General features: G+C 60.2%; 55 protein-coding genes and 1 tRNA gene (1 of these 56 running past the window's edge). 30 read left to right on the plus strand and 26 right to left on the minus strand.

Going from position 1 to position 57,671, the window contains the following annotated elements; translation table 11 throughout:
* Positions 1-381: 381 nt before the first annotated feature.
* The gene (lysM, locus tag LC334_RS16320) at positions 382-798 is read right to left on the minus strand and encodes a peptidoglycan-binding protein LysM (RefSeq protein WP_085799801.1); all 417 of its coding nucleotides are present in this window, start codon (positions 796-798) and stop codon (positions 382-384) included.
* A 100-nt stretch (positions 799-898) separates the two neighbouring features.
* Positions 899-1,327 carry an Lrp/AsnC family transcriptional regulator gene (locus LC334_RS16325; RefSeq protein WP_085799673.1) on the minus strand — a complete coding sequence of 143 codons (429 nt, stop codon included), beginning with the start codon at positions 1,325-1,327 and terminating at the stop codon, positions 899-901.
* A gap of 116 nt (positions 1,328-1,443) precedes the next feature.
* Between LC334_RS16325 and rocF the strand changes: the two genes are divergently transcribed.
* From rocF to nhaC, 4 genes are all read left to right on the plus strand, one after another.
* Positions 1,444-2,373: an arginase gene (rocF, locus tag LC334_RS16330; protein ID WP_085799674.1), complete on the plus strand. Its 930-nt coding sequence runs from the start codon at positions 1,444-1,446 to the stop codon at positions 2,371-2,373.
* Positions 2,370-3,302 carry a citrulline utilization hydrolase CtlX gene (ctlX, locus tag LC334_RS16335; RefSeq protein ID WP_085799675.1) on the plus strand — a complete coding sequence of 311 codons (933 nt, stop codon included), beginning with the start codon at positions 2,370-2,372 and terminating at the stop codon, positions 3,300-3,302. Before rocF ends, ctlX begins: the two co-directional genes overlap by 4 nt.
* 1 nt (position 3,303) lies before the next feature.
* A complete protein-coding gene (locus LC334_RS16340) occupies positions 3,304-4,356 on the plus strand; it encodes an ornithine cyclodeaminase (protein WP_085799676.1) in 1,053 nt (350 codons plus the stop codon).
* A 129-nt stretch (positions 4,357-4,485) separates the two neighbouring features.
* Entirely contained in the window at positions 4,486-5,925 is a 1,440-nt protein-coding gene (gene nhaC, locus LC334_RS16345; RefSeq protein ID WP_085799677.1) for a Na+/H+ antiporter NhaC, read from the plus strand.
* 268 nt (positions 5,926-6,193) lie between these two features.
* Here nhaC and LC334_RS16350 read toward each other — a convergent pair whose 3' ends face one another.
* Positions 6,194-6,448 (minus strand): EF-hand domain-containing protein, encoded by a 255-nt coding sequence (locus LC334_RS16350; protein WP_085799678.1) that lies wholly within the window; start codon positions 6,446-6,448, stop codon positions 6,194-6,196.
* A gap of 264 nt (positions 6,449-6,712) precedes the next feature.
* On the opposite strand from LC334_RS16350, the gene LC334_RS16355 reads away from it, so the two are divergent.
* The 3 genes from LC334_RS16355 (at position 6,713) to LC334_RS16365 (ending at position 8,484) form a co-directional block, all read left to right on the plus strand.
* On the plus strand, positions 6,713-7,216 hold the full coding sequence (locus LC334_RS16355; RefSeq protein ID WP_085799679.1) for an RNA polymerase sigma factor: 504 nt from the start codon (positions 6,713-6,715) through the stop codon (positions 7,214-7,216).
* A 63-nt stretch (positions 7,217-7,279) separates the two neighbouring features.
* The gene (locus LC334_RS16360; RefSeq protein ID WP_085799680.1) at positions 7,280-7,915 is read left to right on the plus strand and encodes an FkbM family methyltransferase; all 636 of its coding nucleotides are present in this window, start codon (positions 7,280-7,282) and stop codon (positions 7,913-7,915) included.
* Positions 7,916-8,082: 167 nt separating this feature from the next.
* Positions 8,083-8,484 (plus strand): ACT domain-containing protein, encoded by a 402-nt coding sequence (locus LC334_RS16365; protein ID WP_085799681.1) that lies wholly within the window; start codon positions 8,083-8,085, stop codon positions 8,482-8,484.
* 12 nt (positions 8,485-8,496) lie between these two features.
* Here the strand turns inward: LC334_RS16365 and LC334_RS16370 are convergent, their stop codons facing one another.
* The 6 genes from LC334_RS16370 to pdxH form a co-directional block, all read right to left on the minus strand.
* Positions 8,497-9,249, minus strand: a complete 753-nt coding sequence (locus LC334_RS16370; RefSeq protein ID WP_085799682.1) for a glycosyltransferase family 2 protein — start codon at positions 9,247-9,249, stop codon at positions 8,497-8,499.
* A gap of 252 nt (positions 9,250-9,501) precedes the next feature.
* The gene (locus tag LC334_RS16375) at positions 9,502-13,182 is read right to left on the minus strand and encodes a vitamin B12-dependent ribonucleotide reductase (protein ID WP_085799683.1); all 3,681 of its coding nucleotides are present in this window, start codon (positions 13,180-13,182) and stop codon (positions 9,502-9,504) included.
* Between the two features lie 598 nt (positions 13,183-13,780).
* Positions 13,781-13,857, minus strand: a tRNA-Pro gene (locus LC334_RS16380).
* 72 nt (positions 13,858-13,929) lie between these two features.
* Entirely contained in the window at positions 13,930-14,415 is a 486-nt protein-coding gene (locus LC334_RS16385) for a DUF192 domain-containing protein (protein WP_085799684.1), read from the minus strand.
* Positions 14,391-14,918 (minus strand): cold-shock protein, encoded by a 528-nt coding sequence (locus LC334_RS16390; RefSeq protein WP_085799685.1) that lies wholly within the window; start codon positions 14,916-14,918, stop codon positions 14,391-14,393. The genes LC334_RS16385 and LC334_RS16390 overlap by 25 nt, the downstream gene beginning before the upstream one ends.
* A gap of 123 nt (positions 14,919-15,041) precedes the next feature.
* Entirely contained in the window at positions 15,042-15,647 is a 606-nt protein-coding gene (pdxH, locus tag LC334_RS16395) for a pyridoxamine 5'-phosphate oxidase (RefSeq protein WP_085799686.1), read from the minus strand.
* A gap of 184 nt (positions 15,648-15,831) precedes the next feature.
* Here pdxH and fabI point away from each other — a divergent pair, with 184 nt between their 5' ends.
* Genes fabI through LC334_RS16430 form a run of 7 tightly spaced genes read left to right on the plus strand, consistent with a single transcriptional unit; the run spans position 15,832 to position 23,032 of the window.
* The gene (fabI, locus tag LC334_RS16400; protein WP_085799687.1) at positions 15,832-16,638 is read left to right on the plus strand and encodes an enoyl-ACP reductase FabI; all 807 of its coding nucleotides are present in this window, start codon (positions 15,832-15,834) and stop codon (positions 16,636-16,638) included.
* A gap of 6 nt (positions 16,639-16,644) precedes the next feature.
* Entirely contained in the window at positions 16,645-17,253 is a 609-nt protein-coding gene (locus LC334_RS16405) for a LysE family translocator (RefSeq protein WP_085799688.1), read from the plus strand.
* Between the two features lie 23 nt (positions 17,254-17,276).
* Positions 17,277-17,795 (plus strand): xanthine phosphoribosyltransferase, encoded by a 519-nt coding sequence (gene gpt / locus LC334_RS16410; RefSeq protein WP_085799689.1) that lies wholly within the window; start codon positions 17,277-17,279, stop codon positions 17,793-17,795.
* A 53-nt stretch (positions 17,796-17,848) separates the two neighbouring features.
* Positions 17,849-19,051 carry an aminotransferase gene (locus LC334_RS16415; RefSeq protein WP_085799690.1) on the plus strand — a complete coding sequence of 401 codons (1,203 nt, stop codon included), beginning with the start codon at positions 17,849-17,851 and terminating at the stop codon, positions 19,049-19,051.
* Between the two features lie 44 nt (positions 19,052-19,095).
* Positions 19,096-20,937: a peptidylprolyl isomerase gene (locus LC334_RS16420; protein ID WP_085799691.1), complete on the plus strand. Its 1,842-nt coding sequence runs from the start codon at positions 19,096-19,098 to the stop codon at positions 20,935-20,937.
* Positions 20,938-20,949: 12 nt separating this feature from the next.
* The gene (gene trpE, locus LC334_RS16425; protein ID WP_085799692.1) at positions 20,950-22,461 is read left to right on the plus strand and encodes an anthranilate synthase component I; all 1,512 of its coding nucleotides are present in this window, start codon (positions 20,950-20,952) and stop codon (positions 22,459-22,461) included.
* Positions 22,462-22,468: 7 nt separating this feature from the next.
* Complete coding sequence (locus LC334_RS16430) at positions 22,469-23,032, plus strand: pseudouridine synthase (RefSeq protein ID WP_139836334.1); 564 nt, start codon at positions 22,469-22,471, stop codon at positions 23,030-23,032.
* A gap of 63 nt (positions 23,033-23,095) precedes the next feature.
* Here LC334_RS16430 and LC334_RS16435 read toward each other — a convergent pair whose 3' ends face one another.
* Both LC334_RS16435 and LC334_RS16440 read right to left on the minus strand, forming a co-directional pair.
* On the minus strand, positions 23,096-23,890 hold the full coding sequence (locus tag LC334_RS16435; RefSeq protein ID WP_085799694.1) for an alpha/beta fold hydrolase: 795 nt from the start codon (positions 23,888-23,890) through the stop codon (positions 23,096-23,098).
* A gap of 52 nt (positions 23,891-23,942) precedes the next feature.
* The gene (locus tag LC334_RS16440) at positions 23,943-25,439 is read right to left on the minus strand and encodes a divergent polysaccharide deacetylase family protein (RefSeq protein WP_223413036.1); all 1,497 of its coding nucleotides are present in this window, start codon (positions 25,437-25,439) and stop codon (positions 23,943-23,945) included.
* Positions 25,440-25,566: 127 nt separating this feature from the next.
* Between LC334_RS16440 and LC334_RS16445 the strand changes: the two genes are divergently transcribed.
* The 7 genes from LC334_RS16445 (at position 25,567) to lexA (ending at position 31,879) form a co-directional block, all read left to right on the plus strand.
* Entirely contained in the window at positions 25,567-26,160 is a 594-nt protein-coding gene (locus LC334_RS16445) for an anthranilate synthase component II (protein ID WP_085799696.1), read from the plus strand.
* A complete protein-coding gene (trpD, locus tag LC334_RS16450; RefSeq protein WP_085799697.1) occupies positions 26,157-27,179 on the plus strand; it encodes an anthranilate phosphoribosyltransferase in 1,023 nt (340 codons plus the stop codon). Before LC334_RS16445 ends, trpD begins: the two co-directional genes overlap by 4 nt.
* Entirely contained in the window at positions 27,176-27,991 is an 816-nt protein-coding gene (gene trpC / locus LC334_RS16455) for an indole-3-glycerol phosphate synthase TrpC (protein ID WP_085799698.1), read from the plus strand. The genes trpD and trpC overlap by 4 nt, the downstream gene beginning before the upstream one ends.
* Positions 27,992-28,468 carry a cyclic pyranopterin monophosphate synthase MoaC gene (moaC, locus tag LC334_RS16460; protein ID WP_085799699.1) on the plus strand — a complete coding sequence of 159 codons (477 nt, stop codon included), beginning with the start codon at positions 27,992-27,994 and terminating at the stop codon, positions 28,466-28,468.
* Positions 28,465-29,637: a molybdopterin molybdotransferase MoeA gene (locus LC334_RS16465; RefSeq protein ID WP_085799700.1), complete on the plus strand. Its 1,173-nt coding sequence runs from the start codon at positions 28,465-28,467 to the stop codon at positions 29,635-29,637. The genes moaC and LC334_RS16465 overlap by 4 nt, the downstream gene beginning before the upstream one ends.
* A 164-nt stretch (positions 29,638-29,801) precedes the next feature.
* Positions 29,802-30,911, plus strand: a complete 1,110-nt coding sequence (locus LC334_RS16470) for a hypothetical protein (RefSeq protein ID WP_176237650.1) — start codon at positions 29,802-29,804, stop codon at positions 30,909-30,911.
* Positions 30,912-31,177: 266 nt separating this feature from the next.
* Positions 31,178-31,879, plus strand: coding sequence for a transcriptional repressor LexA (lexA, locus tag LC334_RS16475; RefSeq protein ID WP_085799701.1), 702 nt, complete (start codon positions 31,178-31,180; stop codon positions 31,877-31,879).
* Here lexA and LC334_RS16480 read toward each other — a convergent pair.
* Positions 31,873-33,879 (minus strand): ComEC/Rec2 family competence protein, encoded by a 2,007-nt coding sequence (locus tag LC334_RS16480; RefSeq protein WP_223413037.1) that lies wholly within the window; start codon positions 33,877-33,879, stop codon positions 31,873-31,875. The genes lexA and LC334_RS16480 overlap by 7 nt on opposite strands.
* 80 nt (positions 33,880-33,959) lie before the next feature.
* On the opposite strand from LC334_RS16480, the gene gltX reads away from it, so the two are divergent.
* Both gltX and gltA read left to right on the plus strand, forming a co-directional pair.
* Positions 33,960-35,369 carry a glutamate--tRNA ligase gene (gene gltX, locus LC334_RS16485; RefSeq protein WP_085799702.1) on the plus strand — a complete coding sequence of 470 codons (1,410 nt, stop codon included), beginning with the start codon at positions 33,960-33,962 and terminating at the stop codon, positions 35,367-35,369.
* 74 nt (positions 35,370-35,443) lie between these two features.
* Positions 35,444-36,739 carry a citrate synthase gene (gene gltA / locus LC334_RS16490; RefSeq protein WP_085799703.1) on the plus strand — a complete coding sequence of 432 codons (1,296 nt, stop codon included), beginning with the start codon at positions 35,444-35,446 and terminating at the stop codon, positions 36,737-36,739.
* Between the two features lie 45 nt (positions 36,740-36,784).
* Here gltA and LC334_RS16495 read toward each other — a convergent pair whose 3' ends face one another.
* The 10 genes from LC334_RS16495 to LC334_RS16540 all read right to left on the minus strand — a co-directional run bounded on the left by LC334_RS16495 (position 36,785) and on the right by LC334_RS16540 (position 48,004).
* Positions 36,785-37,492, minus strand: coding sequence for a DUF2161 domain-containing phosphodiesterase (locus LC334_RS16495; protein WP_223413038.1), 708 nt, complete (start codon positions 37,490-37,492; stop codon positions 36,785-36,787).
* Positions 37,493-38,272: an enoyl-CoA hydratase-related protein gene (locus LC334_RS16500; protein WP_085799704.1), complete on the minus strand. Its 780-nt coding sequence runs from the start codon at positions 38,270-38,272 to the stop codon at positions 37,493-37,495.
* 74 nt (positions 38,273-38,346) lie between these two features.
* Positions 38,347-38,799 (minus strand): cytochrome c-type biogenesis protein, encoded by a 453-nt coding sequence (locus LC334_RS16505; protein ID WP_085799705.1) that lies wholly within the window; start codon positions 38,797-38,799, stop codon positions 38,347-38,349.
* A complete protein-coding gene (locus tag LC334_RS16510; RefSeq protein WP_085799706.1) occupies positions 38,796-40,763 on the minus strand; it encodes a heme lyase CcmF/NrfE family subunit in 1,968 nt (655 codons plus the stop codon). The genes LC334_RS16505 and LC334_RS16510 overlap by 4 nt, the downstream gene beginning before the upstream one ends.
* A gap of 81 nt (positions 40,764-40,844) precedes the next feature.
* Positions 40,845-41,420: a holin family protein gene (locus LC334_RS16515; protein WP_085799707.1), complete on the minus strand. Its 576-nt coding sequence runs from the start codon at positions 41,418-41,420 to the stop codon at positions 40,845-40,847.
* Positions 41,411-42,022 (minus strand): holin-associated N-acetylmuramidase, encoded by a 612-nt coding sequence (locus LC334_RS16520; protein WP_085799708.1) that lies wholly within the window; start codon positions 42,020-42,022, stop codon positions 41,411-41,413. The genes LC334_RS16515 and LC334_RS16520 overlap by 10 nt, the downstream gene beginning before the upstream one ends.
* Before the next feature lie 65 nt (positions 42,023-42,087).
* Positions 42,088-42,534, minus strand: coding sequence for a cytochrome c maturation protein CcmE (gene ccmE / locus LC334_RS16525; RefSeq protein WP_085799709.1), 447 nt, complete (start codon positions 42,532-42,534; stop codon positions 42,088-42,090).
* A 12-nt stretch (positions 42,535-42,546) separates the two neighbouring features.
* On the minus strand, positions 42,547-43,575 hold the full coding sequence (gene argC, locus LC334_RS16530; protein ID WP_085799710.1) for an N-acetyl-gamma-glutamyl-phosphate reductase: 1,029 nt from the start codon (positions 43,573-43,575) through the stop codon (positions 42,547-42,549).
* Positions 43,576-43,635: 60 nt separating this feature from the next.
* Positions 43,636-44,448: a glutamate racemase gene (locus LC334_RS16535; RefSeq protein WP_085799711.1), complete on the minus strand. Its 813-nt coding sequence runs from the start codon at positions 44,446-44,448 to the stop codon at positions 43,636-43,638.
* Between the two features lie 136 nt (positions 44,449-44,584).
* Positions 44,585-48,004, minus strand: a complete 3,420-nt coding sequence (locus tag LC334_RS16540) for an indolepyruvate ferredoxin oxidoreductase family protein (RefSeq protein WP_085799712.1) — start codon at positions 48,002-48,004, stop codon at positions 44,585-44,587.
* Positions 48,005-48,161: 157 nt separating this feature from the next.
* Here LC334_RS16540 and LC334_RS16545 point away from each other — a divergent pair, with 157 nt between their 5' ends.
* Complete coding sequence (locus LC334_RS16545; protein ID WP_085799713.1) at positions 48,162-49,067, plus strand: LysR family transcriptional regulator; 906 nt, start codon at positions 48,162-48,164, stop codon at positions 49,065-49,067.
* Positions 49,068-49,296: 229 nt separating this feature from the next.
* Here the strand turns inward: LC334_RS16545 and LC334_RS16550 are convergent, their stop codons facing one another.
* Together LC334_RS16550 and LC334_RS16555 are read right to left on the minus strand one after the other, a co-directional pair.
* Entirely contained in the window at positions 49,297-50,433 is a 1,137-nt protein-coding gene (locus LC334_RS16550; protein WP_085799714.1) for a M24 family metallopeptidase, read from the minus strand.
* A gap of 1 nt (position 50,434) precedes the next feature.
* Positions 50,435-51,460 carry a pyridoxal-phosphate dependent enzyme gene (locus tag LC334_RS16555; RefSeq protein ID WP_085799715.1) on the minus strand — a complete coding sequence of 342 codons (1,026 nt, stop codon included), beginning with the start codon at positions 51,458-51,460 and terminating at the stop codon, positions 50,435-50,437.
* Positions 51,461-51,594: 134 nt separating this feature from the next.
* Here LC334_RS16555 and purL point away from each other — a divergent pair, with 134 nt between their 5' ends.
* The 5 genes from purL (at position 51,595) to grxD (ending at position 55,304) form a co-directional block, all read left to right on the plus strand.
* Positions 51,595-53,760, plus strand: a complete 2,166-nt coding sequence (purL, locus tag LC334_RS16560; RefSeq protein WP_085799716.1) for a phosphoribosylformylglycinamidine synthase subunit PurL — start codon at positions 51,595-51,597, stop codon at positions 53,758-53,760.
* Between the two features lie 81 nt (positions 53,761-53,841).
* Entirely contained in the window at positions 53,842-54,393 is a 552-nt protein-coding gene (locus LC334_RS16565) for a type III secretion system chaperone (protein WP_085799717.1), read from the plus strand.
* A 79-nt stretch (positions 54,394-54,472) separates the two neighbouring features.
* On the plus strand, positions 54,473-54,709 hold the full coding sequence (locus LC334_RS16570; RefSeq protein WP_085799718.1) for a BolA/IbaG family iron-sulfur metabolism protein: 237 nt from the start codon (positions 54,473-54,475) through the stop codon (positions 54,707-54,709).
* On the plus strand, positions 54,709-54,945 hold the full coding sequence (locus LC334_RS16575; RefSeq protein WP_085799719.1) for a hypothetical protein: 237 nt from the start codon (positions 54,709-54,711) through the stop codon (positions 54,943-54,945). Before LC334_RS16570 ends, LC334_RS16575 begins: the two co-directional genes overlap by 1 nt.
* Positions 54,942-55,304: a Grx4 family monothiol glutaredoxin gene (grxD, locus tag LC334_RS16580; protein ID WP_085799720.1), complete on the plus strand. Its 363-nt coding sequence runs from the start codon at positions 54,942-54,944 to the stop codon at positions 55,302-55,304. Before LC334_RS16575 ends, grxD begins: the two co-directional genes overlap by 4 nt.
* A gap of 131 nt (positions 55,305-55,435) precedes the next feature.
* On the opposite strand, the gene LC334_RS16585 is transcribed toward grxD, so the two are convergent.
* Entirely contained in the window at positions 55,436-56,464 is a 1,029-nt protein-coding gene (locus LC334_RS16585; RefSeq protein ID WP_223413039.1) for a permease, read from the minus strand.
* Between the two features lie 96 nt (positions 56,465-56,560).
* Between LC334_RS16585 and LC334_RS16590 the strand changes: the two genes are divergently transcribed.
* A complete protein-coding gene (locus tag LC334_RS16590; RefSeq protein ID WP_085799722.1) occupies positions 56,561-57,430 on the plus strand; it encodes a LysR family transcriptional regulator in 870 nt (289 codons plus the stop codon).
* A gap of 17 nt (positions 57,431-57,447) precedes the next feature.
* Here the strand turns inward: LC334_RS16590 and LC334_RS16595 are convergent, their stop codons facing one another.
* Positions 57,448-57,671, minus strand: partial view of a cell division protein ZapA gene (locus LC334_RS16595; RefSeq protein ID WP_085799723.1) — the 3' portion only. The gene runs 172 nt beyond the window's last position; only the last 224 of its 396 coding nucleotides appear in the window; its start codon lies beyond the right edge, outside the window; its stop codon occupies positions 57,448-57,450.

The following is a 57,671-nucleotide window of genomic DNA, read 5'->3' on the forward strand; positions in this document are numbered from 1 at the left end:
GAAGGCGGCGGCGAAGGCGGCGGCGAAGGCGGCGGCGAAGGCGGCGGCGAAGGCGGCGGCGAAGGCGGCGGCGAAGGCGGCGGCGAAGGTTCCGGTAGAGAGCGTTAAGACATTCGCTTAGCTACTCAGCACTTTCGGCCTAAACCAAACCCTCCCTGATCTGGGAAAGAACCCTAACTGGGTTCGAAAGCGTCAGCGGGTCTTAGGGTCCGCAGATAATTATGTATCAAACATTGAGAGGGCCGCGGACTATCTCCGCGGCCCTTTCTGTTTTACACCCGCCATTCTGCAATCAGGCATTCGGTCGTGCGGGCTTTTGCGAAATCGGCCACATTTTTGTAGCCTCGCTGACCTTGCTTCCAGCGCAGTTCAGACCGCACTCTATTGCGGGATGCGTAACACCTGACCGGGGTAAATCTTGTCGGGATGAGACAGCATCGGGCGATTGGCCTCGAAAATCTCGTGATAGCGGTTTGCGCTGCCAAGCGTTTCCTTGGCAATCGCGGACAGGGTGTCGCCACGTTCGACCGTCACAAAAACCGTGCCCTCGCCGTCGCCATCATCTTCAACTGCGGCAACACCGGCCACATTACCCACCGCAAGCATGACCTTTTCGCGGATTTCCTTGCTGACACCCATGCCAGCGACCTTAACCTTGTCTCCCTCGACCGAGATATCCAGCCCATCGATGTTGAGACCCAGGTCGGTAACCTCCTGCTCCAGCGCCTCAACGGTCGGTTCTTCATTTCCGCCAAAGAGTTTCTTGCCAGAATCCTTCATAAAATTCCACAAACCCATCATCGTATCCTTTCGTGTATCGGTACGTTGATCGTGCGGAGATTTGTGCAGCGCGGCTAGTGGGAAATTTGCGGAGGACGGCTCAATTCTGCGAACAAGTTCAGACCGAGGCCTTGCGGGTATTGAGCAACAGGTTGGTCTCGGAGTGGGCGATCCCCTCCAACCGCCTTATATGGGCAAGCTGCTTGTCCAGGTCTTCCAGTGTATCGGTACCGATCTCGACGATCACGTCCCAGCGGCCATTGGTGGTATGAATGGCACGCACCGTACTCATCCCCGACAATTGTCGCAGGATACGCTCGGTACCCCGCCCTTCGATGCCCAGCATCATCAACCCGCGCACCGGATCGCGTGCGACATCGCCCCTGAGCACCACGGTAAAGCCCACGATCTCGCCCGCCCGGCGCAGCCGTTCGATCCGCCCGCGCACCGTGGTGCGGGACACCCCCAACAACAAAGCCAGATCGGAAAGTGAGGCTCGCGCATCGTGGCGCAAGGCAGATATCAGGCGGCGATCAACATCGTCCATTTCGAAACCTTTTGCATCCGAATTGATAATTCATCGCTCAATTAGTGCAAAATAACCAGTTCAATTCAACCCATTTCGGCACAATCATATAAGAAATCCAGATATGCGAGGCCACGATGACCCAAAAAACCTGTATCCTGATTGGTGCCCCCGTCGATAGCGGCAAGAAACGCCAGGGCTGCGTAATGGGCCCGGATGCGTACCGCGTGGCCGGTATTGCCGAAGCACTGGCCGATCTGGGCCATTCGGTTGTCGACATGGGCAACCTGAGCCCCACCGAAGTCGAGCCCCCTAAAGGCGCGCCAAGCCACCTGATCAAACCCGCTGAAACCATCGGCTGGACCATGACGTTGTGCGACGCGGCGCAGGACGCGATGAAAAATGGCCTACCAATTTTCCTCGGTGGCGATCACAGCCTGTCATTGGGGTCAGTTACCGGCGTCGCCAACCACGCCGCCAAGGTCGGGCGCCCGCAATTCGTGCTGTGGTTGGACGCGCATAGCGACTATCACACCCCCTATTCGACCGCCTCGGGCAACCTGCATGGCACGCCGGTGGGTTACCTTGCCGGACTCGACGGGTTCGACGGCTTCCCGAAGGTGAAAAACCCGGTGCCGCAGGATCAGATCTGCCTGCTCGGCCTGCGCTCGGTCGACGGGCCGGAACGTGAAAAGCTGCAAGCCACCAACATTCATTGCCATGACATGCGCGCGATCGACGAAACCGGCATTGCCCGGCCTCTTTCGGGCTTCCTTGATCTCGTGGCGAAGGCGGGTGGCGATCTGCATGTGTCACTGGATGTGGACTTCCTCGATCCCAGCTTTGCGCCCGCCGTCGGCACCACCGTGCCCGGCGGAGCTACCATGCGCGAGGCCCATCTTGCGATGGAGATCATCTGCGACAGCGGCTTGATGACCTCGCTTGACCTTGTGGAACTGAACCCGTTCCTGGATGAGCGCGGGCGCACCGCACAGGTCATGGTCGATCTGGCCGCCTCGGCGCTTGGCCGCCGTGTCTTTGATCGCCCGACACGCGCCTTCTCATGAGCGTTCAGGCCCCTTCCAGCGTGGTGATGATCCGGCCCAACCGGTTCCACCCCAACCCCGAGACGGCAGAGGACAACGTCTTCCAGTCGATCCCCGATCTGACGGTGGACGAGGTTGCCACGCGGGCACGGGCCGAGTTTGACGGCGCTGTCGCGCGGCTGCGCGACGCGGGCGTCAAGGTGCATGTGTTTCAGGACGAGCGCGACGACACGCCGGATTCGATCTTTCCGAACAACTGGTTTTCCACCCATTCCGGCGGTCACGTTGCGCTTTATCCTATGTATGCGGAAAGCCGGCGCCGCGAGCGGCGGTGGGACGTGATCGAGATGCTGAAGGCCGAGTACCGTGTTGCCGAGGTGACAGATTATTCCGGGTTGGAGCCTGATGGCCTGTCTCTGGAAGGCACCGGCGCGATGGTACTGGATCATATCGGGCGGCTAGCCTTCGTGGCGCGCTCGCACCGGGCCGATCCGATCCTGCTGGAGCGATTCTGTACGCGCTTCGGCTATGAGCCGATCGTCTTCGACGCGGTCGATGAAAGCGGCACGCCGGTCTATCACACCAATGTTGTGATGGCGATTGGCACCCAGGTGGCGCTGGTCGGCCTCGACATGGTGTCAAATGACGAACGCCGCGCCACCATCCGCGAGAGGCTGGAAGAAACCCGGCGCGAGGTGATCGCGCTGAGCCATCACCAGATTGCCGAATTCGCCGGCAATGCGATTGAACTGGAAACACCAGATGGCCTGATCCTGGCCCTGTCGGCGCGCGCGTTGGCAGCACTGGACGCGGATCAGATCGCCCTTCTGGAAAGATCCGTCCGGCTGGACCCGCTTGACCTGCCCACCATTGAAAGCGCCGGCGGCTCTGCCCGCTGCATGATCGCGGGTCTGCATCTGGCCCGCCGCCCCCAATCAAGGAGTAACTGACATGACCAATCTTGCCCCTTCCGACAAGGCGCTGGTGCCCTTCGTTTCCGTCGACAACATGATGAAGCTGGTGCATCACGTCGGGGTCGAACCGATGCTGAAAGGTCTGGCTGACTATATTGAGGCCGATTTTAAACGCTGGGAACTGTTCGACAAGACCCCGCGCGTGGCCTCGCATTCCGACGAAGGCGTGATCGAACTGATGCCAACCTCTGACGGTGAGGTCTATGGCTTCAAATACGTGAACGGCCACCCAAAGAACATGAAAGAAGGCCTGCAAACCGTTACCGCCTTTGGGCTTTTGGCCAACGTGGGTAATGGCTACCCGGTTCTGTTGAGCGAAATGACCGTGCTGACCGCCCTGCGCACCGCGGCGACCTCGGCAATGGTGGCGAAACATCTGGCCCCCAAGGGCGCCACTACCATGGCGATGATCGGCAACGGCGCGCAGTCGGAATTCCAGTCGCTGGCGATGAAAGCAATCTGCGGGGTGGATACGGTTCGCCTCTATGACATCGACCCGGCCGCCACGGAAAAAGCCGCGCGTAACCTGGAAGGCTGGGGCATGAACGTGGTTGCCTGCAAGACCGCTGAAGAGAGCATGGAAGGCGCGCAGATCATCACCACCTGCACGGCGGACAAGCAATATGCCACCATCCTGACCGACAACATGATCGGCGCGGGCGTACATATCAACGCTATCGGCGGTGACTGCCCCGGCAAAACCGAACTGCACAAGGATATCCTGTCCCGCTCGGACGTGTTCGTGGAATACCCGCCGCAAACCCGGATCGAGGGCGAGATTCAGCAGATGGCCGATGACTTCCCAGTCACCGAGATGTGGGAAGTAATCAACGGCACCGCCAAGGGGCGTACCAGCGACCGCCAGATCACGCTATTCGACTCGGTCGGCTTTGCGATCGAGGATTTCAGCGCCCTGCGGTTCGTGCGTGACCGGATCAAGGGCACGGATTACTTCATGGATCTCGATCTGCTGGCCGACCCCGACGATCCGCGCGATCTGTTTGGCATGCTGCAGCGCGCCGCGTCGTGATTTCAAAAAACTAACAGGCCGGGACAAACCCGGCTACTCTACCTGAACGCGAACGCAGTGTTCGGGGCCTGTACCTTTGTGCCCAGCGCTTTTCCGGCATTTTCGCCAACAATAATAAAGGAGAGGACAATGAAGACTGATATTCCCACCGGTGCCCGCGCGCCAACAATGATCGAGGCCCTGATCTCGCTTTTCTCGCTTGTTGCGGGCATCAGCGTATCAATCGTGGTCTACGGGCTTGATCCGCATATCCCGATGCTTCTGGGCGTGGTCGTGGCCAGCCTTGTGGCGCTGCGCTGCGGGTTCAGCTGGCAAAACGTTCAGAACGGAATGGTGCGCGGTATCAACAACGCCCTGCCCGCGATGATCATCCTGATCATCGTAGGCGTGCTGATCGGCGTATGGATTCTGGCCGGCGTGGTCCCGACGCTGATCTATTACGGGCTGCAACTGCTGTCGCCGTCGATCTTTCTGCCCGCAGCGGTGGTAATTTGCGCGATCACATCGCTCGCCACCGGCACAAGCTGGGGCACGACGGGCACGATCGGCGTGGCGCTGATGGGTATCGGCGGCGGCCTTGGCATTCCCCTGCCGCTGGTCGCTGGCGCGGTGCTGTCGGGTGCTTACTTTGGCGACAAGATGTCACCCCTGTCGGACACAACCAACATGGCCCCGGCCATGGCAGGCACGGATTTGTTCACGCATATCAAACACATGTCCTATACCACGGGCGTCAGCATCACCCTGACCCTGATCATCGAGATCGTGATCAGCATGTCCTATGGCGGTGGTGAAGGTGAGGTTGAGCGGGTGCAAGCCATGCTCAATACGCTCAACGAGAATTTCACCATCAACCCGGTGCTTCTGTTGCCGCCAGTGCTGGTTCTGGTCGTCAGTTTCAAGAAAATGCCGGCCATTCCCGGCATCACCCTTGGCGTGCTAGCCGGGGCGCTCTGCGCGGTTGGCCTGCAAGGCGCTAATTACGAAACCCTGCTGGATGTCGCGTTCAATGGCTTTACCTCGGAAACCGGCATTGAGGACGTGGACAGCCTGCTTAGCCGCGGCGGCATGAATTCGATGCTGTATACGATCAGCCTCGTCATCGTGGCGATGATGTTTGGCGGCGTGATGGAGCGGACCAACCAGCTTAAGGCAATCGCCGACCGCATCCTGGCGGCTGCGAAATCGCAAGGCTCTCTGATCGTGTCGACCGTGTTGACGTCGATCGGGGCTAACCTGATCTTATGCGATCAGTATATGGCTATCGTGATGGGCGCGCGAACCTATGCGCAGGCGTATCGCGACCGTGGACTGGCCCCCGAAAACCTGAGCCGCGCGGTCGAAGATTCGGCCACAGTGACGGCGAACCTGGTGCCGTGGAACTCGGGCGGGGCGTATCAGGCGGCAACGCTGGGTGTGGCGACACTGGCCTATCTGCCCTTCGCCTTCTTCTGCTGGCTGTCGCCGATTGTGACCATCATCTTCGGCATAACCGGCTGGACGATCTATCCGCTTGCTAAAGAGGATGCGGATGACGCACCAGAAGACAACAAGGAACAGGCTGTCTGAGCCAAAAAAAACGCCGCCCCCGGATTAGCATTCGGGGGCGGCGCATCTTGCAGCGGCACCTCAACCGCATCGGACAAAGGCGATGCAAGGAAGGCTTGTTCCCCCAGGGTCCGCAATCTGGGGAACGGTGGACCCCGGGGGAGGTGACAGCTGGGCTTAAGCGGAATTCGTTAGACCTGAACCAAGGGTCACTGTCGCTCAATCAGCAGCATACTGATTTCAAACGCAGATTTTGATTCTGATCATTGCAGGTTAAAACGACCTCGCTTTAGCTGTCACTCAGTGCCGGGATCAGGCCTTTCTCCTGTCCCGCCACCATTTCGGCATCGTCGAGAACACCATCATTATTGGCATCGATCTCGGCAAAGACCTCGGCGGTGATATCCGGATAGACGGTCTGAACCTCATCGACGGTAATCAGCCCATCGCCATTGGCATCGACCTCAATCGCGTTTTCGCCCATCGCGATGGCGGAATTTGCAAGCGCGCCAAGCCCGAGCAGAATGATAATGAATTTGGTCATCTGGTATCTCCTTGAAGATTTTTCCACGGTCGGGCGCGCCGTTTGCGTCCCTCATGGAAGAAGACGGGAAATAGCCGCTTTGCGTCCGCGCGAAACGCTTGAAAAGCGCCGCCGCGCGGGGCGCCGCCTATGGGTGGTCTGGCGTTTGGCAGAAGCCTGCCCAAAAAGGCCCGCAAGACCGGATAGGCGGAATCTCACCATTTGAAATCAGTTACTTGGACGCTCAGGTTGCTCAGTAACCTGTTTCGGAAAAATGAGGCTGACATGCCAGACAAGACCGATCTACCTGAGGCTTTGGCAGCGTTGATGCCGCAACTGGCCGGTGTCGCGTTCAGCTTGACCGGTAACCGCGATCAGGCACAGGATCTCTGCCAGGACGTGCTGCTGAAACTCTGGGCACGTCGGCAACAGGGGCACCAGATCGACAATCTGCGCGCCTATGCGATGGCAGCGCTGCGCAACCAGTACCGACAATGGCTGCGTGATCAGACGCACGAAACCGAACTGAACGAAGCTGATGAACCCACCACGCCAGATGTCTTCGGCGCGATGCTGGTCCAGGACCTGCAGGCGGCCATCGCCGCCCTGCCCGACACGCAGGCCCGGCTGATGCGGTTGGTTGCGTCCGGCGAAACCAGCCCGCGGGCACTGGCCAGGATCACCGGCTGGCCGCTTGGCACAGTGATGTCGCGGCTGGCGCGGGCCAGAGTCAGATTGCGGGTCAAGATAGGCATAGGAGCAAAGGCGCCGATGGCAGAGCTGCTGTGACCAAAGCTTGCGCGACAACGCGGCTCTGCTTAGAATTGTTCCCAATAAATTAAGGACCGCGCGTTGGACGTTTTGAAGAATTGGCGGGATCGCCGCGAACACCCTTGGAAAGACGCCTATTATGACGCATTGCGTCTGTGGCGTGGCGAGCGTGGGCACACACTGCTCTATGACTACATGGATGTGCCCGAGGGTGGCACAGTATTCGATTTCGGCGGCGGCAAAGGCGAATGGGCCGATATCGTTCTGGACCAGCAACCCGATTGCACCATTCACCTGTTTGAGCCGCACCCGAGGAAAGCCGCCGATCTGCGCGACAAATATCGCGCGGATGACCGGGTGAAGGTCTATGATTACACGCTCGGATCGGCCGAGGGCAAACTGCCCCTGCCCGAAGCCTCGGTCAGCGGGGTCGAGGCAACGGTGGATGTAGTCGCGGTGAAACGTTATTTCGATACATTCGACATTCCGCAGATCGATCTGGTCAAATTCGATATCGGCGGGGCCGAATATGATCTTCTGCCCGCCCTGATGCGCGCCCGGATCATGCCGCGTATCCGGCGCATGCAGATCAAGTTCCACCTGAAAGGCGAAAGCCAGATCGGCGACCGTGAAGATATCCGCGCGACCCTGCAGCACAGCCATCACTGCGCCTGGTGCTATCCTTTCATCTGGGAGGAATGGCGGCTTCGCGATTGAGGCAGAGGGATGACGACTTACTCGCGGGCGGGCAACGCCCTATCCGGTGCTATCGTCGAATTGGACATTCAACCGCAAAATGCCTTTCACTTCCAATCGCTTTCAACAACAGAATGCGATAAGCATGCCTCCAAACCTCAACTGTTAAAAGCTGTATTGGAGCAAATGTGAGCGGCGAGACAAATTTGAATAAGCTCATAGGATCGCTTTCGGCAGTTCTGGTCGACGGTCTTTATGTGTTTGCAACCGTTCGACGCGATCAGTTACCATCAGACCTGATCCCTCGCATGAGCTTTGAAGAAGCCGAGGGCACAACCCTTATCATATTGAAATCCGAAGCAGAAAAGCACGCCTTACCATACGAATTCCCTTGCCGGATGATCACGCTGAACATTCATTCATCGCTGGAAGCGGTGGGATTCATGGCAACGATCGCTTCGGAGCTTGCCAAGTACGAAATGGGCGTAAATCCGGTTTCAGGGTTTTTCCACGATCATATCTTTGTACCTGATGGTCGTGAGGGTGATGCGATGAAAGCCTTGCAGCAATTGGCTATGGTGAACAATTAAGCCAGATGGCGGCTAAAGCGCCTTGAGAAACTGATAGCTGAAGGCACGGAAATCACGCCAGCCTGCCCTGTCGCTGGTCTTGCGCCAGACATGGCGCAGCTCGGCCCGGCGAAGTGATTTGGTGACGACCGCGCTAACCTGCCCCTCGTGCAGGCGATTGGCCACAAGGGTTTCCGGCAGAATCACCGGCGCACCCAATTGTTGCGCGCAGCGGTCATAGAATTCCACATCCATCAGCCAGATCAGGCTTTCATCGAAATGCAAGCCGACCTCCGCCCGGAGCGCCAGAACCGACGGGCTGGAAACGGTGTTGCGGCCGAACCGCAGGCGCGGATTAAGTTGCGGCACCATCGGCTTCTCCACGGTCTTGCCATCGCGGCAGACACCTGATCCGCAAAGCAGCCACTTTTGCGCCGGATCAGCGAACCCGGCCGCGATCTGCTCCAGCGCCGTGTCGCGGCACAGGAAATCATCCTGAAACAGGATTTTCAATATCCGCCCCGAGGCGTGGCGCATGGCGTTATTGGCATTGGCCGACGACTGGCGCGGCCCGTCGCGGAAATCGACCCGGCGGATGGTGAGGCCCTCGCCATACCGCGCACAGACCTGAGCAACCCCATCGCTGTCGGATTGGTCCGAAACGACCACCTCGAAATCCGCAAAGCTTTGATTTTTCAAATGATCGAACGACTCCGCAAGGTATTCTGCGCCCTTACCGCCCATATCATAGGCGGGAATACAGATACTGAGACGTGGCCGTGACATGAGTTGGTTCTCTACCACTCTAACGTGCGCTGCAACAGAAAAACGGGGGGCCGAAGCCCCCCGGTAGTTTCGCCACTCAAGCTCACTATTTATACCGCCCGGTTTCTGCCTGCGGCCTGAGTGTCGTCGGAGCGAGCGCACCCGCTCCGGGTAAGGTGGGTCGGGGCCTGTAAACCCTTCCACCCTGTTCGTCGGGGTGCGGCCCTGGGAGGAACCGCGACCCCTACGCGCCCCGTGAGGGACACGAGTCTCTTAGCTACACCCGCTGGTCGCACCGCAGGTGTTGCATTTCATGCAGGTGCCGTTGCGCACCAGCGTGTAGTTGCCGCAATCGCCGCAGGGGTCGCCCTCGTAGCCTTGCATCTTAGCCTTGGTGCGGGCGTCCATCGTGGTGGCACCGGCCGCCACGGCGGTGGTCGAGGTTGTTGTCTTGACTGCCATCGCCGCGGTTTCGGGGATGAGCGTTTCCAGCGCGGCCATCGCATCCACCGTGCCGCTCAACGCCGTGGCGCCAACGGTCTGACCGCCCTGCAGCACCACCAGTTCCTGTGGCAGACGTTTGCGTAGATAGCCGGTGGAGCTGATCTGTTTCAGCACCTCAAGCGACTTGTTCGCGCCCGCCTCGGACATCTCGGTGATGTTCGAAACACCTTCTTCTTCACCCCGGCCCAGACTGTCAAAGCTGGCCCCTTCGGGTTTCACATGCGCAAGATCTGTGCGGTCCAGATAGGAAACCGCCAGTTCACGGAAGATATAGTCGAGGATCGAGGTCGCGTTCTTGATGCTGTCATTGCCCTGCACCATGCCCGCCGGTTCGAACTTGGTGAAGGTAAAGGCATCCACGAACTCTTCCAGCGGCACACCGTATTGCAGGCCCACCGACACAGCGATGGCAAAGTTGTTCATCATCGCCCGAAAACCGGCGCCTTCCTTGTGCATGTCGATGAAGATCTCGCCCAGGGCACCATCTTCGTACTCGCCTGTGCGCAAATAAACCTTGTGGCCACCGACAACTGCCTTCTGGGTATAGCCTTTGCGGCGTTCCGGCATCTTCTCGCGGTGCGATTTGACGATTTCCTTGACGATCACCTTTTCGATGATCTTTTCGGCCAGCACAGCGGCCTTTTCCTGCGGATTGCCGCTTTCAAGGATTTCAGCCGCGTCATCGTCATCCTCAACCAGAGCCGCCGCCAACGGCTGGCTGAGTTTCGAGCCATCACGGTAGATCGCGTTGGCCTTGACCCCCAGCGACCAGCTGAGCTCATACGCCTTCTGACAATCCTCGATCGTGGCATCGTTGGGCATGTTGATCGTTTTCGAGATCGCACCCGAGATGAAGCTTTGCGCCGCCGCCATCATGGTGATGTGGCTGTTCACATCGAGATAGCGCTTGCCCTTCTTGCCGCAGGGGTTGGCGCAATCGAAGATGCTGTAATGCTCTTCTTTCAGATGCGGCGCACCTTCCAGCGTCATCGTCCCGCAAACATGGTCATTCGCGGCGTCGATATCGGCCTTGGAATATCCGAAGCTCGCCAGCAGATCGAAGGTCGGGTCGTTCAGCTTTGCCGCCGGGATGCCCAGTACGTTGGTGCAGAATTCTTCGCCCAGCGTCCACTGGTTGAAGACAAAGCGGATATCGAAGGCCGATCCAAGTGCCGCATCAACCTTGGCCAGTTCATTCGAGCCAAAGCCGTGCCCAATGAGCGAGGTGTGGTTGACCCCCGGCGCGTTGCCGATGGTGCCGTGACCAACCGCGTAGCTGACGATCTCTTCGATCTGTGCGGGGCCGTAACCCAGTTTTTCAAGGGCGGCGGGCACCGATTGGTTGATGATCTTGAAGTATCCGCCCCCGGCAAGCTTCTTGAATTTGACCAACGCAAAGTCAGGCTCGATCCCGGTGGTGTCGCAATCCATCACCAGACCGATCGTGCCGGTAGGCGCGATCACCGTGGCCTGTGCGTTGCGGTAGCCGTGTTTTTCGCCCAGCTTCAACGCCTCGTCCCAGCTTGCCATCGCCAGTTCGGCCAGACGACCATCCGGGCAGTTTGCCAGATCCAGCGGGACAGGCCTGACCGCAAGGTTATCATACCCCTCGGTCGCGCCATAGGCGGCATTGCGGTGGTTGCGGATCACCCGCAGCATGTGATCGGCGTTGCGCTTGTAGCCTGCGAACGGCCCCAACTCTCCGGCCATCTCGGCGGAGGTGGCGTAGGACACACCAGTCATCACAGCGGTCAGGGCACCGCAAAGTGCGCGGCCCTCATCGCTGTCATAGCCAAGGCCCATATTCATCAGGAGGCCACCGATATTGGCATAGCCCAGACCTAATGTACGGAACTCATAGCTAAGCTGCGCGATTTCCTGAGATGGGAACTGCGCCATCATCACGCTGATTTCCAGCGTCACGGTCCAGAGGCGCGTGGCATGGACATAGCTTTCCGCGTCGAACTCGCCATCCTTGTAGAAGGTCAGCAGGTTCATCGAGGCCAGGTTACAAGCCGTATCATCGAGGAACATGTATTCGGAACAAGGGTTTGAGCCGCGAATCTCACCGTCTTCCGGGCAGGTGTGCCAGGCATTCACGGTGTCATGGTACTGGATGCCCGGATCGGCGCAGGCCCAAGCGGCGTGGCCCACATCTTCCCACAGATCGCGCGCCTTGATGGTCTTGGCAACGCTGCCATCGGTGCGGTTCAGAAGCGCCCAGTCGGCATCGTCTTCGACCGCTTTCAGAAAGGCATCGGTGACGCGGATCGAGTTGTTGGAGTTTTGCCCCGAGACCGATGCATAGGCTTCACTGTCCCAGTCGGTGTCATAGGTCGGAAACTCGATGCTGTCATAGCCCTGCTTGGCATAGTCCAGCACGCGTTTTACATAGGTCTCGGGGATCGCTGATTTCTTCGCCCCGCGAATGGCGTCCTTCAGCTGCTCGTTTTTCTTCGGGTCAACCGCATCCTCGCTGCTGCCATCCCAGGCGCGAATGGCACCGAAGATGTCATTCAGCTTGGCTTCGTGCATCTTGGATCCGGCAACGATGCTGGCAACCTTCTGCTCTTCGCGGACTTTCCAGTTGATGAATTCCTGGATGTCCGGGTGATCGGCATCGCAGATCACCATCTTGGCGGCGCGGCGCGTGGTGCCGCCCGACTTGATTGCGCCCGCCGCACGGTCACCGATCTTGAGGAAGCCCATCAGGCCGGAGGACTTGCCTCCGCCTGACAGCGGCTCGTTCGCGGCACGCAGGGAGGAAAAATTCGTGCCTGTGCCCGAACCGTACTTGAATAGACGTGCTTCGCGCACCCACAGATCCATGATGCCGCCGTCACCCACCAGATCGTCGGCGACCGACTGGATGAAACAGGCATGGGGCTGCGGGTGCTCGTAAGCACTGCTCGACTTGGTCAGTTTCTTGGTCTTGTGGTCGACATAATAGTGACCCTGGCTGGGGCCATCTATGCCATAGGCCCAATGCAGGCCGGTGTTGAACCATTGCGGGCTGTTGGGCGCCGCCATCTGCTTGGCCAGCATCACACGCATTTCGTCAAAATAGGCGCTGGCATCCTCTTCGGTGCTGAAATAGCCACCTTTCCAGCCCCAGTAGGCCCAGGCGCCGGCGAGACGATCAAACACCTGCCTGGCGCTGGTCTCACCGCCTTTTTCAACGTCATCGCCATCTGGCACCGAGCGCCAGAGAAACTCGGGAACGTCTTTTTCTTTGACCTTTTTCAAGCGCGCGGGCACGCCGGCCTTGCGGAAATATTTCTGTGCGATGACATCGCTGGCAACCTGACTCCATCCGGTCGGCACTTCGACCTCATCCAGACGGAAAACGATCTTGCCATCCGGATTGCGAATCTCGGAGCTGGTGGTTTTGAAGTCCAGCGCAGCGTAGGCGTCCTGACCGGCGGTGGTGAATTTACGTTCGATTTTCATTTTTTGCGCTGCCCCATAATCCAGCTATTTCGTGTCATGTATCGGCCAGACATCGCGGGCCGACTGCCCTTCTCCTCGTGGCAGAAACCTTCCGTCCCGCGACAGCTACAAGATGCTGCGGGTCAAACGCGCCCCGATCGGAAATTCGGGTATGTTGGGTTTGTGGTCCCTGCCTGGCCGTCGCCACTATATGTTGTGGCTTGATGGCCGGTTCACACAACCTGACGTATTGACCCCTATCTGGTCAACGAAAATTTTTAAAAAAATCGCGGAAAAAATCGTTGACGAGCCGAGCCGGAAATGCCCGCTCACATCTACGTGATTCATTCGGACAAATCTTCATAAAGATTAATCGGCCCGCCTCTCAATCGTCGAAACGGGAAACCCTTTTTATTCGGCTGGGTTAGGGCAAGTTTCTCATGGCTTTGCCGGGTGGGGTTCCGCTGATTTGAACGCTAATGCCCAATAAATTAACACTCATTAAGGGATTATTAATTCCCCGAGCTTCAGAGATGAAGCTTTGCACGAATGTTACAATTATGTGCCGAGCAACCGCCGGGCGGCCAGAATCATCATGCAGATTTCAGCAGAGACAAGATGGTCGGGACGGCAAGATTCGAACTTGCGACCCCCTGTACCCAAAACAGGTGCGCTACCAGACTGCGCTACGCCCCGGACCGGTGGCCTGTCTAATTCCGATTAGCGGGATTGAAAAGCCCTAAATCCGGGCTTCCTAGATACAATCGATCAGCAGGGCCAAGCGGCGGTTTCAGCTGCGAATGCCGGATGCCGTAACTCGCTGCCTTCCGAAATTCCTAGAGACTGTGCCATGCCACCGTTGATTTCGAGCACCGCCAGTATGCCGTCACCTCCCATGATCGGAGTTTCGTCATGCGGCACAGCATTGGAATGGACGCGGCGCACCGTCCCGGTTTCATCCAGAAAGATCATATCAAGCGGGATCAGCGTGTTTTTCATCCAAAATCCGATCCGGTCGCTGACATCCGGATAGACGAACAACATCCCGGCACTTTTCGGCAGCTCGTCGCGAAACATCAGTCCGTGGTTACGCTCGGCATCATCGTCGGCCAGCTCGATCGTGAACCGCGCCTGCCCCCAATCGCCCCGCAACAACACCTGATCGTCACGGCATTCGCCGGCGACTGCGATCGATGCGGAAAGAAAGAACCAAAGCGCGGCGCCAAATCCTAGCTTTTTACCGCCGTTTCCCATCCACATACCTCAGTTGCCATCCGGCCGCGTTTGCCTTCGATGACACGGATTGCCACAGCCTCGCCTGGTTGTAAATCGGCCAGGCCCGACCGACGCAACACTTCAATGTGAACAAACACATCTTCTTCGCGCCCGAACGTATTGGCGAACCCGAACCCTTTGCCCTTGTCGAACCATTTGACGCGCGCCGCCTCCAGCGGCGCCGAACTGATGACCTCGGGGTCGATATCATCCAGATCGAGCAAACCCGATGCAATTGCATCCTGTGGGGGCTCGATCGAATGCACTTCGACAGCCTGGACACCGCGATCGGTGTCCTGCACGTCTATTTCAATGCCCGCGCGATCCGCGACAGAGCTCTGTCCGAAGTTACGCAATACATTCGCATGCAACAGAATATCCGGCCCGCCTTCATCGGCGACTACAAACCCGAACCCTTTTACGGGGTCGAACCACTTAACTAGTCCTTTTACTCTGCGGGTACCTTCATTGTCTTTCGTCACTTTGTCCTACCCAACAGTCTTCAGTCCCCAAGACCTTAATAACTTTTGCGCTACTCGATCCCTTCATGCAAGTCATAAAACCCCGTGCGTGTTCAACCTCTTGCACTTTACGTGACGTGAATGTCACGGATTCAGTCTTACTATTTGCCACGATTTTTCCTCTGCATCCCGACGCCAGACAAACCTGTCATGCAATCTGAAGGCCCCGTCGGCCCAGAACTCGATCTCGAGCGGGCGTATTCTGAAACCGCCCCAGAAGGGCGGACGTGAAGGATTTACGCCTTTTTGCGCGGTGATTTTCGTGACCTTGGCCATCAGCGCAGCACGCGAGGATAACTCCTGCGACTGGCTTGATGCCCATGCGCCAAGGCGGCTCTGCAACGAACGCGAAGCGTAGTATTCGTCTGCTTGCGGACCATCCTCGCGCTCAACCAGCCCCCTCACCCGTATCTGGCGGCGCAACGTCTTCCAGTGCATCACCAACGCAGCCTTGCCGGTTGCGTCAAGCTCCTGGCCCTTGGCACTGCCGTAGTTGGTGTAAAAAACGAAACCGCCATCTTCGATTTCCTTGAGAAGCACCATGCGCACATTGGGCATGCCATCGGTATCGACAGTGGCGAGGGCAATCGCATTTGGATCATTGATCTCGGTCGCTTCAGCCTCGGACAGCCAGCGCCGCGCGATGTCTAAAGGGTTTTCACCTTTGAATATCCCGTCGCGTTCCGCCATTTCCCAAACTCGCCACTACATCCGCCAGAAGTAGTATACGCGCGTAGACTGTGAGCGCCAACATGGCAAGGTTACAATTGTATCAATCCCTGTCGGTCGGCGGACTAACGCCATGCCCTTGATGCCCCAAGGCCAATCGCCTAAAGAAATCATATAACAAAAGAGAAAAGGCCGAGGGCACGATATGTCGAATAATCTGATGGCGGGCAAACGCGGTGTGATCATGGGCCTCGCCAATGACAAATCCATCGCTTGGGGCATTGCCAAGGCCTGTGCAGATGCCGGGGCAGAACTCGCCTTCACCTATATGGGAGACGCCTTCAAGAAACGGGTCGAGCCGCTGGCCGAACAGCTTGGAGTAACGCAGCTCTTTGATTGCGACGTGTCTGACCCGGCCTCGATCGACGCGGCCTTTGCGGCGATCGAGAAAGCCTGGGGCAAGATAGATTTTCTGGTCCACGCCATCGGCTTTTCCGACAAGAACGAATTGCGCGGGCGCTATGTGGATACCAGCCGCGACAACTTCCTGATGACGATGGACGTTTCGGTCTATTCCTTCACCGCCGTCGCCCAGCGGGCCGAGAAGATCATGCCCGATGGGGGCGCGATGCTGACGCTCACCTATTACGGCGCCGAACAGGTGATGCCGCATTACAATGTCATGGGGGTGGCCAAGGCGGCGCTGGAAGCATCGGTCAAATACCTGGCCGAGGATCTGGGCAAGGACGGCATTCGCGTCAACGCGATCTCTGCCGGACCGATCAAGACGCTGGCCGCGAGCGGTATCGGGGACTTCCGCTATATCCTGAAATGGAACGAGCTGAACTCGCCCCTGCGCCGCAACGTGACCATCGACGACGTGGGCAATTCGGCGCTCTATCTGCTGAGTGATCTGGGCAGCGGCGTGACCGGTGAAAACCTGCATGTCGACGCAGGCTACCACGTTGTTGGCATGAAAGCGGTCGACGCCCCCGACATCGACAAGACCTAGGCCATCATGGAGGCCGCGCACCTCATCGCCTTTAACATCGCCCTTCTGGCAGCGCTTGCCAGCCCGGGCCCCGGTATGCTGATTGCCCTGCGCTCGACGCTTGTCTCGGGGCGGCGCGCGGGTATCCTGACAGGGATTGGCCTTGGCCTGATGGCAGGGCTGTGGACGGGGCTGGCCCTGCTGGGGCTCGACGTGATTTTCACCGCAGTTCCTTGGGCTTACCTGACAATGAAAATCATCGGTGCGGCCTATCTTCTGTACCTTGCCTATGCGATCTGGCGTGACGCCAGAACGCCGCTGGAGGCCGCGCAGAATACGTCCGGCCTGCGCCACCCGTTCATACGCGGGGTACTGGTCAATGCGTCCAACCCGAAATCGGTGCTTTTCGCCTCTGCCGTCCTGGTGGTGATCTTTCCGCGCGATCTGGCGCTTTCTGAAAAGATGCTGATCATGATGAACCAGATGCTGGTGGAATGGACGGCTTACGCCGCGTTCGCCCTCTTGCTGTCAACCGGTAAGGCCCGCGATAGATATCTGCGTCTGAAACCTGTTTTCGACCGCGTCGCCGCTGCGGTGCTTGGTGCACTCGGACTGCGGTTGATGCTGGACCGCTGAAAAGAATTGAAGGAACCGATCTGATGACCGACCGTCTGCCCCATGAAAAAGGCTTTCATGTCAGCTGGGACCAGCTGCATCGCGATGCCCGCGCTCTGGCGTGGCGGCTGGATGGGCAAGGACCTGATAATGGATCGTGGAAGGCCGTGGTGGCGATCACAAGGGGCGGCATGGCGCCGGCGATGATCGTCGCGCGCGAGCTCGACATTCGCACCGTCGATACGGTTTCGGTCAAATCCTACCATTCGGGTGGCGGCAAGGCCGATCAGCGGCGCGAAGCGCAGGTGCTGAAGGCGCCCAATGCCGAGATGATGGGCGATGGAACGGGCATCCTGATCGTCGATGACTTGGTCGACAGCGGCAAAACGCTTGAGCTGGTGCGCTCGTATTACCCGAAGGCGCATTTCGCCTGTGTCTACGCCAAGCCCGAGGGCGAGAAACAGACTGATACCTACATCACCAGCGTTAGCCAGGACACGTGGATTTTCTTCCCCTGGGACATGGCGCTGCAATATGTCCAGCCCTATCGCGGCACCGACTGATCCCACAATCACGAACCAGCCCACGCGGCTGACAGGCAGCACCGGAGACCGCCATGCCGATACCCCGCACCGCCAAGACGTTTTTCCCGCCGGTGATGGAGGCACGGCGCTGGCTGGAGGGCGTTGAGTTCCCGCCCGACCGCCCCCTGATCAACGTGAGCCAGGCCGCGCCGGTCGATCCCCCGCCCGAACCCCTGCGCAGGGTCATTGCCGAGGCAGCGCTGAACACGCCCGAGGCGCATCTATATGGGCCAGTTCTTGGCCTGCCCGAATTACGCGCCGAGGTGGCCAGCCAGTGGTGCGATGCCTATGGCGGTGAGATCAAGACGGAGAATGTCGCCATCACCTCGGGCTGCAATCAGGCCTTTTGCGCGATGATCACCACACTCTGCGCAGAAGGAGATGAAGTTCTTCTTCCAACACCCTGGTATTTCAATCATAAAATGTGGCTGGACATAGTGGGCGTCGATGCCATTGCCCTGCCTCCCGGCCCCGGTCTGCTACCGGATGTGGCCGAGGCCGCCGCGCGGATCACCGACCGTACCCGTGCCATCTCGCTCGTCACGCCCAACAACCCCGGCGGGGTGGAATACCCTGCCGATCTGGTGCGCGCATTCTACGAATTGGCGCGCGAAAAAGGCATCGCCCTGATCATCGACGAGACCTACCGGGATTTCGACGCGCGCTCGGGCGCGCCACATGATCTTTTTACCGATCCCGATTGGGGCGACACGCTTATCCAGCTTTACTCCTTCTCCAAGGCGTTCCGCCTGACCGGGCATCGCGTGGGCGCGATGGTGGCCGCACCGGGACGGCTGGCCGAAGCCGAGAAGTTTCTCGATACCGTCACGATCTGCCCCAATCAGCTGGGCCAGATCGCAGCGCTTTGGGGCATGCAGAACCTGTCGCAATGGCTTGCCGGGGAACGCGCCGAAATCCTCGACCGGCGCGCGGCAATCACCGACAACATGCCCCGGCTTGAGGCGAAGGGCTGGACGCTTCTGGGTTGCGGCGCCTATTTTGCCTATATGGAACACCCCTTCGCCCTCGCCTCGGACGAGATGGCAAAGAAACTGGTGCAGGAAGCTGGCGTCTTGCTTTTGCCCGGCACCATGTTCACCCGCGAAGGTGACCCGGCGGGCAAACGCCAGATGCGCGTGGCTTTTGCCAATGTTGACCGCGCCGGGATTGGCAGGCTTTTCGACCGTCTGGAACGACTGGATTGGCCCCTTGCTCCTGCTGCGGCCAACGCGTAGACAGTCGCGAACAACCTTTCCCTGAAGGCGTATGAGAGGTCCACATGGCGGGCAAGAGCATCTCAAAAACACTGGTCTGGATCCTGATGGGCCTGCTTATCGTCGGGCTTGGCGGTTTCGGTGTGACCAACTTGTCGGGCAATGTCCGTAGCGTCGGTTCGGTCGGAGAAAGCGACATCGACCTCAACGACTATGCCCGGGCGCTACAAAACCAGATCCGCTCGCTCGAGGCACAACTGGGCGAGCCCGTCAGTTTTGCCCAAGCCCAGCAGGCCGGTATCGCCGCATCGGTTCTGTCGCAGCTTGTGGCTGTCACGGCGCTGGAGGAGGAAACCAGGCGGCTGGGTATCTCGATCGGCGACGAGAACCTGCGCGAGCAGATTACCCGGATTCCCAATTTTCAGGGCATCGACGGAAATTTCGACCGCGAGGCCTATCGTTTTGCTCTCGAACAGGCAGGCATGAACGAGGCGGATTTCGAGGAAGACCTGCGGGCACAGGAGGCCAGCGCGTTGTTGCAAAGCGCGGTGCTGACCGGTGTGTACACTCCCCCGGCCTATACCAACACACTCTTTAATTTCCTGGCGGAAGAACGTGATATCACCTGGACGGTATTGGATCGCGACGATCTGGCGACGGGCCTGCCGGTGCCCGGTGACGAGGATCTGCAAAGCTATCACGATGCCAACCCGGCAGAATTCACGACCCCCGAGATCAAACGTGTCACTTATGCCTGGCTGACGCCCGACATGATCATCGACACGGTCGAGGTCGACGAAGACCTGCTGCGTGCGACCTATGATGAGCGCGCCGACCAGTATCGCCAGCCCGAACGCCGGTTGGTCGAAAGGCTGGCCTTTGCGGATGCAGCCGAGGCCGACGCGGCCCTTGCCCGTATCACCGGCGGCGAGACCAGCTTTGAGGCCACCGTGGAAACGCGCGGTCTGGCGTTAGCAGATATCGATCTGGGCGATGTCACCAGGGTCGATCTTGGCGATGCGGCAGATGCGGTCTTTGCCGCAACGGCAGGCGATATCGTCGGTCCGCTGGACACCGGCATTGGCCCGGCCCTCTTCCGGGTGAATGCCGTGCTGGCAGCGCAGGAAACAAGTTTTGAAGAGGCCGAACCCGAACTGCGCGATGAGCTTGCCGCCGACCGTGCGCGCCGGGTCATCGATGCACAGATCGAAAGCGTCGATGATCTGCTTGCCGGGGGCGCGTCGATCGAAGATCTGGCGTCGGAAACCGAAATGCAGCTGGGCCAGATCGAGTGGCACGCGGGCGTCAGCGACGACATCGCCGCCTATGAAAGTTTCCGCGCCGCCGTCGCGGCCCTGTCGCAGGAGGATTACCCCGATGTGGCGCAGCTGGAAGACAGCGGCATTTTCGCGATGCGTCTCGATGAAATTGTCCCCCCCGCCCTGCAACCCTTGTCCGAGGTGCGCGACCAGGCCGAAGCATCGTGGCTGATGCAAGCCACCGAAGAGGCGCTGAACGCGCAGGTTCAGGCACAGGCGGCGCAGCTTGTCGCGGGCACGTCCTTTGAAGATTTGGGGATGATACCGCAATCGGTCACCGGGCTCAGCCGTCGTGGCCCGCAGGAAAACGTGCCCGCCGAATTCAACGAAGCCGTCTTCGGCATGGAAAAAGGCGAGGTAGAGCTGATCCAGGGTGGCGGACGTGTATTCGTCGTCCGGCTGGATGATATCCGGGTGCCCGACGCGAATGATGCTGATCTGGCCACGCTCCGGCGCAGCATCGAAGAGCAGAACGCGGCCAGCATGGCGCAGGACCTATATCAGGTGCTGGCCGGTGACATTCGCAGTCGCGTCGGCATCGAGCTGAATCAGCACGCCCTTAACGCCGTGCACGCGAACTTCCAGTAGGAGCGGCCCCAAGTGGATCTGACCCCGAGTTTTGATGATTTCGCCAAGGGTTTCGAGGCCGGACGCAATCAGCTTGTCTTTGCCCGGCTGGCGGCGGATCTGGATACGCCGGTCTCGTTAATGCTCAAACTGACGGGCGCGGCGCGTGATGCGTTTATGCTCGAATCCGTCACTGGTGGCGAGGTACGCGGTCGTTATTCGATCATCGGCATGAAACCCGATCTGATCTGGCAATGTCATGGTCAGGCAAGCCGCATCAACCGTCAGGCCCGTCTTGATTCCGACGATTTCCAGCCGCAGGACGGCAACCCGCTGGATAATCTGCGCGCCCTGATTGCCGAGTGTCAGATCGATCTGCCGGACGGGCTGCCCGCTGCAAGCGCCGGGCTTTTCGGCTATCTGGGCTATGACATGATCCGTCTGGTCGAACATCTGCCGGACGTGAACCCCGATCCGTTGGGCCTGCCCGACGCGGTGATGCTGCGGCCTTCTGTGGTGGCGGTGCTCGACGGGGTCAAGGGAGAGGTCATCGTGGTGGCCCCCGCCTGGATCAATTCCGGACTGACCGCGCGCGCCGCCTATGCGCAGGCCGCTGAGCGGGTGATGGATGCGGTGCGCGATCTGGAACGTGCCCTACCACAGCAGGCCCGCGATCTGGGCGAAGCCCATGAGGACGCACCGCCAGTATCGAATTTCACTCATGAGGGGTACAAGGAGGCGGTCGAGACAGCCAAGGAATATATCCGCGCCGGTGACATCTTTCAGGTCGTGCCCAGCCAGCGCTGGACACAGCCCTTCCGCCAGCCGCCCTTTACGCTCTACCGCTCGCTTCGGCGCACCAACCCGTCGCCCTTCATGTTCTATTTCAATTTCGGCGGCTTTCAGGTGGTCGGCGCCAGCCCGGAAATCCTGGTGCGGGTCTTTGGCGACGAAGTGACGATCCGCCCCATCGCCGGAACACGCCCCCGCGGCGCCACCCCGGAAGAGGATCGCGCCCACGAGAAAAGCCTGCTGGCCGATGCCAAAGAACTGGCGGAACATCTGATGCTTCTTGATTTGGGGCGCAACGATGCGGGACGGGTCAGCAAGATCGGCACCGTGCACCCGACCGAAGAATTCATCATCGAACGTTACAGCCACGTCATGCATATCGTCAGTAACGTGGTGGGCGAATTGGCCGAGGATCAGGACGCGCTTAGCGCTCTGCTGGCTGGGTTGCCCGCCGGCACAGTCTCGGGGGCGCCAAAGGTCCGTGCGATGGAAATCATCGACGAGCTGGAGCCAGAAAAACGCGGCGTCTATGGCGGCGGCGTCGGCTATTTCAGCTCGAATGGCGATATGGATGTCTGCATCGCGCTGCGCACGGCGGTGGTAAAGGACGAAAAGCTCTATATTCAAGCCGGGGGCGGCGTTGTCTATGACAGCGACCCCGAGGCGGAATATATGGAGACCGTGCATAAATCCAACGCCATCCGCCGCGCCGCCGCCGATGCCGCCCGGTTCACCGGAAGCGGTAACTCCTGAGGCCCGGATGGCCCGCCTCATCCTCTTCAACAAACCCTTCGGCGTGCTGTCGCAATTCACCGATAAAGGCACCGAAGGCAGTCCCCGCGCGACGCTTTCAGATTATATCGACATGCCCGGCGTCTACCCGGCCGGGCGGCTGGATCGCGACAGCGAGGGGCTTTTGGTTTTGACCGATGATGGCAAACTGCAGGCGCGCATCGCCAATCCCCGCCATAAGATGGAAAAGACCTATCTGGTGCAGGTCGAAGGCCTGCCGGATGAAGTCGCACTTGACGCCCTGCGGGGCGGCGTGACGCTGAAGGACGGTCTCACCCGCCCGGCGCGTGTGCGCCGTATCGACCCGCCCACCCTCTGGCTGCGGACCCCGCCGGTGCGCTATCGCAAATCCGTGCCCGATTGCTGGATCGAGATCACCATTTCCGAGGGCCGCCACCGGCAGGTCCGCCGGATGACCGCGCATGTGGGCCACCCCACCCTGCGGCTGGTGCGCTGGCGGATTGGCGACTGGTTGCTGGAAGGCCTTGCCTCTGGGGAGTGGAAACAGGTGAGCGCCCCAGACGCCAGATGATCGTCTGCGCTACGACCACGATTCCGCGCGGGACGGCAAACTCGAAAACGCACTCGAGGCGCTTCAGTTCTGCAAAAATGAGCTCAGAGCCTCATTCACGGCAACCGGCTGCTCGATCGTTGAGCTGTGTCCGGCGCCGGGAACAACAACCAGTCGCGAGCCGGAAATCGCCTCGTGCATGCGTTCGGACTTGGCAGGCACCGTTGCCACATCCTCCTCACCGACGATGATCAACACCGGCTGCGTGATCTTGGGCAGTTCAGCATAAAACCCGGCCCTCCGGATCACGCCGTTTACGGCCCGGGTGATGCCGACACGGTCGTTCGACAGGATGGCCTTGCGCCATCTGGCGCGCTCATCGGCACGTGTGGGGTCGTTCAGAAAGGTTTGTCCAAAGGCGATCGGCATCACCCGGTTGATCACAGCCCAGAGGCCAATCCACCGGGCAATGACACTCAGCAGCCTGTAGCGCGGTAGTTTCTCGGCAGGCTCGGCATCCGCCGATGTGTCAACCAAGGTCAGCGACCGGATAAGACCGGGGTGGCGCACCGCCAACCGCATGCCCACAAACCCGCCCATCGAAAGGCCGACAAAATGACATGGGCCGATATCGAGCGCCCGTATCAAAGCCGCCGCATCCTCGGCCAGCGTATCCATGTCATAGCCCTGCACCGCAACTTCGCTTTTACCCTGCCCCCGATGGTCGAAGCTGATGCAACGATATCGCGGGCTCAGCGCCGCAACCTGAGCTTCGAACATGTCACCGGAAAACAGCAATCCATGCGAAAATACGATGGCCTCGCCGCCGCCGGTGTCGGTGTAATGAAGCTCGACCCCGTTCAGGGATAGATACGGCATGGTCTGACCTCAGCTTCCATCAATCCCAAGGGATGACGACAGTGTTTTGCGGTCACTCGGCCAGCAACACCGCCGATACCGGTGCGATAGCCACCCGGCCCGCACGGTCCTGCAACCCCCAGAGCAACAGCGCGCTGATCGTATCGGCGCGCAAGCGGCCAACCATGACCACACCCTGTTCTTCCTGACCGGCGCGGAACGCCGCCTGATCCAGAAACCGTCGGATCACGGTGGCGCTCTGCCCCTTGGCGTCGAAATCCCGGAACACGCTGACCGATGGCACACCGGCGCGGGCAACAAGCTTTTGGGCGGTATTCAGACCATTGGCGAACATTACTGCACCGTGACCGCTATCAAGCAGAATATCGGCCAGTTGCTCGCTCGCATCACGGCTCGATTGAAGCCCCCTGCCCTGACCTTCCATGATCGCCACCGCCTCGGGCACGCGGGTCAGATAGCTCTGCATCGACACTTCGATATCGGCGGCCGACGCACCCTCGGGCAGATCGATGATGGCCAGAACCTCGAACCCGGCATCGCGGTATTTTCGCATCGCGTCTGTGGCACCCGACCAGCCGGTATCGACCGCAAAGTTCAGGGTGTAGGGAAAGCTTGTCAGCGCATCGAGGTCAATCGGACTGCTGCCATCATCAATCAGGACGATCGACATCAGCGGCTTGTTATCGGGATTTTCGAACTCGGCTGCAAAGCGCTGGATCGGCGGCAATGTGGCATCGTCTGCCTCGGCGGCAGCGCCGTCCTCGGTCTCACCTTCCACGGCAGTTTCTTCCGGCGCGTCGCTGACCGATGGCAACCTGTCCGTGGTCACATTCGTGGCGATGTCTTCGATGATACCAGAATTCGTATCGCCCTCGGTCTGGGCCGCGTCCTCAACCTCGGGCGTGGGCGCGGTGTCGCTTTCAGGCGCATCCGCCGCTTCCTCGGGGGGCTCGACAACAGGCAGCGACAGATCGGCCACCTGGTCCTGCACATCGACCGACGCGGTATTTTCTTCTGTTGCGGCATCGGTATCGTCGGCGTCGGCAGCCTCTTCAGTAAAGCTCGGCGCCTCTTCCGCAATATCGGGTTGAGCCGGTTGTGCCGGGTCGGTCGATATCGAAAGCTCCTCCTCGCTGAGCGGCGCTTCGGGCGCGTTGGCCTGCGGATTGGGCAAGATCGGCGTATCGGTTTCAACCGCGATGCCAGTGCCACTTTCGCCGGTTGCGGGCGTGTTCAACGCCACTTCGGTGTCGTCGGTTTCCGGTTGCGCAGCGCTGGCCCGGTCATCGGAGCCAATCGCGCTCAGGTCATCGGGTTCCGGCGCTTCGATCCTGGCCACGTCACCCGCATCCGGGGTTTCCTGCACGTCTGGCAGATCAGCCTGCGTATCATCGCGTGATTGGTCAAACTCCGACCCGGCAGGTACCTCGATGGCGACCGCCTCGGGTGCCCCGGTTCCCGGTATCTCTGTCAACACCGATGCCGTCCCTACCGCAAGCCCCGAGACCACGATCCCGGCGATCATGCCTGATAAAGTTCCCCGTGCCACTGCCTTCGCCCCTCTATTTTTGCCGTTTTCCCAGCTTTGCGCCCCTTGACGCTGCCTTGCAAGACTGAACAAGTATAGCGCGACCCTATATGGGGCCTCCAGCCCCTCAAAAGCAAGGACTGGCAAGATGCTGCTCTTGATCGATAACTACGACAGCTTCACCTATAACCTCGTGCATTACGTCGGTGAATTGGGGGCAGAGGTCGTTGTGCACCGCAACGACGCGCTGAACGTGCAGGAAGCGATGGGAATGAATCCCGCCGGTATCCTGCTTAGCCCCGGCCCCTGCGACCCCGATCAGGCAGGCATTTGCCTGGCCCTGGTCGAGGCAGCAGCCGAGACCAAAACCCCGCTTCTGGGGGTCTGCCTGGGCCATCAGGCGATCGGCCAAGCCTTTGGCGGTAAGGTAATCCGCCATTCCGAGATCGTACATGGCAAGATGGGCATAATGCATCATCAGGGCACCGGTGTGTTCGCTGGCCTGCCCTCGCCTTTCGAGGCCACGCGTTACCACTCACTGGTAGTCGAGCGCGACAGCCTGCCGGAATGCCTTGAGATCAATGCCGAGCTTGAGGATGGCACGATCATGGGGCTGCGCCACCGTGAATTGCCGCTCCACGGCGTGCAGTTTCACCCCGAATCCATCGCCTCGCAGCATGGTCATGCGCTTCTGAAGAACTTTCTGGATACGATGCCGCAAAAAACATCGGTGCCTGCATGAGCGACGACATCAAACCGCTGATCGGCGCGGCGGCGGATCGTCCGCTGACCCGCTCCGAGGCCGAGGCGGCGTTCAATATCCTGTTTGAAGGCGAGGCCACCCCAAGCCAGATCGGCGGGCTGCTGATGGCCCTGCGCACCCGCGGCGAAACGGTGGATGAATATGCCGCCGCCGCCGCGGTGATGCGCGCCAAATGCAATGCGGTCAAAGGCCCGGCGGGCGCGATGGACATCGTCGGCACCGGCGGCGATGGCAAGGGTACGCTCAACATCTCGACCGCGACCGCCTTTGTGGTGGCGGGTGCGGGTGTGCCGGTGGCCAAGCATGGTAACCGCAACCTCAGTTCGAAATCCGGCGCTGCGGACGCCCTGGGACAGATGGGCGTCAATGTCATGGTCGGTGCCGATGTCGTGGAGCGTGCCCTAGCGCAGGTCGGCATTGCCTTCATGATGGCGCCCATGCATCACCCGGCGATGGCCCATGTGGGCCCGGTACGAGCCGAGCTGGGAACGCGCACGATTTTCAACATCCTTGGGCCGCTTACCAACCCGGCAGGCGTCAAACGCCAGCTTACCGGCGCGTTCAGCCGCGACATGATCCGCCCGATGGCCGAGACATTGGGGCAGCTGGGTTCTGAACACGCCTGGCTGGTCCACGGCAGCGACGGCACCGATGAATTGACCATCACCGGCATCAGCTGGGTTTGTTCGCTGGAAAAAGACGGCAGCATCCGCGAGGCCGAACTGCATCCCGAGGATTTCGGTCTGCCGGTGCATCCTTTCGAGGATATCCTTGGCGGAACACCCGAAGAAAACGGGGTCGCCTTCCGCGCCCTGCTGGATGGCGCGCCCGGCGCCTATCGCGACGCGGTACTCTTGAACGCGGCCGCCGCGCTGGTTGTCGCCGACGCTGCGGGTAACCTGAAATCCGGCGTTGCCATGGCCGCCGAGAGCATCGACAGTGGTGCTGCGCTGGCCAAGATTAACGCCCTCGCCACCCTGACGTCGGAGGCAAAATGACCACGCCCACCATTCTGGAAAAAATCAAGGCCTACAAGCTTGAGGAAGTCGCCGCCGCCAAGGCGGAGGTACCGATGGAAGCGGTCGAGGCCAATGCCCGCGAGGCCGACCCGGTACGCGATTTCAGCGACGCCTTGTGGAGTGCCGCACAGCAGGGCTACGGGCTGATTGCTGAAATCAAGAAAGCCAGCCCCTCCAAAGGACTGATCCGCGACGATTTCGACCCGGCTGCTCTGGCCCGTGCCTATGCCGATGGTGGTGCTGCCTGCCTGTCCGTGCTGACCGACACGCCGAGTTTCCAGGGCGCGAAGGAATTTCTTCCGCAGGCGCGCGAGGCCTGCGATCTGCCGGTTCTGCGCAAGGATTTCATGTATGACCCCTATCAGGTGGTCGAAGCCCGCGCGCTTGGTGCCGACTGTATTCTGATCATCATGGCCAGCGTCGGCGACGCCCAGGCCGCCGAACTTGAAGCCGCCGCGATGGAATGGGATATGGATGTGCTGATCGAAGTGCATAACCTGGCCGAATTGGAGCGGGCGGGCGCGCTGAAATCGCCATTGATGGGCATCAACAACCGCGATCTCAACACCTTTGAGACGACGCTTGATACCACGCGCATGCTGTCGAAACATGTGCCCGTTGACCGGATGATCGTTTGTGAAAGCGGCCTTGCTACCCGCGAAGATTTGGCGGATATGGCGCGTTACGGCGCGCGCAGCTTCCTGATTGGCGAAACCCTGATGCGGGCTGGTGATGTGACCGCCGCCACGCGCGACATTCTGGCCTCGCCGCTGACGCCCGGGGGGATGTAAATGTCTGGCCTCACGCATTTCGACGGCAAGGGCGATGCTCATATGGTCGATGTCTCGGACAAGGCCGTGACGGACCGGATCGCCGTGGCCGCCTGTTACATCAAGATGTTGCGTGAAACCTTTGATATCATTGCGGAAGGCCGCGCCAAGAAGGGCGACGTTCTGGCGGTGGCACGGCTGGCCGGTATCATGGGTGCCAAGAAAACCGCCGATCTCATTCCGCTCTGTCATCCGCTGCCCATTTCCAAGGTCGCTGTGGATCTGACACTCGACGAGACCCTGCCCGGCATCCGGATCGAAGCCACCGTCAAGACCACCGGCCAGACCGGGGTTGAGATGGAAGCCTTGACCGCCGCCAATGTCGCCGCGCTGACGGTCTATGACATGTGCAAGGCTGTAGACCGGGGCATGGAAATCGGCGGCACTCATGTGGTTCTGAAAGATGGTGGGAAATCAGGGCGGTACGAGGCGAAATGATTTCGGTCGACCAGGCGCTTGAGCAGCTTTTTTCGCTTGTATCTCCCATAGGCGCCGAAACCGTCCCACTGACCCAGGCCGTGGGCCGGGTTCTGGCCGCGGATGCGATTGCCAGCCGTGACCAGCCTCCCTTCGCCGCCTCGGCGATGGATGGCTATGCGGTCCCCGGCAACGAGGTGGCGGTTGGCGCGGAATTCGATGTCATTGGCGAAGCGGCGGCGGGGCACGGGTTTAGCCGCGCCTGTGGCCCCGGGCAGGCCATCCGCATCTTTACCGGCGCGCCGGTGCCTCAAGGGGCCACCCGTGTGGTGATACAGGAAGATGTCGACCGCAGCGGCGATCGCATCACCCTGACCGACCGGCTGAGCGGCGGCGACAACATTCGCCCGTCAGGCGCTGATTTTTGCGCGGGCGACAAGTTAAGTGCGCCGCGCCTGCTACGGCCCTCGGATATCGCCCTGCTGGCCTCGATGAACATAGCCGAGGTTTCGGTCGCACGTCGACCGGATGTGGCCCTGATTTCAACCGGCGATGAACTGGTGATGCCCGGCGAGAACCCCGGCCCCGATCAGATCATCGCCTCGAACACGTTTGGCCTCAAGGCACTGCTGGACGGGATCGGCGCCCGCGCCCGTATCCTGCCGATCGCCGGGGACAGCCGCCCGCTGCTGGAAGCGGCGTTCGATCTGGCGAAAGACGCCAACCTGATCGTCACCATTGGCGGCGCATCCGTCGGTGATCACGATCTGGTAGGCGACGTGGCTGAAGATCTGGGGATGCAGCGTGCCTTCTACAAGATCGCCATGCGCCCCGGCAAACCGCTGATGGCGGGCCGGATGGGCGATGCGGTGATGGTTGGCCTGCCCGGCAATCCGGTCTCGGCGATGGTCTGCGGCCATGTCTTTCTGGCGCCTGTCATTCGCGCGATGCTGGGCCTGGGATTACACCCGTCATCCCGGCTAAGCGCCCGGCTGGCGGCTGACTTGCCCGAAAACGGGCCACGCGAACACTATATGCGCGCCTTTGTGCAGGATGGTGAAATTCGCGCCGAAACCCGGCAAGACAGCTCTTTGCTGACAGTGCTGGCAGACGCCAACGCCCTGCTGGTCCGCCCCGTGGGTGATGGCCCCCGCAGCGCCGGGGAAAGCGTCGAATATCTTCCAATCTGACGACCAAACCGGTTATGCCCCGGTTCTCGCCTCTCAAACCTAGGGCACACACCCCATGATTTTTCTACCAGGTCACATAGAGTAATTCTCTTATAGGTTGAATTTAATAATATTTTAACCCGATAAAAGAGAACGTAATACTTTTGGGGTGGAAGAAAATGAACATGAGCGAACGAGGGATCTGGTCCGTTTCGGGTGTTGTTTCACTGGTTTTGATCTTTATCCTTTTTCAGCTTTGGGTCGATAAGAACCAGCGCGATCAGGATCCGACGCAGCTTCCCGACAACGCATCGGTTCAGCGCTATCTGCAATCCAACTGGCCCGATGCGGATATTCTGCTCAGGACAGGCATCTTCATACAATCGCTTCGTTTCGTGGGCTTCAGCGACGTCCACCTCACCGGTTATATCTGGCAGCATTACGAAGATGGCGTTCACGACCGCATCAAACCGGAACCCGGCGAGGTGGGTTTTGTTCTGCCCGAAGGCGTGGATGAGGGAAGTGGCCAGATACGAGAGGCCTATCGCATCCGTCAGGGCAAGGGTGAAGTCATCGGTTGGTATTTCGAGCAGACCCTGCGTCAGACCTTCGACTACACCGATTATCCATTCGACCACAAAACTGTCTGGGTGCGCCTCTGGCCCAAGGATTTTGCCCGCAACATCGTGCTTGTGCCGGATTTCAAGGCCTATTCAGCAACCGGACCCGAAGACGTTTTCGGGATTGAAGAATTGATCGTACTTGGCACCTGGGAGCGTGAGAATACCTTTTTTGATTACAAACCTGCCGACTATGACACCAATTTCGGCATCAAGGCCTATGCGGGTCAGGAAAATTTCCCCGAACTGCATTACAACGTGCTGATCAGACGCAAGTTTGAAAATGCCTTTATCGTCTACATGATCCCGCTATTCGTAGTGACCACGCTTTTGTTCGGCGCGATGATGACGGTCACACGGGAGGCGGGCCTGACCGAGCGCCACGGCGCCAATACCGCAAATGTCATCGGCACCTGTTCGGTTCTGTTCTTTGTGGTACTGCTGGCCCATGTTCAACTGCGCGAGGGCTTTCCGGGCGCGCGGGTCGTGTATCTGGAATATTTTTATTTCATGATGTACTTCCTGTTTCTCGCGGTCTCGATCAACACCTATCTGTTCGCACTGGATAGCGCCCGCGCCTTACGGATCATCCACTACAAGGACAATCTGATCCCAAAAGCCGGGTTCTGGCCGGTTGTTCTGGCCTCGATGGTCATGGTCACGCTATGCGCATAAAATCCGCGGTCAGCGCCAATCCGGTCCGAGCGTTGCGTTTTGCCAACGGCTGATAATTTCTTTGATTTACAGTTCGTTAACCATGATGCCCGTAATTCTGGAAAAGAACAGGTCAGTGGATCACCGGTTTCTTCCCGGCCCTGATGTGCTGATGCGACTGGCAAATGACTATGACGGGACGACAGGTCGGCTTTTTATCCACAGTTGACACAAAACGGGAACATGCGTAGAACAAAGCGAAATACAACGAGCAGAGGACTCCTCAGATGCTGACCAAGAAGCAGTTGGATTTGTTGGGATTTATCCATGAGCGCGTGCAGCGCGATGGTGTTCCTCCCAGTTTTGATGAAATGAAAGAAGCGCTGGATCTGCGGTCGAAATCCGGCATTCACCGGCTGATTACCGCGCTGGAAGAGCGTGGCTTTATCCGTCGCCTGGCGCATCGTGCCCGCGCACTCGAGATTGTGAAGCTGCCGGAAACGCTTGGCGGTGAAGCCATGCATGGCTTTTCGCCACGGGTGATTGACGGCGACAAGCCTGATGCCGCGAAACCCGCCAATGCCCAGCCGGTTGTGGCGACGGCTGCAGTGGATCTTCCGGTCATGGGCCAGATCGCTGCCGGGGTGCCCAAGGAAGCGATCGAACACGCCTCGCATAACGTGGCCGTGCCCAGCAGCATGCTGAGCGGATCAGGTGAACACTACGCGCTTGAAGTTACGGGCGATTCAATGATCGACGCCGGGATCAACGATGGTGACGTGGTGGTGATCCGCGAAACCAGCGCTGCCGATAACGGTGATATCGTCGTCGCCCTGGTTGACGATCACGAAGCGACCCTCAAGCGGTTTTTCCGCAAGGGCACCGCGATCGCCCTCGAGGCAGCAAACCCCGCCTATGAAACCCGCGTCTTCCCCGAAGACAAGGTCAAGGTGCAGGGCCGGTTGGTCGGTCTGATCCGGTCTTACTGAGTATTACAGAGCCGCGCGCCGGTGATCTGGCGCGCTGACACTGTCTTTATCCCTGTCTCGGTGCGGTATAGCGCCAGAGCGCCGGATTTACGCAGAGTCCCCGGATGGATCACCTTGCAGGGCAGATCATGGGGCGGATCGACATTCATCACCACCCAGTCGTGACCGGCACAATCCGTCAATGCCTCGGCCGCGCGTTTGCCGCGTATGGCCGTGATCTTATAAGATGCGGGCAATGTTTCGTTCCATCGCGCCGCCGCCTTCTCCTGTTCGGCGGCATCGCCGTCATTTTCCAGCCAGTTGAGCGCCACAAACCCCGCGCCCCGTGGCTTGCTGAGGGCACGGCCTTTGTCGGTCATCACACCCACCAGGGCGCCGGTATCCGAGATCAGCACATCCGGCCGCATGGTCTGCGACCAAAGCGCGAAGGCCAGCACCACAGGCGCCACCCCGACAAACCGCGCCCGCCCCTGCCAGAGCACCACCACCAGCGCCCCCAGAATCATCATCGGCAGCACGATGGGGTCCGGGCTTACCACCGTGCCCCGGGCCCCCTCGATCCCCGACACCCAATGGGCCACACCCAAGATCCACTGCAGGCCAAGCCCCATAAACCAGAGGCCGATGATCTCCAGACCGAAGGGCAACAGAAACGCCGCCAGCACAGCGGCCGGCATCACCAGCACACCCATCAGAGGCACGCTAAGCAGATTGGCCACAAGGCCATAATGCGCGATCTGGTTGAAATGCGTTGCCGCCACGGGTGCCGTCGCCAGTCCCGCCACCAGCGACGAGATCACGACCGCCGCCACAGGTTTCATCCAGTCCGGGCCAAGCGGAACCCGGTGGTCCCTGATCCAGCCGAACACCGCCACCAGGGCGGTGGTCGCGGCAAAGGACATCTGGAAACCCGGCCCCAGCAACGCTTCGGGCCTGAGGACCAGCACGATCACCGCTGCCACCGCCACCGCCCGCAGGCTGAGCACCCGCCGGTCGAAAAGCACCGCAATCAGCGCCACGGCAACCATCACGAAGGCCCGTTCGGTGGCGACATTGCCGCCCGACAAGGCCAGATACCCGGCGGCGACTGTCATTGCCATAATCGCCGACAGCTTTTTCGCCGGGACCCGTAGGCCGATCACGGGTATGGCGGCAAACCCCAGTCGAAAAACCGCAAAGACGAAGCCCGCCAGCAGCCCCATATGCAGCCCTGAGATCGCCAGAAGATGCGCCAGGTTCGACACCCGCAGCGCTTTCAACGTGTCCAGGCCCATCCCCGCGCGATCTCCAGTCATGATAGCCGCCGCAAAAGCGCCGACTTCTCCGGGCAGCGCCGCCTGAACCCGCGTCGACAGACCTATCCGCGCCTTGAACAGCCATTGCCCGTCCTCGGGCGGGGCGATTGCCAGAAGCGGCGTTCGCGTATACCCTACGCCGCCCAGCCTCAAAAACCATGAATGGCGCTGGAAATCGAATCCGCCCGGCTCAACCGGGCCTCCGGGTGGCGACAGATGCGCCGTGGCAATCACCCTCAGCCCCGGCGCCGGATCAACAAACCCCTGCTGTCCGTGCAACGACAGGCGCACACGCTCGGGCGTCTCGTCAGGCGGGAGGTTCCGCAACACCACCTGATCCAGCGTCAGCCGCAGCGCATCGCTGCCTGAACGGTCGATCCCCACGATCCGCCCTTCCACCGGGCCGTAATAGCGCCAGTCCAGCACCGAGGCCGCGATTTGATGGGCGCGCACCCCCGCAAGGCAAAAGCCAACCGCCGCCAGCGCCAATGCCCAAAGCACAGGCGACAGGAGCATTCCCGCCCAGCGGGCCAGCAAGACAAGCCCCGAAGCACAGGCCACGATCCAGAAAAAACTGTTCACAGCCGGTTCTGATTTAACCCCGAAATAGGTCATGACACCGATCGCCAGACAGACCGGCACCCACGGGAACAAATGCCCCCGCTGCGATAACCTTTCGGTTTGCAACAGATGCCAGATGGCCAAGGCTTGTCACCCCTCTGACGGGTCGGTAGACAGGCGTAAACGCTATCTCCATCACCGTTACTGAAAGGTTAACCTGCATCATGCCGCAGCACGTCGTGACCCGCTTTGCCCCCTCGCCCACCGGATTTCTGCATATCGGCGGTGCGCGCACGGCGCTCTTTAACTGGCTCTATGCGCGGCGCCACGGCGGTGAATTCAAACTGCGGATCGAAGACACGGACCGTGCCCGGTCGACCGAAGCGGCAACCCAGGCCATTCTGAGCGGGTTGCAATGGTTAGGGCTGAACTGGGACGGCGATGCAATCAGCCAGGCCGGCAATGCCGCCCGTCATGCCGAGGTCGCGCATGAATTGCTGGCGGCGGGCAAGGCTTATAAGTGCTTTTCAACGCAAGAGGAAATCGCTGCCTTCCGGGAGCTGGCACAGGCCGAAAAACGCTCGACTCTGTTTCAAAGCCCGTGGCGCGATACCGATCCGGCTGACCATCCCGACGCGCCCTACGCAATCCGTCTGCGCACACCGACCGAAGGCACAACCGTGATCCGCGATCAGGTGCAGGGCGATGTCACCATCCGCAACGACCAACTGGACGACATGATCCTGCTGCGCAGCGACGGCACGCCAGTCTACATGCTGGCCGTGGTCGTCGATGATCACGATATGGGCGTGACCCATGTGATCCGCGGTGACGATCACCTCAACAACACCGCGCGGCAGATGGGGGTCTACACCGCACTGGGCTGGGACGTGCCCGTCTGGGCCCATATCCCGCTGATCCACGGCCCTGATGGTAAGAAGCTGAGCAAGCGTCACGGCGCGCTCGGGGTCGAGGAATATCGCGCGACGGGTTACCCAGCTGCGGGCATGCGCAACTATCTCGCGCGGCTGGGTTGGAGCCATGGCGATGACGAGTTTTTCACCGATGCACAGGCGCAGGAATGGTTCGATCTGAAGGGCATCGGCAAATCCCCATCGCGGTTCGACTTCAAGAAGCTCGAAAATCTTTGCGGTCAGCACATTGCGGCCGCTGACGATGCTGCACTGCTGCATAACATCGCGGATTTTCTGGCAGCAACGGGCCAAGCCGCGTTGACGGCGGATAAGGCAGCGTTGCTGGAAAAGGGCATGTATTGCCTGAAAGAGCGCGCGAAGACATTTCCGGAACTTATTGAAAAAGCACATTTTATACTTTCAGACCGGCCGCTACATCCGGATGAGAAGGCACTTAAGAATCTCGATAATGTATCCCGTGGTATACTGAAAGAATTGACGCCGCATCTGCATAATGCTAGATGGAACCGCGAAGAGCTTGAGGCAGTCGCAAATCGATTTGCCGACGAGCACGACATGAAGTTCGGCAAACTGGCAGGCCCGCTCAGGGCCGCATTGGCAGGCCGGAGCGTAACACCCAGCGTGTTCGACATGATGCTGGTGCTGGGGCAGGAAGAAAGCATTGCCCGGCTCAACGATGCCGCCTGCGAGACTGGTTAACATTCTCGTAAGGCCGACGATTTTATATAGCCCCTAAGCGCGGCAAGCGCGGGCATCAGGACGGAGGATACCGAATGACTGACAGCACTAAATCCGCGACGTTGGAAATTGACGGTAACACCTACGAATTGCCCATCTTTTCACCCACCGCAGGCCCTGATGTCATCGACATCCGCAAGCTTTATGGTCAGGCGGGTGTATTCACTTATGATCCCGGCTTTACCTCGACCGCAAGCTGCGACAGCACGATCACCTTTATCGATGGCGGCAAGGGCGAATTGCTGCATCGTGGCTACCCGATCGACCAACTGGCCGGGAAGTCGCATTATCTCGAAGTCTGTTATCTCCTGCTCTATGGCGAGCTGCCCTCAGCCGCGCAGCTGGAAGACTTTGAAAGCCGCGTGACCAACCACACCATGCTGCACGAGCAGATGCATTTCCTCTTTCGCGGCTTCCGCCGGGATGCGCATCCGATGGCGATCATGGTGGGTGTCGTCGGCGCGCTCAGCGCCTTCTATCACGACAGTACCGATATCAATGACCCGTGGCAGCGCGAGGTTGCTTCGATCCGGATGATCGCCAAGATGCCGACCATCGCGGCGATGGCGTACAAGTACACAATCGGCCAGCCCTTCATCTATCCGCGCAACGACGTGGACTATGCCTCGAACTTCCTGCGCATGTGCTTTGCCGTGCCGTCCGAGGATTATGAGGTGAACCCGATCCTCAGCCGCGCGATGGATCGGATTTTCACGCTGCATGCAGATCACGAACAGAACGCCTCGACCTCGACCGTCCGGTTGGCGTCCAGCTCGGGCGCAAACCCATTTGCCTGTATCGCCGCCGGTATTGCCTGCCTTTGGGGTCCCGCCCACGGCGGCGCCAATCAGGCATGTCTTGAGATGCTGCGCGAAATCGGCACTGTCGACCGCATCCCCGAATATATCGACCGCGCCAAGGATAAGGATGATGATTTCCGCCTGATGGGCTTCGGCCACCGGGTCTACAAGAATTTCGATCCCCGCGCCAAGGTGATGAAGCAATCTGCCGATGAGGTGCTGGAGCTTCTGGGAGTTGAAGACAACCCGACGCTTCAGGTCGCGAAAGAACTGGAAAAACAGGCGCTAGAAGACGATTACTTCGCGGACAAAAAACTGTTCCCGAATGTCGATTTCTATTCCGGCATTATCCTCGAGGCGATGGGTTTCCCCACCTCGATGTTCACGCCGATCTTTGCCGTGTCGCGGACGGTTGGCTGGATTTCGCAGTGGAAGGAAATGATCGCTGATCCGCAACTGAAAATCGGTCGCCCGCGGCAATTATACCAGGGGTCAAACGCCCGCGACTACGTCGATATCGAAAACCGCTAAGAGCGCGCTTCAAATCAGAGCCGCCCACATCGCCGGGCGACTTTTTCATGTCTCGGCGGTCGTGGGGATCGGCGCCGCCGGCACCTCTTGCCCGCCGTATTGCGTCAGAGCTGCTACGCCGACCGGTGTCAGAGCATAAATCCCGGTCCTGACCCGTTCGAACCAGCCATAGTGATCATCCGCCATGACCCGTGTGGCTTTGGCAACCCCTGTAGCTCTAGCGACATCCGAGCCCTTTGATGGCCCGTGCTCTGACAGGTACCGCGCGATCCGTAGCGCATCCTGACGATAGGCCGTGACCAGGCCAGCGCGGGTCGATCCCCCCTTGGTCGGATCGCCGGCACGGCGCTGAAATTCCCGCAAGAGCCGACCCAGCCTGACCTTGGATTTGCGGGGCCTATAGGGCCTGGGGTCAACCAATACCTCGATGAAACCGTCGCGCTGGCGTACTATCATCAGGCCCAGACCCAGCCTGCGGCAGAGCGCGCAGTTATCGCGCATCGCGGCAAAGGCGCGACGGACCGGCCTGTGCGGCACTGCCAGATAGACGGCGTCCGACACCGATTGCCGGGCGACGCCCTGATGCAAAAGGCTGAGCGTGAAGCGGTTCTTCAACTCGATCAGGACCGGCGGTTCATTGCCACGCACGGCCATCACATCGACCGCCCCGATCTCACCTTTGACCTCGTAACCTTGTGCCTCAAGGAACGCCTTCACAGGGGCATAAAGCTCCTCTTCGGGCGGATCGGCCACCTAGCGGCCCTCGTATTGCGCCGGTCGTTTTTCCAGAAAGGCCACGACGCCTTCCTTGAAATCGCGGGTCTTGCCGCAATCGCCCTGCAGCTTGGCCTCAAGATCAAGCTGGCCTTCAAACCCGTTTTCCCAACTGTCGCGAATGGCTCGCTTGAGATTGCCATAGGCGCGGGTCGGCCCCTGTGCCAGTTGCGCCGCGCGGGCACGCCAATGGGCATCGAATTCCGCGTCCGCGACCGCTTCCCAGATCATACCCCAGTCATCCGCCTGCCGGGCGCTAATCGGTTCAGCAAAAAGCGCCGCCCCCATCGCCTTGGCCGCTCCCATCTGGCGCGGCAGCCAATAGCTGCCACCCGCATCCGGGATCAGGCCGATGCGAGTGAAAGCCTGCAGGAAATAGGCGCTTTCCGTCGCGATCACCACATCCGCCGCCAGTGCAAGGTTGGCCCCTGCCCCGGCCGCCGGACCGTTGACGGCGCTGATCGTGGGTACCGGGCAATCCGAGATCGCCCGCAGCATCGGCACATATTCGTCGCGCAGCACGCGCTCCAGATCAATCGCCGCAGCGTTGCCGGTATCGCTCAGATCCTGCCCCGAGCAGAAGGCCTTGCCATTGCCCGTCAACACCAGCACCCGCGCCTTGAGGCCAGCGAACGTGGCTGCATCGGTGATCTCGGCCCGCATCTGCGTGTTGAGCGCATTCATCTTGTCGGTGCGGTTGAGGGTAAGGACAGCCACGTCATCCGCAATGTCGAGCGTAATGGTCTGATAATCCTTCACGGGCAGCTCCCCATTATTGATGCATGCGTTCCGTCAAACCCCAATCGCAGCAGATGCGAAAGCGAAACGGTGCGTCATTGCTTCATGATTTCGTCAAGCCGTGCCTGTTCCGCCTCGCTCAGAACAAGCTCGGTATCGGGGTCAGCGCCAGCGCGGCGGCGCAGGTAGATCACCGCCAGCCAGCCCCCGACCATCAACATAAGCGGACCCGCCAACCATAGCAGCACGTTGGAGCCGCTGGTCTGCGGCGTCATCAGGACGTACTCGCCGTAGCGCGCGACGAAGAAATCCAGAACCTCGTCATCGGTTTTGCCATCCGCGATCAACTCTCTGACCACCACGCGCGCGTCCGACGCCCAGTCGGCATTGGACGAGGCGATCACCTCGGACCGGCATTTCACGCAGCGGATTTTCTCGTCCAGAACCTGCGCGCGCGCTTCAAGAACAGGGTCGGCCAGCATCTCATCGGGCTCGACCGCAAGCGCGGGCAAGGTGTAAAGGCACAGACACAGGATCAGCCATCTCATTCTGCGGGCACTCCTGCTCTTGGCGTTTTACGGGCCCCGGCGGCGACACGGTAACGCCGGTCGGTCAGGGACAGCGCGCCTCCCAGGGCCATCAGGATCGCCCCGCCCCAAATCCAGTTCGCGAGCGGCTTATAGTAACTGCGCACCGCCCAGCCGCCGCCTTCCTGCGGATCGCCGATTACCACGTAAATGTCGCGCAGCAGGCCATTGTCCAACGCAGCCTCGGTCGTCGGCATGCCCGCCACCGGGTAAATACGTTTTTCCGGCTGCATCGTACCAATCACGCTACCGCCGCGCGACAAGGTCACGTCGCCCATGGTGGACAGGTAATTCGGCCCCTGCACCTCGCGTACGCCATCCAGCGTGATTGTGTAACCGGCCAGTTCAACGCTCTCGCCGATCTGGACCACGCGAATATCCTCGGCCTCCCAGGCCATCATCGCGGCGATCCCGGCGATGGTGACCCCAAACCCACCATGCGCCACGGCCTTACCCCAATCGGCGCCGGGCAATCGGCGCAACCGCGCCAGACGATCGCTGCCGCGCCCGGTCCGCCCCCAAAGGTCAATCGCCGCGCCCGATATCAGCCAGGCCGCCATAAACAATCCGACAGGCCCCAGGGCCGACCGGCCGGTCTGCATCGCCCAGGCCAGCGCGCCGATCGAAATTGCCAGCGCAAACGGCCAGCGCAGGGCTTTCACCGCCCGGCCCAGCCGCGCCCGCTTCCAGGGCAACATCGCGCCCACTGGCAGGATCAGGCCCAGCATCACCATGAAAGGTGTGAAGGCCAGGTTGAAGAACGGCGGTCCAACCGACAGTTTTCGGTCAAAAAAGAGCTCGGCCACCAGCGGCCAGATCGTGCCGACGAATACGACGAAGGCCGCAACACAAAGCAGGATGTTATTGACCACCAGAAAGGATTCGCGACTGACCAGCCCAAACACCCCCTTGGACTGCATCACGCCTGAACGCGCCGCAAAAAGCGTCAGCCCGCCCAGCATAAAGATGGCAAGAATACCGAGCAGGAACACACCGCGCTCCGGGTCGCTGGCGAAAGCATGGACCGAGGTGATCACTCCCGAGCGGGTGATGAAGGCGCCGACCATCGAAAACCCGAAGGCGATGATTGCGAGTAAAATCGTCCAGCTTTTCAGCGATTCCCGCTTTTCCACCACGACGGATGAATGCAGTAGCGCAACCGCTATAAGCCAGGGCATGAAGCTCGCGTTTTCAACCGGATCCCAGAACCAGAAACCACCCCAGCCCAGTTCGTAATAGGCCCACCAGCTGCCCAACCCGATGCCAATGGTCAGGAATATCCATGCCGCCAAAGTGTAGGGCCGCACCCAACGCCCCCAGGCAGCATCGACCCGGCCCTCAATCAGAGCCGCAACCGCAAAGGAAAACGTCATCGAAAGCCCGACGTAGCCGAGGTAGAGGAAGGGCGGATGGAAGGCGAGGCCGGGGTCTTGCAAAAGCGGGTTGAGGTCCCGGCCGTCAAAGGGTGGCACTTCGAGACGCAGAAAAGGGTTAGACGTAAAAAGGATAAAGGCAAAGAAGGCCGCGCCGATCATGGCTTGTACCGACAGCACACGCGCCCGCAATCCCGGTGGCAAATTCCCCCCGAACCACGCCACCATAGCCCCGAACAGCGTCACGATCAGTACCCATAAAAGCATCGAGCCTTCGTGATTACCCCAAACGCCGGTGATTTTGTACAAAAGCGGCTTTGCCGTGTGACTGTTCAATGCCACCAGCCGCAGCGAGAAATCAGAATAGAGAAAGGCGTAGGTAAGCGCCGCAAAGGAGGTGGCCGTCAGGATGAACTGCAGCGAAGCTGCCGGTTCCGCCACAGCCATCCAGCCGGCCAGGCGGCGATGCGCCCCGATCAGCGGCACGACCGCCTGAAGACAGGCGATGAAGAAGGCGAGGATGAGGGCGAAATGGCCAAGTTCGGTAATCATACAGCCAATATAGATCGCCGCGCCGGGCGGGCCAATCCGAAAAGCCTTATCCGGATGACCACATTGTCGCGGGGGCCGGTCTCAGGCGCGAACGCGCTGCCACTCGGCCAGGGCGGCATTGTTCCCGGGGACAACGCTGGCAAGCGCCAGAGATGCATCCGGGCCGGTGTCGGCAACGCCCGGACTGTCGGCGCGCAGGTTGCGCAGCGCGGCGATGTTGTCGACCACCTTGGGCGCCCGTGACATCGTGGTCGCCAGAGAGCGCTGGAATTCCTGCCCCTTCAACTGATGCCGCGCACCGAAATAGAACGACACGATAGCGCCCAGCAGCCACCAGAGTGGCTCGGGAACAAGGGCAATCCCCTGCATCCTTTCGGCGAACCAGATCGGGTCAACCATCGCGGCAACGAATAAACCGAGCGTGCCCAACGCCATGGCAGGGCGTGGCAGCCGGTTCACCCCGTCCATCCATCTGTCGAACCAGCCGCGCTGCCGGGGCGCAAACTCTGCGGCGTACTGAACCATTGACTGGGTGCGCAATCCTGCCTCACGCTCGGCCCCCGCCTCGGCATTTTCGCGAAACACTTCGGCGGTCTCGGCCACCACGTTGCGGCCCCCGCCAAATACCAGATTCAACAGCTGCCCGATCAACCCCATGACGCCGTCCTTTGCCGAAACTGATCAGCGCTCAGGTGATAGCGGGGCGAGATGAATTCTTCGGCGCGCTTAATCCAGCCACCCTTGCCGCCCGCCCGGGTCCGGGCGTATTTGCGCGACGACGCCCGCCTGTCCGCTAGCTGGAAGTAGTAGTTGCGCCGGGCGATACCATAGGCGTCAACCAGATGATCCGGAGCGGCGGTGAACGCCGCCTTGGTGACCGCAGCCGTCTGCGGCCCGATCATACCGTCGACATCCAGCCTCTGCACCATCTGACGCAGCAATCGCTGGAGGATCTTGATCGCGTTGCTCCCGGCATTGACATACATGTCAAAGACACTCGCCTGTAGCGGTTCGGGCAAACGTGCAATGCCGGGGCGACGAAAATAATGATCAATGAATATCTCTTCGGCCTGCGCACGGCTCAGCCGCTTGACGTCGCTGGTGGTCACCCGGCCATCCCGGTTCAGATCAAGGCCAAGACGGCGCATCGTGTGGATCGTCACACCGTATTTGGTCGCCCCGCCCGGATCATCAGGGTCATTCACAAAGCCCCCCTCGCGGGCGACAATTGCCTTTGCAATTTCCGAAACGCTCTGCATGCCAATACCCCATTTTCTGGCGGGAAACTGGCGCAGAGACTGATCTGCCAGGGTTAATGCAGCACTTAACTACCGTCCGGGGCCTGATAAACGCCCTGCTCTTTCAGCGCGTCGATGACTTCTTTCGGCATGTAGTTTTCATCATGTTTGGCCAGGATTTCCCGCGCCTTGAAAACCCCGTTCTCAAGCGTGCCGGTGCCGACCATGCCCTGATTTTCCTCGAATAGATCAGGCAGGATACCGGTATAGGTCACGGGCACAACTGCACCGCCATCGGTGACGTTGAAACGCACGGTTTCGCCGTCGCCGCGTACCAAACTACCCTCCTCAACCAGCCCGCCAATTCGGAAAACCTCCGTTGATTTCGGAGGTTCAGCTACGATCTGGCTGGGCGAATGAAAGAAGTTGATCCCGTCGCGCATGGCATAGCCAATGAGCGCGGTCGAGGCGATCAGGGCCACCGCCGCAATGGCGATGACCTGAATCCTGCGCTTTTTCTTCAGCGATTTCATCGCAGCATGTCCTTACGGAAAGACCGGGGCCAGCATCAGGCCCAGCGTCTCTTCCTCACCTAACATCAGATTGGCATTCTGCAAGGCCTGCCCGCTGGACCCTTTGGTCAGGTTATCCAGCGCCGCAATCACGATGGCACGGCCCGGAATCCGGTCGCCTGACACTCCGATATGGCAAAAATTACTGCCCCGGATATGCCTTGTACTGGGCTGTTGTCCAAATGGCAGCATCTGCACGAAAGGCTCATCCGCGTAGGCGTTGCTTAGCGACTTATACACCGCGTCAGCGTCTCCCTTAACATAAACAGTGGCGATTATCCCCCTGTTTGCAGGTAATAAATGCGGCGTGAACTGTACCTTGACGGGCCGCCCGGCGACCGCGCTGAATTCCTGATCAAACTCTGCCAGATGACGGTGCGTGCCGCCGACGGCGTAGGCATGTGCGCCCTCGGACAGTTCCGCATGCAGCAGATTTTCCTTCAGCGACCTCCCCGCCCCGCTGACCCCGGTTTTGAGGTCAATGATGATGTCATCAAGATCAATCAGCCCATCCGCGATCAATGGCCGCAGGGCATATTGGCCAGTGGCCGCGTTGCACCCGGTGCCCGCCACCAGACGCGCTGCCCGAATGTCATCGCGGTAAAACTCGGTCAGCCCGTAAACCGCCTCGGCCTGACATTCCAGGGCATCATGCTGGCCGCCATACCACTGGGCATAGACCTCCGGGTCGCGCAACCTGAAATCGGCGCTGAGATCGACGATCTTCAGCGTCTTGGGCAATTCCTTGATCACCGCTTGTGAGGTTGCGTGCGGCAAGGCGCAAAAGCACAAATCAACCCCTGCAAAGTCAATCTCGTCAATCTTGACCAGATCAGGCAGATCCAGATGGCGCAGATGTGGAAACACATCAGCCATCGACAGGCCTGCCTTGGAATTGGCGGCAAGGGCCACGATCTCCATCGTCGGATGGGTGGCGATCAGCCTTACAAGTTCAGCGCCCGTGTAACCGGAAGCGCCCAGAATGGCGATTTTATGGGTCATGTCAGACCTCTTTCATGTCTATCTTGGTAGCGTTTAGGAAAAAATCGGCGCGGCAGCAATCTATGCCGCCTGAAACTCGATTTTTCGTCGCAAAAACTGGGTCGCGCGATCCGAGACACGCTTGGCATCGCCGGTGGTCAGAAACAGCGTTTCATCACCTGATCCAGTCATGCCCGGATGCCGCTCCAGATAATCTGACAGACTTTCAGCCACCAGGTCCGCCTGCGAAAAGACTTTCACATCCGGCCCAAGCGCTGCCTGGAAAACTTCTTCCATCAGCGGATAATGGGTACATCCCAGGATTGCGGCGTGAGGGTTTGGCATCTTGCGTTTCAACGCATCTACGTGGCTGCGCACAAGCGCTTCGGCCAGGATCAGATCACCGTCTTCGATGGCATCCACCACGCCACCGCAGGCCTGCGCCTCGACATCGACACCAATGGCCCGAAAAGCCAGTTCCCGCTGAAAGGCGCGACTGGATACGGTGGCAGGCGTGGCAAAAAGTGCCACATGTTTGATAGCCACTTCGCGCGGCGGCGAATTGTCGCCCCATTGCCGCTCGGTCAGCGCCTCGATCAGCGGCACGAACACGCCCAGCACGCGCTTGCCCTCGGGCACACCGGCCTCCTGCATCCGCCGCAGCGCCGCTGCCGAGGCTGTGTTGCAGGCCAGGATCACCAGATTACAGCCACTATCCCAGAGCCGGGTGACCGCCGATTTCGTCAGATCATGCACGTTATCCGCATCCCGCACACCATAGGGCGCATGGGCGTTATCGCCGAAATAGACGAAAGGTACATCCGGCAGGCGCTTCTGAACCGCGTCCAGCACGGTCAAACCGCCAAGGCCACTGTCGAAAATCCCTACTGCCATCTGTCCGATCCGTCCGCAATTCAACGCCACAATGAGTATGATCAAGGGCAACCGCCCCTCAAGAATAGCTCATACGTCGTGTGGCAACGGATTTCCATGACCGATTTGTCGCGCATTTCTCAAACCGGCGGCGGGTTTACTCCGCCGCCTGCGAAATCGCCTCGCCCCCGGCGCGGATAACGGCCAACAACTCTTCGCGGCGTTTCGCTGCCCTGACCTCATTCGCCTGTTTAACCGGGCCAAACCCCCTGATCTGCAGGGGCAAGAGCGCCAGCGCCAGAATGGCGTCACGCGTCTGGTCATCCAGCTTGGGCAACACCTCTTTCATATCGCGCTCATATTGTTTGCTCAGCGCGCGCTCCATCCGGCGCTCGGCGGAATAGCCGAAGATATCCAGCGGCGTGCCGCGCAAACGCTTGAGCTTGGTCAGCAGTTTCAGCGGCTTCGCCATCCCCGGCCCATAGGTGCGTTTTACCGGGCGCCCGTCCGAGCCCGTGCGCGACAGAATCGGCGGGGCCAGATGAAAGCTCATCTTAAAATCACCGTCAAATTCAGCCGCAGCTTTTTCCTGGCTGGTTAGCAACAGGCGCGCGACCTCGTATTCATCCTTGTAGGACAAAAGCTTGTGATAGCCCTGCGCGATCGCCAGCTTGAGGCCTGCATCATCGACCGTATCCACCAGTTTGCGATAACGCTTGGCCAGGCCCTTGCCTTGATAGCCGACAAGGTGATCGGCACGGAACGCGATTTTCTCTTCGGGTGATTTCGGCAATTCGACCACCTTGGGCTGGATCAGGCGGATCACCTCTTCGGGATACTCAGCCGCCCACCGCCCAATCTCGAACGCGCGCAGGTTTTTGGCAACGGCCGCACCGTTCAGCTCAATCGCCGCAACAATCGCCTCGTGGGACAGTGGGATAAGACCGCGCTGCCAAGTGGCGCCAAAGATCATCATGTTGGAAAAGATTGAATCGCCCATCGCAGCGCGCGCCAATTCGGTCGCATCGAATAGTTTCACACCATCTTTCAGCCGCGCCTGCAACGCCAGTTCCAGCCGGTCAGTCGGTAGTTTGAACTCGGTATCGCGGGTGAAATCCCCGGTAATGATCTCGTGGCTATTCACCACCGCGCCGGTTTTGCCATGTTTGGTCAGGCCCAGGGTTTTGGCCCCGGCGCTGACGACCAGATCACCGCCAATCAGCGCATCGCATTCGCCGGTCGCAACGCGGATGGCCGCGATATCCTCGGGCCGTTCGGCCAGGCGGCAATGGATATGCACCGCGCCGCCCTTCTGGGCGAGGCCCGCCATTTCCATCATGCCCGCACCTTTGCCGTCAATCTGCGCCGCCTGCGCCAGCACCGCGCCGATGGTCACGACACCAGTACCGCCGACGCCGGTGATCACAACGTTATGAGTACCATCAATTTCGGGCAATGTCGGCAAAGGCAGATCAGGCAGGTCGATCTCGGCGGTCTTTTCCTTGCGGATCGTCGCACCTTCAAGTGTCACGAAGGACGGGCAGAACCCCTTGAGGCAGCTGAAATCCTTGTTGCAGCTCGACTGGTCAATCGCGCGCTTGCGCCCCAGCTCGGTTTCGACCGGCACAATCGACACGCAGTTCGACTGAACGCCGCAATCGCCGCAGCCCTCACAGATATCCGTGTTGATGAACACCCGCTTATCCGGATCCGGGAAGAGGCCCCGCTTGCGCCGACGGCGCTTTTCGGCGGCGCAGGTCTGGATATAGACGATGGCCGAAACGCCCTCGACCTCGGACATGCGTTTCTGCACCTCCATCAACTCGGCGCGCTCTTTGATTTCAATGCCTTGCGGAAAGGCTTTGAAGTCCACATCTTCCTTTTCATCATAAACGACTGCCAAATGTTGCACACCCATCGCGGTCAGTTCAGCGACGATACGCGGCGCGTTCAGCCCGCCTTCGTTCGGCTGGCCGCCGGTCATCGCAACCGCATCGTTATAGAGGATCTTGTAGGTGATGTTGGTGCCCGCCGCCAACGCCGCGCGAATGGCCTGCACGCCGGAATGGTTATAGGTACCGTCGCCAAGGTTCTGGAACACGTGCTTGCGGTTCGAAAACGGCGCTTCGCCGATCCAGTTCGCGCCCTCGCCGCCCATATGGGTGAACCCGGTGGTTTCGCGGTCCATCCACTGGACCATGTAGTGGCATCCGATCCCGGCATAGGCGCGCGCGCCCTCGGGCAGTTTGGTCGAAGAGTTGTGTGGACAGCCCGAACAGAAATACGGCAGGCGCGAGGCGATTTCCTCGGCATTGTCGTTGCGGCGCGCATCGCTCAACATCTCAAGCCCCCCCTTGACGCGTTCGGTGCCGCGCCCCTCTTCAATCAGGATGCCGCCAAGTTTCTCGGCGATCATGATCGGGTCGAGCGCCCCTCGGGTCGGGAAAAGTTCTTCACGGTGCATGCCGCCCGCGCCGCCCTTGTACCAGCCATAGACACGGCGCCCCTGACGGTCGTCAAAGATTGCCTCTTTGACCTGTACCTCGATCAGTTTTCGCTTTTCCTCAATGATAACAATCAGATCAAGGCCCTCGGCCCAATCATGAAAGCCCTTCATGTCCAGCGGAAAGGTTTGGCCGATCTTGTAGGTGGTAATGCCCAGGCGCTCGGCCTCATCGGCATCGATGCCCAGCAGGTCGAGCGCATGTACCAGATCAAGCCAGTTCTTGCCTGCCGCTACAAACCCAATCTTGGCACCGGGCTTGCCAAGCATACGCTTGTCCATCTTGTTGGCATGGCTGAATTCCTCGGCGGCAAAGCGCTTGAAATCGATCATCCGCGCCTCTTGCAGATGCGGCGTATCCCCCAGACGAATATTCAACCCGCCCTCGGGCATGTCGAATTCCGGCACGACCGGTTGTATCCGGTCTACCCGGCCATCCACCACCGATGTGGCCTCGACCGTGTCCTTCATGGTCTTCAGACCCACCCAAAGCCCGGAAAACCGGCTGAGCGCATAACCATAGATGCCGTAATCGATGATCTCCTGCACGCCTGCCGGGCTGACCACCGGCATGTAGGCATCGACCAACGCCCATTCAGACTGGTGTAGTACCGTCGAGGATTCGCCGGTATGGTCATCACCCATCGCCATCAGCACGCCGCCCTTGGCGCTGGTGCCCGCCATGTTGGCATGGCGCATCACATCACCGGTACGATCCACCCCCGGCCCCTTGCCATACCAAAGGCCGAACACGCCGTCATACTTGCCCTCGCCACGCAGTTCCGCCTGCTGGCTGCCCCAAAGCGCTGTCGCTGCCAGATCTTCGTTCAGACCCTCGTTAAAGGTGACATTGGCCGATCCAAGCAATTTCGCCGCGCGCGTCATCTGCAGATCAACCGCGCCCAGAGGCGAGCCGCGATAGCCGGTCACATACCCTGCGGTGTTCAGCCCCGCGGCCCTGTCCCGCGCCGCCTGGGTCAGCATCAACCGCACCAGCGCCTGCGTACCGTTCAGCAGGATCGGCGATTTCTCCAGATCGAAACGATCGTTCAGTGATATCTCTTGCGTACCCATTGCGGCCCCCGAGGCGTGGAATGTGAGAATAAGTATAGGGCAATAATAGGTCATATTTTATGACCTACCAAGCAGAATTTCTGCTAATGGGCGGTGTATCTCCGGGCGTTTTTTGCTATTGCGTGAGCCACCGAAGTTTGAATCGAAAGTTGCGGGTATGGATTGGGACAAGCTAAGAATCTTTCACGCGGTCGCCGACGCAGGCAGCCTGACCCATGCGGGCGACCAGCTTCATTTGTCGCAATCCGCCGTGTCGCGGCAGATCCGGGCGCTTGAAGAAGCACTGAGCGCCACGCTTTTTCACCGCCACGCGCGCGGACTGATTCTCACGGAACAGGGCGAACTTCTGTTCGATGCCACCCGCGCGATGATGAAGCGGCTCGATACCGCCACCGCGCGCATCCGCGACAGCGAGGAAGAAGTGTTTGGCGAACTGCGCGTGACCACCACGATCGGGTTCGGCACGCTCTGGCTCGCGCCACGCTTACCAAAGCTCTACGAGAAGTTTCCCGAACTCAAGATCGACCTGATGCTGGAAGAGCGCGTATTGGATCTGCCAATGCGCGAGGCCGATGTGGCGATCCGCATGAAGGAACCCAGCCAGGCCGATCTGATCCGCAAACGCCTGATGAGCGTGCACATGCGGCTTTATGCGGCCAAGAGCTATCTTGAGACACATGCCATGCCCGAAAGTCCCGCTGACCTGCATGATCATCGGCTGATCTGCCAGAACCCGCGCTCGGCGCAGGTGGGTGCCGGGGCGGTGCTGGTCAACGAGCTGATGACCTATGACATCCCCTCGCTTCTGACCGTCAACAACTACTACGGCGTGCTGCAAAGCGTGCTCAACAATCTGGGAATAGGGGTGCTGCCCGACTACCTGATCAACGATTTTCCACAGCTTGTCCCCGTACTACCCGAGGTAGAATCGGTCGAAGTACCGGTATTTCTGGCCTATCCGGAGGAATTGCGCCATTCCAAGCGTATTGCCGCCTTCCGCGACTTCGTTCAGGAAGAGATCATCATCTACCGAAAAAATATGAAAAAACAAGAACTTGCATAACAAATAGACTTGTTATGCACAGAATGCATAGCGGCATTGCTGCTAGTGCGACATCATTGTTCTTGATTGAGGCGCGCGCGCCCCTTAATTCAACTCATGACGGTGACAGCCGCAAGGCGGTTCACCATCATACCTCCCTGTTGGACTAAGGCCGGGCTTTTAGCTCGGCCCTTTTTTTGCCCATTCAGTACCTCCTCATCCCTTTATGCACCGGCACCCACCGATCTGCTCAGATAACCGGTAATTCGGCCGACGCCATGGGTGATAACAGTCTTGGCCCCGAGGCTTCGATCACGATGTTTTCCTCGTGCACCATCAGCGTGTCAGCGCCGGTGGCAACGCCGGGTTCCAGCGTGATCACCATGCCAGGCTGCAGGATCGTGTGATCTTTTGCCGTCAGCGACAGTCCTTCGGTCAGTTGCATGCCCAGCCCGTGCCCCAACCGGCCGGCACCTTCGCCGCCCCCAACGATATCCGCCATCGCCCGCCAGACATCGCTGGCCCGCGCGCCGACACGGGCCGCCTCTAGCCCCGCCTCGGTGGCCTCAATCAGCTGCGCATGACCATGTTTGGCAATATCGCTTGCATGGCTTACCGAGTAGTTTCTGTCGAAATCGCAGAAATACCCGTCCAGAACGGCCCCGGTATCCAACATCAGCACATCGCCCGGCGCCAGCGGCGCCTCGCTCGCGGGGGAGATGACATCACCATACCCGTCGGGCCCGGCGCCCCCGGCCAGATAGGGCACCCAATCGGCGCCTTCCTCCAGCAACAATCGCTGAAAGTCCCGGAACACGCGCGACAACGGCACGCCCTCGCGGGCAATCTCGCCGACCCGGTCAAAAGCGCGCCCGGCAATGGCGCAGACCGCGGCAATCTTATCGATTTCGGCGGGAGACTTGATCATGCGCAGCGATGCCACGATGCCACGATCATCGCTGAACTGCAGTCCGCTGGCCGTCTTGACCCGGTCGAAATCAGTCAACGGCATCCGCAAATGGCTTTCCGCGCCCGATGGCACGCCGACCTTGCCGCCATCCGCCAGCTCTCGCAGGGCCGACGCCAGCAGCGTAACCCCATCATCCGCCGGCTCGGGCGCCGACCAGGTGCGGATATCGCTGATCCAGCTTCGGCCCATCAGCGCGGCCCCAATCGACGGGATCACCGCAACCGGGTCACCGCTGGCGGGCACAACCAGAAACCATGGTCGGCTGGGGCTTTCCCAGAACCGGGTCAGATAACCGGTGAAATAGCGGATTTCAGGCTCTGTGGTCAGCAGGATCGCACCCAGGTCAGCCTCGGCCATCCGTGTCTGCGCGGCGCTCAGCCGGGCCTTGAATTCAGCATCTGCAAAAACCTGGCTCATCTCATATCCCTTCGCTGATGATACACAAAACGCGCGCCTCCCGCGGCAAATCCATCGTCATCGCCGCCGCCAGCCCGGCCCCGCCCGAGGTGCTGGTCGAGGCGCCCTGCCGGTCAAGTACCGGCAGCACGGAGAATGCCTCTTCCTCGGTGATGGTCACAAAGGCATCGGCATCGCGCGCCAGTCCCCGCAAGGCAATCAGCGACGGCTCCTTGCAGTCCAGCCGCCCCATGTCCGAGACCGGGCCTTCGGTGTTAACGCATTTCCCCTCGCGGATACTTACCTGCAACGCGGGCGCAAATTCGGGTTCGACAACGATGATCTGCGGCGCGTCGCCCCAGACCTCGCGGAAATAAGGCGCGCAGCCACCGGCCAGACCGCCCACGCCGGCCTGCAGGAAAATATGTGTCGGTGGCTCGGGCATCTGCCGCGCCGCCTCGGCCGCCATCACCAAATAACCCTCCATCAACCGGTGCGGGATGTCGAAATAGCCGGGCCAGGACGTATCGGAAAGCAAGGTCCAGCCGTTATCCGCCGCCGCCTGCATCGCGGCTTTCATGCTGCCTTCGTAATCGGACCCGGCACGCACCACCTCGGCCCCCAGATCACGTAGCCGTTCGGCAAAACCCTCGGGCACATGTTCTGAGAGATAAATGGCGGATTTTGCCCCGAATGCCCGCGCCCCGGCGGCAATCGACAACCCGTGATTACCCGCGCTTGAGCTGACAAAGGTTTCGCCCTGCAATGCGGTCGAAAGATCATCCTTGCCGGTTGCCGCCGCCCGGTGCGCAATTACATAGGCCGCGCCCAGTGCCTTGAAACTACCCAGCCCCATGCGCTTGCGCTCATCCTTGGCCCAGACCTGCGCACCCAGCCCGTCGATGCGGATCAATGGTGTCTCCCCGGCGGCGGGGCATTGCCTGATCAGAGTCTCGGGGGCCGACGCATCGACGCTGGGCGCCGGGGCGCCGCTCAGCACGTCATCCGGCAGCCCCTTACCGCGCCACGGATTTGAAAGGTTTTGCATGATCTCTCCGTCATTTTCGGGTCAAACAATCCGATAGGCCGACAATGGTCAAGCATGCATGTCACAGCCCCTTCCAACCCGGCGCGCGATACCCTAAAGAAGCGCCATCCGGATATTTGGGGGATTCCATTCACATGCAGGACCCGGCAATCACGTCTGAGCTGATCGCGGCCCACGGCCTCAAACCCGACGAATACGAGCGTATCCTCGACATCATCGGACGCGAGCCGACATTCACCGAGCTTGGCATCTTCTCGGCGATGTGGAACGAGCATTGTTCCTACAAGTCCTCCAAAAAATGGCTCCGCACCCTGCCCACAACCGGCCCACAGGTGATCTGCGGCCCCGGCGAAAACGCGGGCATCGTCGATATCGGCGACGGCCAATGCGTTGTTTTCAAAATGGAAAGCCACAACCACCCGTCCTATATCGAGCCCTATCAGGGCGCGGCCACCGGTGTGGGTGGCATCCTGCGCGACGTCTTTACCATGGGCGCACGACCCATCGCGGCGATGAACTCGCTCAGCTTTGGCGAGCCGTCGCATCCCAAGACCCGCCAGTTGGTGCATGGCGTCGTCGCCGGTGTCGGCGGCTATGGCAATTGCTTCGGCGTACCTACCGCGGGCGGCGAGGTCCGCTTTGACAAGGCCTACAATGGCAATTGTCTGGTCAATGCCTTCGCTGCCGGTCTGGCCGAAACCGACAAGATTTTTTATTCCGCCGCGTCCGGCGTCGGGATGCCGGTTGTCTATCTGGGCGCTAAAACCGGCCGCGACGGCGTCGGCGGCGCCACCATGGCCAGCGCTGAATTCGATGACAGCATCGAGGAAAAACGCCCCACCGTGCAGGTCGGCGACCCGTTCACCGAAAAACGCCTGATGGAAGCCACGCTGGAACTGATGGCAACCGGCGCGGTGATTTCCATTCAGGACATGGGGGCGGCGGGCCTGACCTGTTCCGCCGTCGAGATGGGCGACAAGGGCGGGCTTGGGGTCAAGCTGACGCTCGAGGATGTGCCGCAGCGTGAAGAGAACATGACCGCCTACGAGATGATGCTGTCCGAATCTCAGGAACGCATGCTGATGGTGCTGAAACCCGAGCTTGAAGCTGAAGCCCGCGCTGTCTTTGAGAAATGGGATCTGGATTTCGCCATCGTCGGCGAGACCATTGCCGAAGACCGCTTCCTCATCCTGCATCACAACGAAGTCAAAGCCGACCTGCCGCTGTCGAAACTGTCATCGACCGCCCCGGAATATGACCGCCCTTGGGAAGAAACGCCTGCCGCGACACCACTCGATGCGGCCAGTGTGGCGTCGATTGACGCCATCGATGGACTCAAGGCGCTGATCGGCTCGCCCAACTACTGCTCGAAAGAGTGGGTGTTTGAGCAATATGACACCATGGTCATGGCCGATACTGCCCGCACCCCGGGGCTGGGCGCGGGTCTGGTCCGCGTGCATGGCAGTGACAAATTGCTGGCCTTCACCTCGGACGTAACGCCGCGCTATGTCAAGGCCAACCCGGTCGAGGGCGGCAAACAGGCAGTAGCCGAAGCCTATCGCAACCTGACCGCACAAGGCGCCCTGCCGCTGGCGACCACCGACAATATGAATTTCGGCAACCCCGAAAAGCCACAGATCATGGGACAGTTCGTGGGCGCGATCAAGGGTATCGGTCAGGCCGTTGCTGCTCTCGACATGCCGATCGTGTCAGGCAATGTCTCGCTCTATAATGAAACCGACGGTGCCGCCATCCTGCCCACACCGACCATCGGTGCAGTCGGCCTGATCCCCAATGCCGAGGCTGCCATAACCGGTCAGGTGCAGGACGGCGACGTGGCGCTGGTGCTGGGCGAAACCACTGGCCATCTGGGTCAGTCGGCACTGCTGGCCGAAGCTTTTGGCCGCATCGAAGGCGATGCCCCGCCGGTTGATCTGGATATGGAAAAGCGCCACGGCGATTTCATCCGGGCTTATCATGACCTGATCGGGGCCTGCACGGACCTCTCTGACGGTGGTCTGGCACTGGCGACTTTCGAGCTGGCCGAAACGGCGGGTGTGGGTGTCGTGCTGGAGGACAGTGATACCGGCACGCTCTTTGGTGAGGATCAGGCCCGTTATCTGATCGCCTGCAGCGAGGATCAGGCCAAGGCGCTGACCGCCGCCGCATATAAGGCCGCGGTGCCGATCCGAATCGTCGGTCGCTTTACCGGTGACGCGGTCGTCTTCGGCAGCGCCCGCGCACCGCTTGCAGAGCTTTCGCAGATCTTCCGCAGCGCCTTCGGTGCCACGTTCGACTGACGACCGTTCACAATTGCATCAGGCGCATGGCCACCCGCGCGAGCGCGTGACAGGATCAGGGCAAATCTGAAAGGACTGCCCATGATCCGACTGCTGACTGCCCTCTGGCTGGCCCTGATCCCCCTTGCCCTCGCTGCCCAGGAGGACGAGAGCGGGCCTGCCCCCGCGCCCGAGCTTGAACCGCCGATGACGCTTGAGGCCCTGGGTGAGATCATCGCCGTGCTTGACCCTGACGCCAAGACCAATGGTGCAGCATGGCAGATGGAGGTAGCGGGCACGACGGTCCTGATCATCACCGATGCGAATGCGGACCGGATGCGGGCCATGGCCCCGATCCGGGAAAGCGAAGGTCTGAGCGCTGAGGACCTGACCCGCATGATGCAGGCGAATTTCGATTCGGCGCTGGATGCGCGTTATGCGATTGCACAAGGCAGGCTTTGGGCCACGTTCATCCACCCGCTCTCCCCGCTTGAAAAAGAGGAGTTTATCTCGGGGCTGGGCCAGACGATCAATCTGGCGCAGAGCTACGGCACGCTCTATTCCGGTGGTGCGATGCAGTTCGGTGGTGGCGACAGCGCCCCGATCCAGCGTCGGCTGATCGACGAATTGCTGAAAAAAGGCCAAGAAATCTAGCGACTTTCCACGACGCTCACATCTTGCACTTGGCCCCTTCGCGCTCTACATCTCTGGTCAAGCACCAAGGAGGGCTCAGATGGCCATTCTCGCCTCAGATATCGAAGCACTGATCCGCGACACATTCCCCGATGCAAAGATCACCGTGCAGGGGGATGACGGCGCGCATTTCTCGGCTGAGGTGATCGACGAAAGTTTCCGCGGCCAGAACCGGGTGCAACAGCAACGCGCCGTGATGGCAGCATTGAAAGGCAAGATGGACGGCCCCAACGGGGAGATTCACGCGCTGGCCCTGACCACGAAGGCCCCGGAATAGTGGACATCTTCGTGCTGATCGTCGGCGCGCTGATTGTGCTGTTCATCGGCGCGCTTGCGGTGATGAGCAAACGCAAGGATACCGATAAACGTGGCAGCGAACCCGGTAAGGGATACCATACGCTGACTTCAGATTATCAATCAGGCATGGGAGGCGGGCATGTCACCACGTGGAAAGTGCCGCGCGATCCGCAGGAATATGCCAAGAGATTTGTACCAAAGGACACACCGAAATGACTGACGCAAAAACTCAGATAGACGAAACCGTCAAAGCGAATGACGTGGTGCTTTACATGAAAGGCACCAAGGAGATGCCGCAATGCGGGTTTTCCAGCCGGGTGGCCGGTGTGCTGAATTTCATGGGGGTGGAGTTTTCGGACATCAACGTGCTGGCCGATGATGCGATCCGCCAGGGCATCAAGGATTATTCCGACTGGCCAACGGTGCCGCAGCTTTATGTCAAGGGTGAGTTCGTCGGCGGCTGCGACATCATCACCGAGATGACCCTGTCGGGTGAACTGGATACGCTCTTTGAGCAAAACGGTGTCGCCTATGACAAGGACGCGGCGGACAAGATCCGCGAAGCCAACGCCTGAGGCATCTGTTATCAGATTGAGTGCGCTGACGCGCACGCAGGATATCTCGTCCTCCGGCTCCGCCGTCCTCCTCGGGCCGCATAGCACGATGCGCGTGACAGGGCTGAACGCGCATCGCGCAGACGCATGTGTCAGAGAGACAGCAAAACAGCGTCAAACCCGTATCCGGCGAGCAATGATCCGATGAGTGCCAGCACGAGATAGAGCAGGAAGGGCGGCAGGCGCAGCACCGGGAAGATCGCCATCGCGCCCCAGATGCTGACCACCCCGCCCGAGACCAGAAACCCCATCGCCGCGCCCTGGGACATGCCGTGATCGATCAGCGCACGGGTCAGTGGCAGGGCCGCATAGCCATCCACATAGGCCGGCGCCCCCACGAAGACGGCCAGCGGGATCGCCCAGGCTGTGTCGCGCCCGACATAATTGGTCAGCGCCTCGGGCTGCAGCAAGGAATTCAGCACATGCTCGGCCGCGAAGGCCGGGATCAGGCAGATCAGGATAAGCCGTGTCGTCGCCCAGAGCTGCCGGGCAAAGACCTCGCGCCGCTCGGCGTCGTTCCAGATCGCTACCCGAAACGGCAGCGCCTCCGCACATCGCGTCGCCACGATACGCCCGACGATCCCGTTTTGCCGCAACGGGGCAGCCGCCCAACCGGCGCGGGAAAACAGCCAGGTCCCCGTGCCACCCAGAAGGCCAAGGCAGAAGGCGGCAACCGTCTTACCGATGGCAAAGCTCAGCCCCAGGGTCGCCGCCGTGGTGGCCAGCATCGCCGGGTCCGTTACCGGCGACGACAGCCAGAAGGCCATCACCGGCGCCAGTGGTACACCGCCCGCCAGAAGCCCCGCCATCAGCGGCAGCACGGTGACGCCGCAAACCGGCGTGACCGCCCCCACCGCCGAGGCGGCAAGGATTGCCCAACCCATGCGCCCCTCGAAGAGTTTGGCAATCCGCTTGTCGGCGCCGCTGGCGATAATCCAGGCCGCCAGCAGGATCCCGGGGATGACCAGGGGCGAGATAACAATCAGGCTGTGGATGACGAAGAGAACCATCTGCCACACCGCCTGAGGCCAGAAAAGCGCGGCAATTGACGTGCTTGCGACGCCGACCAGTATGCAGGTTTGAACGTTGCTCAGACGCGGTTGCCGATCTGCCCGTTCCATCATATGAGCCTTTCTTTCGCTTGATCATTGCAAATATGCGCGCCGGTGAGATAAAAGAAAAACGAATAATTCTTCTTTCAGGTATGCGGAATTCATATGGATAGACTGGAAAGCGATCTGCTGCGCACCTTTCTCGCCGTGGCCGAGACCGGCAGCATGACGCTGGGGGCCGCGCGCATCCTGCGTACCCAGTCCGCCGCCAGCCTCCAGATCAAACGGCTTGAAGAGACGTTGGGTCAGCCGGTGTTTCAGCGTCACGGACGCGGCGTTACCCTGACACCGGTGGGTGAACGCCTTGTGCCCATCGCCCGGCAGGTAACCGCCGCGCTGGACACCACCCTGCGCCAGCTGACCGCTGATGCCATGACCGGGAAAATGCGGCTCGGCGTTCCCGACGATCACAGCCACGATACGCTGGCGCCGATTATCGCCGAATTCGCCCAATCTCACCCCTCGGTCGAGCTTGAGGTCATCTGCGATCTCAGCGCGCGATTTCCAGGGATGCTGGAAAGTGGCAGGCTGGATCTGGCAGTTTATGAGGTGCTTGCGCCGCCTGACCCGTCCGCTGTTCTTTGGCGCGACCAGACCCATTGGGTGACATCGCGTCATCACGATCTCCTGGCACAAAGCCCCCTGCCCGTCGCATTATTTGACCGCGATTGCTGGTGGCGCGACGCGGCTCGCGACGCGCTGAACGACATGAACCGCCCTTACCGCGTGATCTATTCAAGCCAAAGCGTGCAGGGGATTACCGCTGCGGTCGAAGCGGGTGTTGCGGTCGCCCTGCTGGGTAGCGGCGCGCTGAACGACCGGATTGTTCCGCTGGGTCCCGATCGGGGCTTTCCTAAAATGCCCGGATCCAACCTGATTCTGGACCGGTCGGGCCCAGATACCCCGGCCCGCCAGAGCATCGAGGCGACGATCCGCAAGGCATTCAAACAGCGCCGCAATCACGCGGTTCGTTAAGGTCAGCGTGGCCCCGCTCAGCTTGCGAGTTTACCGTCTACGGTCTCGGCCAGCGCCTCGGCTCGGGCGGCGATTTCCGCCAGCGTATCGGTCACATGTCCCGGCACCACCGGCACCTCGACGCGCTCGGCTTCGGGTTGAGGTGCGCTGCGCAACCGTTCCAGTTCGGCCTCTTTCTCGGCCATGCGGTCTTCGACTTCGCGCAGCTTGTCCTGCACCCCCGCCGTCTTGTCCGCCAGCA

Origin of the sequence: Roseovarius aestuarii, from assembly GCF_019966515.1 — a bacterium.
Lineage (GTDB): Bacteria > Pseudomonadota > Alphaproteobacteria > Rhodobacterales > Rhodobacteraceae > Roseovarius > Roseovarius aestuarii.

Bases quoted from the DNA above. Each gene is read 5' to 3' on its own strand.
- lysM (WP_085799801.1), bottom strand. From the start codon at position 798: ATGGGTTTGTGGAATTTTATGAAGGATTCTGGCAAGAAACTCTTTGGC.
- LC334_RS16325 (WP_085799673.1), bottom strand. From the start codon at position 1,327: ATGGACGATGTTGATCGCCGCCTGATATCTGCCTTGCGCCACGATGCG.
- rocF (WP_085799674.1), top strand. From the start codon at position 1,444: ATGACCCAAAAAACCTGTATCCTGATTGGTGCCCCCGTCGATAGCGGC.
- ctlX (WP_085799675.1), top strand. From the start codon at position 2,370: ATGAGCGTTCAGGCCCCTTCCAGCGTGGTGATGATCCGGCCCAACCGG.
- LC334_RS16340 (WP_085799676.1), top strand. From the start codon at position 3,304: ATGACCAATCTTGCCCCTTCCGACAAGGCGCTGGTGCCCTTCGTTTCC.
- nhaC (WP_085799677.1), top strand. From the start codon at position 4,486: ATGAAGACTGATATTCCCACCGGTGCCCGCGCGCCAACAATGATCGAG.
- LC334_RS16350 (WP_085799678.1), bottom strand. From the start codon at position 6,448: ATGACCAAATTCATTATCATTCTGCTCGGGCTTGGCGCGCTTGCAAAT.
- LC334_RS16355 (WP_085799679.1), top strand. From the start codon at position 6,713: ATGCCAGACAAGACCGATCTACCTGAGGCTTTGGCAGCGTTGATGCCG.
- LC334_RS16370 (WP_085799682.1), bottom strand. From the start codon at position 9,249: ATGTCACGGCCACGTCTCAGTATCTGTATTCCCGCCTATGATATGGGC.
- LC334_RS16375 (WP_085799683.1), bottom strand. From the start codon at position 13,182: ATGAAAATCGAACGTAAATTCACCACCGCCGGTCAGGACGCCTACGCT.
- LC334_RS16385 (WP_085799684.1), bottom strand. From the start codon at position 14,415: ATGGGAAACGGCGGTAAAAAGCTAGGATTTGGCGCCGCGCTTTGGTTC.
- pdxH (WP_085799686.1), bottom strand. From the start codon at position 15,647: ATGGCGGAACGCGACGGGATATTCAAAGGTGAAAACCCTTTAGACATC.
- fabI (WP_085799687.1), top strand. From the start codon at position 15,832: ATGTCGAATAATCTGATGGCGGGCAAACGCGGTGTGATCATGGGCCTC.
- LC334_RS16405 (WP_085799688.1), top strand. From the start codon at position 16,645: ATGGAGGCCGCGCACCTCATCGCCTTTAACATCGCCCTTCTGGCAGCG.
- gpt (WP_085799689.1), top strand. From the start codon at position 17,277: ATGACCGACCGTCTGCCCCATGAAAAAGGCTTTCATGTCAGCTGGGAC.
- LC334_RS16415 (WP_085799690.1), top strand. From the start codon at position 17,849: ATGCCGATACCCCGCACCGCCAAGACGTTTTTCCCGCCGGTGATGGAG.
- LC334_RS16420 (WP_085799691.1), top strand. From the start codon at position 19,096: ATGGCGGGCAAGAGCATCTCAAAAACACTGGTCTGGATCCTGATGGGC.
- LC334_RS16430 (WP_139836334.1), top strand. From the start codon at position 22,469: ATGGCCCGCCTCATCCTCTTCAACAAACCCTTCGGCGTGCTGTCGCAA.
- LC334_RS16435 (WP_085799694.1), bottom strand. From the start codon at position 23,890: ATGCCGTATCTATCCCTGAACGGGGTCGAGCTTCATTACACCGACACC.
- LC334_RS16445 (WP_085799696.1), top strand. From the start codon at position 25,567: ATGCTGCTCTTGATCGATAACTACGACAGCTTCACCTATAACCTCGTG.
- trpD (WP_085799697.1), top strand. From the start codon at position 26,157: ATGAGCGACGACATCAAACCGCTGATCGGCGCGGCGGCGGATCGTCCG.
- trpC (WP_085799698.1), top strand. From the start codon at position 27,176: ATGACCACGCCCACCATTCTGGAAAAAATCAAGGCCTACAAGCTTGAG.
- moaC (WP_085799699.1), top strand. From the start codon at position 27,992: ATGTCTGGCCTCACGCATTTCGACGGCAAGGGCGATGCTCATATGGTC.
- LC334_RS16465 (WP_085799700.1), top strand. From the start codon at position 28,465: ATGATTTCGGTCGACCAGGCGCTTGAGCAGCTTTTTTCGCTTGTATCT.
- LC334_RS16470 (WP_176237650.1), top strand. From the start codon at position 29,802: ATGAGCGAACGAGGGATCTGGTCCGTTTCGGGTGTTGTTTCACTGGTT.
- lexA (WP_085799701.1), top strand. From the start codon at position 31,178: ATGCTGACCAAGAAGCAGTTGGATTTGTTGGGATTTATCCATGAGCGC.
- gltX (WP_085799702.1), top strand. From the start codon at position 33,960: ATGCCGCAGCACGTCGTGACCCGCTTTGCCCCCTCGCCCACCGGATTT.
- gltA (WP_085799703.1), top strand. From the start codon at position 35,444: ATGACTGACAGCACTAAATCCGCGACGTTGGAAATTGACGGTAACACC.
- LC334_RS16505 (WP_085799705.1), bottom strand. From the start codon at position 38,799: ATGAGATGGCTGATCCTGTGTCTGTGCCTTTACACCTTGCCCGCGCTT.
- LC334_RS16510 (WP_085799706.1), bottom strand. From the start codon at position 40,763: ATGATTACCGAACTTGGCCATTTCGCCCTCATCCTCGCCTTCTTCATC.
- LC334_RS16515 (WP_085799707.1), bottom strand. From the start codon at position 41,420: ATGGGGTTGATCGGGCAGCTGTTGAATCTGGTATTTGGCGGGGGCCGC.
- LC334_RS16520 (WP_085799708.1), bottom strand. From the start codon at position 42,022: ATGCAGAGCGTTTCGGAAATTGCAAAGGCAATTGTCGCCCGCGAGGGG.
- ccmE (WP_085799709.1), bottom strand. From the start codon at position 42,534: ATGAAATCGCTGAAGAAAAAGCGCAGGATTCAGGTCATCGCCATTGCG.
- argC (WP_085799710.1), bottom strand. From the start codon at position 43,575: ATGACCCATAAAATCGCCATTCTGGGCGCTTCCGGTTACACGGGCGCT.
- LC334_RS16535 (WP_085799711.1), bottom strand. From the start codon at position 44,448: ATGGCAGTAGGGATTTTCGACAGTGGCCTTGGCGGTTTGACCGTGCTG.
- LC334_RS16540 (WP_085799712.1), bottom strand. From the start codon at position 48,004: ATGGGTACGCAAGAGATATCACTGAACGATCGTTTCGATCTGGAGAAA.
- LC334_RS16545 (WP_085799713.1), top strand. From the start codon at position 48,162: ATGGATTGGGACAAGCTAAGAATCTTTCACGCGGTCGCCGACGCAGGC.
- LC334_RS16550 (WP_085799714.1), bottom strand. From the start codon at position 50,433: ATGAGCCAGGTTTTTGCAGATGCTGAATTCAAGGCCCGGCTGAGCGCC.
- LC334_RS16555 (WP_085799715.1), bottom strand. From the start codon at position 51,460: ATGCAAAACCTTTCAAATCCGTGGCGCGGTAAGGGGCTGCCGGATGAC.
- purL (WP_085799716.1), top strand. From the start codon at position 51,595: ATGCAGGACCCGGCAATCACGTCTGAGCTGATCGCGGCCCACGGCCTC.
- LC334_RS16565 (WP_085799717.1), top strand. From the start codon at position 53,842: ATGATCCGACTGCTGACTGCCCTCTGGCTGGCCCTGATCCCCCTTGCC.
- LC334_RS16570 (WP_085799718.1), top strand. From the start codon at position 54,473: ATGGCCATTCTCGCCTCAGATATCGAAGCACTGATCCGCGACACATTC.
- grxD (WP_085799720.1), top strand. From the start codon at position 54,942: ATGACTGACGCAAAAACTCAGATAGACGAAACCGTCAAAGCGAATGAC.
- LC334_RS16585 (WP_223413039.1), bottom strand. From the start codon at position 56,464: ATGGAACGGGCAGATCGGCAACCGCGTCTGAGCAACGTTCAAACCTGC.
- LC334_RS16590 (WP_085799722.1), top strand. From the start codon at position 56,561: ATGGATAGACTGGAAAGCGATCTGCTGCGCACCTTTCTCGCCGTGGCC.